64 protein-coding genes (2 of these 64 only partly in view) are annotated in these 54,898 nt (G+C 62.8%); 11 read left to right on the forward strand and 53 right to left on the reverse strand.

Features of this window, described 5'->3' with window-relative positions:
* From SHEL_RS07685 to SHEL_RS07780, 22 genes are all read right to left on the reverse strand, one after another.
* On the reverse strand, positions 1–232 hold the 5' portion of the coding sequence (locus SHEL_RS07685) for a hypothetical protein (RefSeq protein WP_012798691.1). Its footprint begins 41 nt before the window's first position; only the first 232 of its 273 coding nucleotides appear in the window; it begins with the start codon at positions 230–232; the stop codon falls past the left edge of the window.
* The gene (locus SHEL_RS07690) at positions 229–612 is read right to left on the reverse strand and encodes a hypothetical protein (RefSeq protein WP_012798692.1); all 384 of its coding nucleotides are present in this window, start codon (positions 610–612) and stop codon (positions 229–231) included. Before SHEL_RS07690 ends, SHEL_RS07685 begins: the two co-directional genes overlap by 4 nt.
* Positions 609–968 carry a hypothetical protein gene (locus tag SHEL_RS07695; RefSeq protein ID WP_012798693.1) on the reverse strand — a complete coding sequence of 120 codons (360 nt, stop codon included), beginning with the start codon at positions 966–968 and terminating at the stop codon, positions 609–611. The genes SHEL_RS07690 and SHEL_RS07695 overlap by 4 nt, the downstream gene beginning before the upstream one ends.
* A complete protein-coding gene (locus SHEL_RS07700) occupies positions 968–1,570 on the reverse strand; it encodes a Lar family restriction alleviation protein (RefSeq protein ID WP_012798694.1) in 603 nt (200 codons plus the stop codon). The genes SHEL_RS07695 and SHEL_RS07700 overlap by 1 nt, the downstream gene beginning before the upstream one ends.
* Complete coding sequence (locus SHEL_RS15280) at positions 1,567–1,767, reverse strand: Lar family restriction alleviation protein (protein ID WP_041422520.1); 201 nt, start codon at positions 1,765–1,767, stop codon at positions 1,567–1,569. The genes SHEL_RS07700 and SHEL_RS15280 overlap by 4 nt, the downstream gene beginning before the upstream one ends.
* Positions 1,767–2,018, reverse strand: a complete 252-nt coding sequence (locus SHEL_RS15285) for a hypothetical protein (protein ID WP_012798696.1) — start codon at positions 2,016–2,018, stop codon at positions 1,767–1,769. Before SHEL_RS15285 ends, SHEL_RS15280 begins: the two co-directional genes overlap by 1 nt.
* Positions 2,015–2,230: a hypothetical protein gene (locus SHEL_RS07715; RefSeq protein ID WP_126513778.1), complete on the reverse strand. Its 216-nt coding sequence runs from the start codon at positions 2,228–2,230 to the stop codon at positions 2,015–2,017. Before SHEL_RS07715 ends, SHEL_RS15285 begins: the two co-directional genes overlap by 4 nt.
* Positions 2,227–2,439: a hypothetical protein gene (locus tag SHEL_RS07720; protein ID WP_012798698.1), complete on the reverse strand. Its 213-nt coding sequence runs from the start codon at positions 2,437–2,439 to the stop codon at positions 2,227–2,229. The genes SHEL_RS07715 and SHEL_RS07720 overlap by 4 nt, the downstream gene beginning before the upstream one ends.
* Positions 2,436–2,786, reverse strand: coding sequence for a Lar family restriction alleviation protein (locus SHEL_RS07725; protein WP_012798699.1), 351 nt, complete (start codon positions 2,784–2,786; stop codon positions 2,436–2,438). Before SHEL_RS07725 ends, SHEL_RS07720 begins: the two co-directional genes overlap by 4 nt.
* Positions 2,786–3,172, reverse strand: a complete 387-nt coding sequence (locus tag SHEL_RS14405; protein ID WP_012798700.1) for a hypothetical protein — start codon at positions 3,170–3,172, stop codon at positions 2,786–2,788. Before SHEL_RS14405 ends, SHEL_RS07725 begins: the two co-directional genes overlap by 1 nt.
* Positions 3,173–3,276: 104 nt before the next feature.
* Positions 3,277–3,627 carry a hypothetical protein gene (locus tag SHEL_RS07735; RefSeq protein ID WP_012798702.1) on the reverse strand — a complete coding sequence of 117 codons (351 nt, stop codon included), beginning with the start codon at positions 3,625–3,627 and terminating at the stop codon, positions 3,277–3,279.
* Positions 3,624–4,619: an HNH endonuclease signature motif containing protein gene (locus tag SHEL_RS14410; RefSeq protein ID WP_012798703.1), complete on the reverse strand. Its 996-nt coding sequence runs from the start codon at positions 4,617–4,619 to the stop codon at positions 3,624–3,626. The genes SHEL_RS07735 and SHEL_RS14410 overlap by 4 nt, the downstream gene beginning before the upstream one ends.
* 1 nt (position 4,620) lies before the next feature.
* Positions 4,621–4,854 carry a hypothetical protein gene (locus tag SHEL_RS07745; protein WP_012798704.1) on the reverse strand — a complete coding sequence of 78 codons (234 nt, stop codon included), beginning with the start codon at positions 4,852–4,854 and terminating at the stop codon, positions 4,621–4,623.
* Positions 4,851–5,090: a hypothetical protein gene (locus tag SHEL_RS07750; protein WP_012798705.1), complete on the reverse strand. Its 240-nt coding sequence runs from the start codon at positions 5,088–5,090 to the stop codon at positions 4,851–4,853. Before SHEL_RS07750 ends, SHEL_RS07745 begins: the two co-directional genes overlap by 4 nt.
* Position 5,091: 1 nt before the next feature.
* Positions 5,092–5,844, reverse strand: a complete 753-nt coding sequence (locus SHEL_RS07755) for a MarR family transcriptional regulator (protein WP_012798706.1) — start codon at positions 5,842–5,844, stop codon at positions 5,092–5,094.
* Between the two features lie 9 nt (positions 5,845–5,853).
* Positions 5,854–7,050 (reverse strand): tyrosine-type recombinase/integrase, encoded by a 1,197-nt coding sequence (locus tag SHEL_RS07760; RefSeq protein WP_012798707.1) that lies wholly within the window; start codon positions 7,048–7,050, stop codon positions 5,854–5,856.
* The gene (locus SHEL_RS07765) at positions 7,047–7,391 is read right to left on the reverse strand and encodes a hypothetical protein (protein WP_012798708.1); all 345 of its coding nucleotides are present in this window, start codon (positions 7,389–7,391) and stop codon (positions 7,047–7,049) included. Before SHEL_RS07765 ends, SHEL_RS07760 begins: the two co-directional genes overlap by 4 nt.
* Positions 7,388–7,549 carry a hypothetical protein gene (locus SHEL_RS15290; protein WP_012798709.1) on the reverse strand — a complete coding sequence of 54 codons (162 nt, stop codon included), beginning with the start codon at positions 7,547–7,549 and terminating at the stop codon, positions 7,388–7,390. The genes SHEL_RS07765 and SHEL_RS15290 overlap by 4 nt, the downstream gene beginning before the upstream one ends.
* Positions 7,550–7,931: 382 nt before the next feature.
* Entirely contained in the window at positions 7,932–8,339 is a 408-nt protein-coding gene (locus tag SHEL_RS07770; RefSeq protein ID WP_012798711.1) for a hypothetical protein, read from the reverse strand.
* 11 nt (positions 8,340–8,350) lie between these two features.
* Entirely contained in the window at positions 8,351–8,512 is a 162-nt protein-coding gene (locus tag SHEL_RS15295; RefSeq protein WP_012798712.1) for a hypothetical protein, read from the reverse strand.
* Positions 8,509–8,715: a MerR family transcriptional regulator gene (locus SHEL_RS07775; RefSeq protein WP_126513779.1), complete on the reverse strand. Its 207-nt coding sequence runs from the start codon at positions 8,713–8,715 to the stop codon at positions 8,509–8,511. Before SHEL_RS07775 ends, SHEL_RS15295 begins: the two co-directional genes overlap by 4 nt.
* Before the next feature lie 38 nt (positions 8,716–8,753).
* Positions 8,754–8,972 carry a helix-turn-helix transcriptional regulator gene (locus SHEL_RS07780; RefSeq protein ID WP_012798714.1) on the reverse strand — a complete coding sequence of 73 codons (219 nt, stop codon included), beginning with the start codon at positions 8,970–8,972 and terminating at the stop codon, positions 8,754–8,756.
* A gap of 155 nt (positions 8,973–9,127) precedes the next feature.
* On the opposite strand from SHEL_RS07780, the gene SHEL_RS14415 reads away from it, so the two are divergent.
* The gene (locus SHEL_RS14415; protein WP_012798715.1) at positions 9,128–9,487 is read left to right on the forward strand and encodes a helix-turn-helix transcriptional regulator; all 360 of its coding nucleotides are present in this window, start codon (positions 9,128–9,130) and stop codon (positions 9,485–9,487) included.
* 104 nt (positions 9,488–9,591) lie between these two features.
* Positions 9,592–10,713, forward strand: a complete 1,122-nt coding sequence (locus tag SHEL_RS07790) for a tyrosine-type recombinase/integrase (RefSeq protein WP_012798716.1) — start codon at positions 9,592–9,594, stop codon at positions 10,711–10,713.
* Between the two features lie 402 nt (positions 10,714–11,115).
* On the opposite strand, the gene SHEL_RS07795 is transcribed toward SHEL_RS07790, so the two are convergent.
* The 3 genes from SHEL_RS07795 to SHEL_RS07805 all read right to left on the reverse strand — a co-directional run bounded on the left by SHEL_RS07795 (position 11,116) and on the right by SHEL_RS07805 (position 14,299).
* On the reverse strand, positions 11,116–11,925 hold the full coding sequence (locus SHEL_RS07795) for an MBL fold metallo-hydrolase (RefSeq protein WP_012798717.1): 810 nt from the start codon (positions 11,923–11,925) through the stop codon (positions 11,116–11,118).
* Between the two features lie 96 nt (positions 11,926–12,021).
* Positions 12,022–12,771: a helix-turn-helix domain-containing protein gene (locus SHEL_RS07800; RefSeq protein WP_012798718.1), complete on the reverse strand. Its 750-nt coding sequence runs from the start codon at positions 12,769–12,771 to the stop codon at positions 12,022–12,024.
* 319 nt (positions 12,772–13,090) lie between these two features.
* On the reverse strand, positions 13,091–14,299 hold the full coding sequence (locus SHEL_RS07805; protein WP_012798719.1) for an MFS transporter: 1,209 nt from the start codon (positions 14,297–14,299) through the stop codon (positions 13,091–13,093).
* A gap of 323 nt (positions 14,300–14,622) precedes the next feature.
* Between SHEL_RS07805 and SHEL_RS07810 the strand changes: the two genes are divergently transcribed.
* Positions 14,623–15,213: a helix-turn-helix transcriptional regulator gene (locus SHEL_RS07810; RefSeq protein ID WP_012798720.1), complete on the forward strand. Its 591-nt coding sequence runs from the start codon at positions 14,623–14,625 to the stop codon at positions 15,211–15,213.
* Between the two features lie 62 nt (positions 15,214–15,275).
* Here SHEL_RS07810 and SHEL_RS07815 read toward each other — a convergent pair whose 3' ends face one another.
* Complete coding sequence (locus SHEL_RS07815; protein WP_012798721.1) at positions 15,276–16,226, reverse strand: N-acetylmuramoyl-L-alanine amidase family protein; 951 nt, start codon at positions 16,224–16,226, stop codon at positions 15,276–15,278.
* Between the two features lie 188 nt (positions 16,227–16,414).
* On the opposite strand from SHEL_RS07815, the gene SHEL_RS07820 reads away from it, so the two are divergent.
* The 4 genes from SHEL_RS07820 (at position 16,415) to SHEL_RS07835 (ending at position 20,301) form a co-directional block, all read left to right on the forward strand.
* Positions 16,415–17,422, forward strand: a complete 1,008-nt coding sequence (locus SHEL_RS07820; RefSeq protein WP_012798722.1) for a M28 family metallopeptidase — start codon at positions 16,415–16,417, stop codon at positions 17,420–17,422.
* Positions 17,423–17,428: 6 nt separating this feature from the next.
* Positions 17,429–18,328 (forward strand): ketopantoate reductase family protein, encoded by a 900-nt coding sequence (locus SHEL_RS07825; RefSeq protein WP_012798723.1) that lies wholly within the window; start codon positions 17,429–17,431, stop codon positions 18,326–18,328.
* A gap of 75 nt (positions 18,329–18,403) precedes the next feature.
* Positions 18,404–19,426 carry an acyltransferase family protein gene (locus SHEL_RS07830; RefSeq protein WP_012798724.1) on the forward strand — a complete coding sequence of 341 codons (1,023 nt, stop codon included), beginning with the start codon at positions 18,404–18,406 and terminating at the stop codon, positions 19,424–19,426.
* Between the two features lie 80 nt (positions 19,427–19,506).
* A complete protein-coding gene (locus SHEL_RS07835) occupies positions 19,507–20,301 on the forward strand; it encodes an HAD hydrolase family protein (RefSeq protein ID WP_012798725.1) in 795 nt (264 codons plus the stop codon).
* A gap of 111 nt (positions 20,302–20,412) precedes the next feature.
* Here the strand turns inward: SHEL_RS07835 and SHEL_RS07840 are convergent, their stop codons facing one another.
* Both SHEL_RS07840 and SHEL_RS07845 read right to left on the reverse strand, forming a co-directional pair.
* Positions 20,413–21,426 carry an aspartate-semialdehyde dehydrogenase gene (locus tag SHEL_RS07840; RefSeq protein ID WP_012798726.1) on the reverse strand — a complete coding sequence of 338 codons (1,014 nt, stop codon included), beginning with the start codon at positions 21,424–21,426 and terminating at the stop codon, positions 20,413–20,415.
* Positions 21,419–22,795 carry an aspartate kinase gene (locus SHEL_RS07845; protein ID WP_012798727.1) on the reverse strand — a complete coding sequence of 459 codons (1,377 nt, stop codon included), beginning with the start codon at positions 22,793–22,795 and terminating at the stop codon, positions 21,419–21,421. Before SHEL_RS07845 ends, SHEL_RS07840 begins: the two co-directional genes overlap by 8 nt.
* Before the next feature lie 287 nt (positions 22,796–23,082).
* On the opposite strand from SHEL_RS07845, the gene thrC reads away from it, so the two are divergent.
* Together thrC and thrB are read left to right on the forward strand one after the other, a co-directional pair.
* Positions 23,083–24,555, forward strand: coding sequence for a threonine synthase (thrC, locus tag SHEL_RS07850; RefSeq protein ID WP_012798728.1), 1,473 nt, complete (start codon positions 23,083–23,085; stop codon positions 24,553–24,555).
* The gene (gene thrB / locus SHEL_RS07855; protein WP_012798729.1) at positions 24,552–25,433 is read left to right on the forward strand and encodes a homoserine kinase; all 882 of its coding nucleotides are present in this window, start codon (positions 24,552–24,554) and stop codon (positions 25,431–25,433) included. The genes thrC and thrB overlap by 4 nt, the downstream gene beginning before the upstream one ends.
* A 50-nt stretch (positions 25,434–25,483) precedes the next feature.
* Here thrB and SHEL_RS07860 read toward each other — a convergent pair whose 3' ends face one another.
* From SHEL_RS07860 to SHEL_RS07970, 23 genes are all read right to left on the reverse strand, one after another.
* Positions 25,484–26,950 (reverse strand): AAA family ATPase, encoded by a 1,467-nt coding sequence (locus SHEL_RS07860; RefSeq protein WP_050749555.1) that lies wholly within the window; start codon positions 26,948–26,950, stop codon positions 25,484–25,486.
* A gap of 2 nt (positions 26,951–26,952) precedes the next feature.
* Positions 26,953–28,638: a vWA domain-containing protein gene (locus tag SHEL_RS14420; RefSeq protein WP_126513781.1), complete on the reverse strand. Its 1,686-nt coding sequence runs from the start codon at positions 28,636–28,638 to the stop codon at positions 26,953–26,955.
* A gap of 34 nt (positions 28,639–28,672) precedes the next feature.
* On the reverse strand, positions 28,673–29,815 hold the full coding sequence (locus SHEL_RS07870; protein WP_012798732.1) for a leucine-rich repeat domain-containing protein: 1,143 nt from the start codon (positions 29,813–29,815) through the stop codon (positions 28,673–28,675).
* Between the two features lie 210 nt (positions 29,816–30,025).
* Entirely contained in the window at positions 30,026–32,416 is a 2,391-nt protein-coding gene (gene feoB, locus SHEL_RS07875; protein ID WP_254303242.1) for a ferrous iron transport protein B, read from the reverse strand.
* Between the two features lie 193 nt (positions 32,417–32,609).
* Positions 32,610–33,437, reverse strand: a complete 828-nt coding sequence (locus SHEL_RS07880) for a radical SAM protein (protein WP_232001582.1) — start codon at positions 33,435–33,437, stop codon at positions 32,610–32,612.
* A gap of 113 nt (positions 33,438–33,550) precedes the next feature.
* Complete coding sequence (locus SHEL_RS07885) at positions 33,551–34,477, reverse strand: DegV family protein (RefSeq protein WP_012798735.1); 927 nt, start codon at positions 34,475–34,477, stop codon at positions 33,551–33,553.
* An 88-nt stretch (positions 34,478–34,565) separates the two neighbouring features.
* Positions 34,566–35,465: a DegV family protein gene (locus SHEL_RS07890; protein WP_012798736.1), complete on the reverse strand. Its 900-nt coding sequence runs from the start codon at positions 35,463–35,465 to the stop codon at positions 34,566–34,568.
* Between the two features lie 73 nt (positions 35,466–35,538).
* On the reverse strand, positions 35,539–36,999 hold the full coding sequence (locus tag SHEL_RS07895; protein ID WP_012798737.1) for a nicotinate phosphoribosyltransferase: 1,461 nt from the start codon (positions 36,997–36,999) through the stop codon (positions 35,539–35,541).
* Between the two features lie 19 nt (positions 37,000–37,018).
* Entirely contained in the window at positions 37,019–38,521 is a 1,503-nt protein-coding gene (locus SHEL_RS07900; RefSeq protein WP_012798738.1) for a PSP1 domain-containing protein, read from the reverse strand.
* Positions 38,514–39,635, reverse strand: a complete 1,122-nt coding sequence (locus SHEL_RS07905; RefSeq protein WP_012798739.1) for a DNA polymerase III subunit — start codon at positions 39,633–39,635, stop codon at positions 38,514–38,516. Before SHEL_RS07905 ends, SHEL_RS07900 begins: the two co-directional genes overlap by 8 nt.
* Positions 39,635–40,339 carry a dTMP kinase gene (gene tmk, locus SHEL_RS07910; protein WP_012798740.1) on the reverse strand — a complete coding sequence of 235 codons (705 nt, stop codon included), beginning with the start codon at positions 40,337–40,339 and terminating at the stop codon, positions 39,635–39,637. Before tmk ends, SHEL_RS07905 begins: the two co-directional genes overlap by 1 nt.
* Complete coding sequence (locus SHEL_RS07915; RefSeq protein WP_012798741.1) at positions 40,332–40,862, reverse strand: fumarate hydratase C-terminal domain-containing protein; 531 nt, start codon at positions 40,860–40,862, stop codon at positions 40,332–40,334. The genes tmk and SHEL_RS07915 overlap by 8 nt, the downstream gene beginning before the upstream one ends.
* Entirely contained in the window at positions 40,859–41,737 is an 879-nt protein-coding gene (locus tag SHEL_RS07920) for a fumarate hydratase (RefSeq protein ID WP_012798742.1), read from the reverse strand. Before SHEL_RS07920 ends, SHEL_RS07915 begins: the two co-directional genes overlap by 4 nt.
* 209 nt (positions 41,738–41,946) lie before the next feature.
* A complete protein-coding gene (rplW, locus tag SHEL_RS07925) occupies positions 41,947–42,234 on the reverse strand; it encodes a 50S ribosomal protein L23 (protein ID WP_012798743.1) in 288 nt (95 codons plus the stop codon).
* The gene (gene rplD, locus SHEL_RS07930; protein WP_012798744.1) at positions 42,235–42,858 is read right to left on the reverse strand and encodes a 50S ribosomal protein L4; all 624 of its coding nucleotides are present in this window, start codon (positions 42,856–42,858) and stop codon (positions 42,235–42,237) included. It lies immediately after the preceding gene.
* 18 nt (positions 42,859–42,876) lie between these two features.
* A complete protein-coding gene (gene rplC, locus SHEL_RS07935; protein ID WP_012798745.1) occupies positions 42,877–43,497 on the reverse strand; it encodes a 50S ribosomal protein L3 in 621 nt (206 codons plus the stop codon).
* 14 nt (positions 43,498–43,511) lie between these two features.
* Positions 43,512–43,820, reverse strand: a complete 309-nt coding sequence (gene rpsJ / locus SHEL_RS07940) for a 30S ribosomal protein S10 (RefSeq protein WP_050749558.1) — start codon at positions 43,818–43,820, stop codon at positions 43,512–43,514.
* A gap of 33 nt (positions 43,821–43,853) precedes the next feature.
* Entirely contained in the window at positions 43,854–45,965 is a 2,112-nt protein-coding gene (gene fusA, locus SHEL_RS07945; protein WP_012798747.1) for an elongation factor G, read from the reverse strand.
* Positions 45,966–45,983: 18 nt separating this feature from the next.
* Entirely contained in the window at positions 45,984–46,454 is a 471-nt protein-coding gene (rpsG, locus tag SHEL_RS07950) for a 30S ribosomal protein S7 (RefSeq protein WP_012798748.1), read from the reverse strand.
* A 95-nt stretch (positions 46,455–46,549) separates the two neighbouring features.
* Entirely contained in the window at positions 46,550–46,921 is a 372-nt protein-coding gene (gene rpsL / locus SHEL_RS07955; protein WP_012798749.1) for a 30S ribosomal protein S12, read from the reverse strand.
* A 386-nt stretch (positions 46,922–47,307) separates the two neighbouring features.
* A complete protein-coding gene (locus SHEL_RS07960; RefSeq protein ID WP_012798750.1) occupies positions 47,308–47,754 on the reverse strand; it encodes a universal stress protein in 447 nt (148 codons plus the stop codon).
* 136 nt (positions 47,755–47,890) lie between these two features.
* Positions 47,891–48,682 carry a pyrroline-5-carboxylate reductase gene (gene proC / locus SHEL_RS07965; protein ID WP_012798751.1) on the reverse strand — a complete coding sequence of 264 codons (792 nt, stop codon included), beginning with the start codon at positions 48,680–48,682 and terminating at the stop codon, positions 47,891–47,893.
* Between the two features lie 108 nt (positions 48,683–48,790).
* Entirely contained in the window at positions 48,791–49,726 is a 936-nt protein-coding gene (locus SHEL_RS07970) for a manganese-dependent inorganic pyrophosphatase (RefSeq protein WP_012798752.1), read from the reverse strand.
* A 126-nt stretch (positions 49,727–49,852) separates the two neighbouring features.
* Here SHEL_RS07970 and sdaAA point away from each other — a divergent pair, with 126 nt between their 5' ends.
* A complete protein-coding gene (sdaAA, locus tag SHEL_RS07975) occupies positions 49,853–51,496 on the forward strand; it encodes an L-serine ammonia-lyase, iron-sulfur-dependent, subunit alpha (protein WP_050749559.1) in 1,644 nt (547 codons plus the stop codon).
* A 3-nt stretch (positions 51,497–51,499) separates the two neighbouring features.
* Positions 51,500–52,129 (forward strand): CPBP family intramembrane glutamic endopeptidase, encoded by a 630-nt coding sequence (locus SHEL_RS07980; RefSeq protein ID WP_012798754.1) that lies wholly within the window; start codon positions 51,500–51,502, stop codon positions 52,127–52,129.
* 25 nt (positions 52,130–52,154) lie between these two features.
* Here SHEL_RS07980 and SHEL_RS07985 read toward each other — a convergent pair whose 3' ends face one another.
* Both SHEL_RS07985 and SHEL_RS07990 read right to left on the reverse strand, forming a co-directional pair.
* Complete coding sequence (locus SHEL_RS07985; protein ID WP_012798755.1) at positions 52,155–54,473, reverse strand: ATP-dependent helicase; 2,319 nt, start codon at positions 54,471–54,473, stop codon at positions 52,155–52,157.
* A 117-nt stretch (positions 54,474–54,590) separates the two neighbouring features.
* Positions 54,591–54,898, reverse strand: partial view of an undecaprenyl-diphosphate phosphatase gene (locus SHEL_RS07990; RefSeq protein WP_012798756.1) — the 3' portion only. The gene runs 637 nt beyond the window's last position; only the last 308 of its 945 coding nucleotides appear in the window; its start codon lies beyond the right edge, outside the window — the gene reads right to left on this strand; it ends in the stop codon at positions 54,591–54,593.

The raw sequence follows: 54,898 nt of genomic DNA on the forward strand, positions 1-54,898 counted from the left end.
ACCCATGCTTTCCTAGCTCGATGCCGTAATTCACGACTTCGAGCCAACCGTATGCGCTCATGAGGTCTCGGGTGATTGTCGCATCTTCTGGGCATTCGCCAGCAAGGTCTTGCACCCAATAGACGTTCTTGCCGCTGTCTGCGTCGTACACGCCTTGCTCGTGGCGGTCACCGAAGTAACCTCCTTCCCAGTTCTCCTCAAGCCTGAACCGCTTGACTTTCGATTCGCTCATTCCGTCTCCTTCCTCAACCATTCGAGTAATGCGTTGTAATCGAGCAACGAGCATTCGCCGCCCTTCTTGTCGCATGTCTGGGTATCGCACCAGCCGCACAAAGGCGTACCGTTTTCCAGCGTCCGCGCCGCACGCTCGGGGGTGCCGAACAGCTCGAAATACCGCGACGTGTCGTAATCTGCTTTCAGTTCCGCGATTTGGCACTCCGCCACCTGCTTGCGCAATCTCTCGATGGTGTCGGCGGCATCGCGCATCTCGTCGGCGCTCTCGAACAATTCTTGCCGTGCGGGGAAGCCCTGGTTCACGGCCCCGTTCGCTAGCTGGCTCAGCTTCTCAGCCTTTTCGCGCAGCTCGTCCACTTGCGAACTCAACATGCTCATCGCTTCACCGCCTTCCCGCATTGCGGGCAGAACTTCGCGCTCCGACGGTCTCTGTCGCGTAGGCCGTGTCGCCTCGTGTAGTAGTTGAGCGGTTCGCCGCAGTTGCCGCACTCTGGCAACATGTCCTCGCCGAATGCCATCCTGCACTCGCCGCCGCCTAGCGTCGCGTTCAGCCTGTCCCCTGCGCCCTCGTAGCTTTCGAGCAGCCCAATCAGGCTATCCGCGTCGAATTCGTGCCGCTCGCCGTCCACAATGATTGCGAAACGTTCGAAACCGCCGAATTGCTCGCGCAGCTCGTCGGCGATTCGATGTTCGCCGCGCGTCATGTGGATTGTCAGCGTGTATGGCTTCAGCATCAGTCCACCTCCAATCCCAGCTCTGACATGCGCACCTTCGCGTAGTCCATCGCCGCTATGCGGGCGGCCATCTCGGCGGGCGTGTACGGCTCAGGGGCGGTGAGCAGGGCGTAGAGGTCGCGCGCCAGCCGTTCCAGGTCGCGCACGGTCTGCTCAGGACAGAACGTGAGCGCGTCGTGCTCGCCGCATCGCCATATGTCGTGGAAGCTGCCGTAATGCCCCACCGGCTCCATGCGGCACGTCCCGCGCAGCGCGGCATTCAGCTCGTCGGCGATTGCCCTGTAATTGATGCCCACCTTGCACACCCAGTCATCGCGCCATTCGACGGGGCCTCCGTCATCGAGCACGGCAACCTTCCCGAAGTTCCGCTCGATGGCTTCTTGCACCTGCTCGGCGGTCAGCTTGCCGCTCCCAAGCGTGGCGCGGGCGTTCCACGCTTTCGCCGCTTCGGCCTCGGTCGCACCGTAGGCATGGGCCTTATGGGTGAGTCCGTCAAGCACGCTCTGCTCCGAGCCGCACGCCGCAATCCACCCGTCCGTGGTTTCGTGCAGCTCCGCTTCGCAGCCGCACCACGGGCAGGGTTTGAGAGCCCGGTTCGTCATAGCGGCAGCACCGCCTGCGCCGGTTCCGTCCTCTTGTTCCAGGCGTCCTTCGCGGCCTGCGCCGTCGCGCGCCCGGGCCCGACCGCCGTGCACTGGCACGACACGAAGTAGCCCCAGTTGCGGCTGTGCTTCACGGTCGCCGTCTGCTTGCCGCAGAAGGGGCAAGCCTTGAGCTCCGTCATCGTTCCGCCTCCCATCAGCCAACCTCCGTGTTCACGATCCCGTCGGCGCCGGCTTCCGCGGCTTCGTCGGGGCCGGTCTTTCGCTCGTAGTTGACGCTCGGAATGGAGCCTGCGGAGTCCCGCAGCCTCTCGTTCTCGCGCCTCAGCATCTCGTTCGCGATGCGCAAATCGGCATTCTCGCAAGCAAGCTCCTTGCCGGCCGCCGTGGCGGCTTTGAGCTGCACGCGAAGCTCGTCCCATTTGAGCAGCTTGTCGACGACCGTCATTCCGTCTCTCCTTCCCCGCGTCCCAGCGTGGCCTCGACGGCCTGGGCGGGCGGCACAGCCAGGATCGCCACGTCCACGGTCAGCGGCTCGTGCCGCGTGTACGCGCGGCATATGCGCCCGCATCCGTTCGTCCACTCCGTCATGCCGCCGAGGTCTGTGTGCTCCGTGCCGAGCCGATCCAGCATCTGCCGCAGCTCTTCCATCGCGCTCATTCCTCACCTCCAAAAACGTCATCGACCGCTTCGGCCAGCTCCATCTCGTCGTGCTTCATGCCCAGCCACCTCCGCTGCGCCGCCACGTACTCCCTCGCATGCCGCCACCGGCGGGGCATCACGGCCTCGGCCACGAGCACGAGCAGCCCCAGGATGCGCAGGGAGCACTCGGCGCACAGGCCTACGGCCTCGCCTGCGTCCATCCTCATTCGCCGGCCTCCGGCTCCGCGGGCCCTGCCGCGGCGTTCAGCGCGTCGGCGATCGCTGCGTAGTCGATGACGACCTCGTACTCCGATCCCCCGCTCGGTTCGAGGGTGCAGCAGTGGGTCAGCTCGACAATCTCGCGCACCTGGTCGGCGGTCAGCCGCCCGCGCACCTGCGCGGTTTCCCCGGCCCTGGCGTTCCAGGCCGACGCGGCCCCGGCGTCGTTCTCGTGGTACTGCCGCGTCCTGGCCGCGCAGCCCTTGGCGGTGCAGCGCACGAAGTAGTCCCACGTCTTGTTGTGCGCCAGCTCTGCGGGCGCGCCGCAGAAGGGACAGCTCTTTAGCTCGGTCATTACTCCACCTCCGTCAGTCCCAGCTCGACCTCGCAGGCGAGCTTCCGCCCCTCGTAGGCGCCCTGCAGCTCACGCGAACGCTCCGCGTGCTCCTTCATGTACGCGAAGAAGTCGTCGCCGCGCAGCACCCCGGAGACGGCCTCCATGGCCCTGCCGCTCGCGCACAGCTCCAAGGCGTGCCTGGCCGCGGCGTCGAGCGCGAAGGCGGCCTCGCGGGCGCACTCCTCGCGCGTCGCGTCCTCCCAGCGTTCGACGTCGCCGTCCCCGGTCAGCCCTCCGACGCGCTGGCCGAAGGCCGCGCGCACCGCCACCTCGTAGCAGTCGCCGAGCATCCCGGCGAAGCTCGCGCGGTCGATCCAGGCCGCGCACCTTGCCTCGTAACCCATGCTTCTCTCCTCTCACATCGACACCGTGTTGATCGCCAGCACCGCGAGGGCGGCCGCGACGATGAGCGCGGAGACGACCGCGAGCCACGCGGCGTCCCAGGGCCTCATCGCGCGTCTCCCTGCTCGACGCTCGGCGTCCAGAACCTGCCGGGCCTGCCCGCCGCCTGCTGCGGCATGCCACGGACCGACCAGCCCTCCGTGGTGAACGCGACCTCGCGCACCACCCCCGTGAAGCCGGGCCCGAAGGTGGCCACCGAGCCCGGCACCACAGGCGCGCCGTCCTCCGAGGGCCACTCCATCCCGCCCGGCAGCCCCGTCCAGGACCCCGCGCGCCTGCGCCCCTCGTCCTCCACCGCGTCGGCCGCCCTTCTGAGCGCGCCCCGCCAGTCCTTCGGCGGCCCGGGCAGGGACGCCATGCTGCGCAGCTCCTCGGCCGCGCCCGAATACCCGATCATCTCCCGTCCTCCTTCTTCCTCTTCCTCCGTGCGGACGCCTCCCGCGCCGCCGCGATGCAGCCCGGGCAGCGCGTCTGCGTCCTGATGCTCTTCCTGTACGTCGCGCCGCACACCGAGCACGTCCCGTCCTCGCCGCCGTCGCGGACGCCCGGGGCGTGCCTGCCCGCGGCCAGGCACGCCGGGCACGTCTGCACGCCCCTGCGGTAGCCGCGCTGCTTCTCGGTCGGCGTGAACGTGGCGCCGCAGACGCCGCACCGCCTCGGCGAGCCCTTCTCGGCCGCGCCCACCGCGCTTCTGAGGTCCGCCAGCGCGACGCACGCCCGCAGGGTCTCGGCGTCCCCGTACCCCGGCAGGCGCGGGTTGTTCAGCTGCCCCGCGTACCTCTTCGGGACCGCCACGAGGTTGCCCGGGTCGCAGTTGCCGGGGTCGCCGTCGGCGAACACGATCGCGCATCCCTCCGGCACGGGCCTGCCGTTCGCCTCCTCCCAGGCAAGGTGGTGCTTGTAGCGCCAGTTGTCCTTGGAGCACGGCACGTCGGGGTGGGCCTTGACCTTGACCTTGACGAGCCCTCCGCGGCCCTTCCTCTCCGTGCCGACGGGCAGCCCTTCGGCGGGGCGGCGCGGCGACCTCTTCTGGGTGCCGTGCGAGGACCTGAACAGCGTGACCTGCGAGCGGCACAGCCTGATGCCGAAGCGCGCCTCGAAGGCGTCGATCGTGGCCTGCACGCCCTCGGTGGAGTCGTTCTCGAGCATCCACTCGCGCATCTCCGCGCACTCGGGCGACGACCATCGCATGCGGACCTGGGCTCTCGCCGCCCTGTCGGCCTCCCCGACGGCCTTCTCCAGCCTCATCTTGTGGGCCTTCTGATAGAGCGCGCCGCTGGAGGGCCTCCAGCCGAAGCGCGCCTCGAAGGCGTCCAGGGTGTCGCGGACGGTGCCGCGGCCGTAGTTGGCGCGCAGCCACCCCTCCTGCTCTTCCGTGTACCTGCGCATGTCATTCCCCCATCAGGAACCGGGGCACGGACACCGAAGCCGCGACGCCGTCCTCGGCCTCCCGCTGCAGCCTCACGGCCTGCAGCGACGTCCTGGCGTTGTCGATCACCTTGCCGGCGAGGTCGGCCACGGCCTTCGCGCGCTCGACCTCCCGCTGCAGCCCGTCGCCCTCCGCCGACTCGAGCCTCTCGAGCTCCCTGAAAAGCGCGTCGTTGAGCGTCCCCATGTTGTTCATCCCCGCATCGCCTCCTTCCGCGGCCCGGCCTCAGCGGCGCCGCCCTCGACCATCCCGGCGCACGATATCGCCCCGTTGCCCGGCAGCCGGAAGCCCGGGCAGCCGCAGACCCCCCGCGACGGGTCCCTGAGCGCGCACCAGCGGCAGCACTCGGCGAACACCTGGCATTCCGCCGCGCCCAGCAGGGCGAGCTCCCGCGCCCCGATGAACAGCGCGGCCATCGCGTCGCCGGCCATGTCACCACCGGTCCTTCCCCAGCGCCCGGTCCTGGCCGCCGAAGCTCACCCACCCGGTCATCGGGGAGGGGAAGGTCCTGCGGCACGCCTTGCACGCGAGCTTGGTGGGGTCCTTCGGGCTGTCGACGACCTTCGAGACGGGCAGCAGCGGCGCCCCGCAGCACGGGCACCTCGGCGCGTCGCCCCCGCCCTTCTGGACGTCCCCAACCAAGGGAGGGGTTGCTTGACGCACCCCTCCCTTGTTGGGAGTGGGTACATTGTCAACGCCCTGGGTGCTTACAGGTGCGCCCCCCGCTGTCAACGGTCCGGGGCCGTCCGCGCCCACGCCTGTCAGCGCCTGGGGGTTGACATCCCCGCCTCCTGTCAGCGCCTGGGGGTTGACATCCTCCCCCCGGCTGTCAGCGCCCTGGGCGTTTACAGCCTCCAGCTCGATGCTGACCGGGCTCGCGATCCTGTACTCGGCGCGGCGCCCGTGGCCGCCACCGTCGACGACCACCAGCGCGCCCTTCCTCACGAGGGCCTTGATGTTGTCGTGCACCTGCTGCCGGGTCATCCCGACCTCCTTCCCTACCGCCGCCAGGCTCGTCCTCACGTGGCCCTTGGGCGTCGCCTTGTCGATCCTGGCGAACATCATCATCGCCAGGAACACGTCCGCCTGCCTCTTCGAGAGGCTCTGCCAGACGGGCGACCTCAGCCAGGCGGCCTGCACGCGAATGTACCTCTCGACCGCAGCCGCCTCCTGCCTCGTCCCCATGTCGCGGCCTCACTTCCCTCGAACCCTTCTCGAAACCCTCTCGAACGCCTCCGCCGCGGCCCTGTCCTCCCCGGGCAGCACGTGCCCGTACCACTCCAGCGTCAGGGCCACCTTGGAGTGCCCCAGGCGCCGGCTCACCTCGTTCATCGGGACGCCCTCGCGCAGGAGGTGCGTCGCGTGGGTGTGCCTGAGTGTGTGGAAGTGCGTGTCCCGCGGCAGCCCGACCTCGTCGCGCAGGGCGGAGAACCCGCGCGAGACGGCGGACGGGCGCATCCACGACCCGTCGGGGGCGCACAGCAGCGGCGCGTCGCGGCGCGCCGCCGGCAGCCACGAGTCCTGCCAGGCGATATGCTCCGCGGCCGCCTGCGCGGCCGACGGGCCCATCAGCACGTGCCGCACGGAGCTCGCGGTCTTGGCGCGCGACCTCGCGGGCGGCCCTCCCGCGGGCTCGGTCATCGTGCAGTGCACGTACAGGTCGCCCAGGGGCAGGCTCACGTCGGATCGGGACAGCGCGCAGGCCTCGCCGCAGCGGACGCCCGTGTTGAGCGCCAGCCAGGCCGCGAACGCGACCGTCCTGCGCCGGATCCCGTCGGCGTCGCGCGAGCCGTCGGCCATCCTGGCCTCCAGCTCGGCGGCCAGGATGGATATCTCGCCCTCCGTGAGCGCCCTCGCCTCGGCCCTGGCGGGCCTCGGCTTCGACGCGCTGGCCGCCGGGTTCGACGCGCAGAAGCCCTGGGCGACCATCCAGTCGAAGGCCGCCGACAGGAACCAGTGGACGCCGAGCACCTTCGCGGGCGCGATCCCGCCGCCCCGTATGGCGCCGTCGTCCAGCAGCGTCCCGTACAGCTCCTCCAGGTGGTGCGGCCGCACCTCCGATGCGTCCATGTGCCCGATGTAGGGCTCCACGTACCTGCGGCAGATCGTCCTGTACGTCTTCGCGGTGCTAACGGCTATGTCGCCGGCGCCCTCGCGGCTCGCGACGTAGGCGCGCACGAGGTCCCGGACCAGCCCCGACGCGCTCGCGCCGCGGACGCGCAGCAGACCCGAGAGCCACTCCCGGGCCTGCTGCCTCGCCTCGTCCTCGCATCCGGCGCCGGGCAGGCTGCGGTAGGGGCGGCGGTTCCCGCCCTCGACCACGTCGGCCTTGGCGAGGTACGCCCTCGCCCTCCACATGCCGCCCTCGTACCAGACCCTCAGGCCCGTCATGACGGGTCCCACTCGTGCCGCGCGAGCACGTCGCTCACCTTGGGCTCGCGGCCGGCGATGTCCTCGTAGTCCGCTATCGCGTCGCCGATCGTGCGCCAGGGGTCGGAGAAGTCCACCGCCCCCGACGCGAGCGCGTCGAGCGCGGCGACGAACCCCATGGCGAAGTCCGCGTGCGACCTGCGCTCGGAGCAGCCGTCGCCGGGCATGTCCCAGGCGTCGGCCGCGGCGAGCTCTATCGCCTCGTGGCAGAACCCGTCGAGCCTTGCGGCGCCGACCGTCTGCCTCTTCCACGCGCCGCCGGCCCTGAAGTCGACGGCCACCTCGTGCTTCTCCCCCATCATCGGCGCCACCTCCCGGGCCCGAGCGCGCGCAGGCGCGCCGCCTCGGCGCGCAGCCTGGCGTTCTCGGCGCGCAGCCTGGCGTTGTCGCGCATGACCGCGGCGACCTCGGGCAGCACGCCCGGCACGGCGCGCCTGCGGCGCCTCGCTTCGTCTCCCATGATCGTTCCCCCGTTCGGATGCCTTGCGTCCGGTGTGCGCCGCGTGCGGGGCGGCGGGCGGCGGCGGAAACGCAGAACGCCGCCGCAATGTGCTTCGTGAAATGCCTGAAAGGGAGTTTTCGGCCCCGTGCGGGGGCCGCGCAGAGAACGGGTGTGGCATCCCGCCGCCGCGCACGCGTAGCACACCGGACTTGCGGATTTCGGGCGGGCTCAGAAGAGCCCTGTCATTACGGCGAGGAGCGCGAAGGCTCCCCACGCCGTAGCCGCCGAGCCGAGCAGCACGGCGGCCGAGCCGACGGCGAGGCACCGGAGATCGTCGCCCCGGGCGCCGCCGGCCCCTTCGCCCCTCGCGGGGCGGCGGTCGGCCTGGCAGTCCACGGCGCTACCCCGTCCCCGCCCCGGACGCCGGCGAGGCGCCCCTGGCGAGCTCCGCGGCCTCGCGCCAGTCCCTCCAGGGGGGCGGCCCTCCTGTCGCGCGCTCGTACGCGCGGGCCAGCACCTCCGCCCCCTCCGGGCCGTCCAGGTCGGCGACGGCGCGCGGGAATATGGTCCTCGCGAGCGCCGGGTCCGCCATGATCAGCATGCGGCTCAGAGCTGGCCACAGGTTATGGTTCACGCCCCCAGGCACGCTCACCTGGTCGCGCTTGACGAGCACGCGGCCGGGCATCCGCGCCTGGCTCCGCGTGCGCTGCACCAGCAGCTCCCACCGCGTCCGGCAGTCGCGGTCGCCCGGGCACGTCGCGCGGGCCCACTCGCCGGCCTCGTAGGCGTATTCGACGGTCCTCGCCATGTCTCGGCCTCCTAACCTGCCAGCAGCAGCGAAAGCGCCGCCGCGTACGCCAGCGCGGCCCCGGCCGCGCCCTTCGCCAGGAGCGCGGGGTCGCCCAGCGCCTCGGCCAGCCCCGGCAGCCCCAGGGCCTCGGCCGCGAACGCCAGGTCCTCCGCAAGCCCGCGCGCGGTCACCGCGCGACGTTCTTCCTCTCCGAGTACGGGACGGCGTTGTCCCGCCACCAGTCCGCCAGGTCCTCCGACAGGACCGCGCCGCCCCTGCTGTGTCCCGGCAGGTAGCGCAGCGGCAGGCCCTTGTCCCTCGCGAGCGCGTACACGGTGTGGATGTCGCACCCCCATTGCTCCGCCAGCTCCCTCACGGTCATGAACATGCCCACGGCCGCACCTCCGATTCCGTATCGTGGTCATTTTTCCGCTACCTCGCTTCGCGGCCCGCCAGCTCGTCGAGCGTGCAGCCGAACGCGTCGGCCAATCTGCATGCGGCGTCAAAGCCAGGCATGCTCATTTCGCTTTCGTAGCGAGCAATAGAGTTTTGGGATATACCCGATTCCTTTGCCAGTTCCCCCTGGCTCCAGCCCTTAATTGCTCGTTGAACCTTTAACGAGCGGGCCATCTTTCTGATATCCAACGGCATGGCTTCCTCCAATTTCCTATTAAGTTCAACTTTGCGTTGAACTCTGGGATTATTGAATCAGCTTTCCGTTTATCTGTCAAGACATAAGTTTAACTTTTTGTTGAACTTCTGTTAAAAGCAATGTATGATTTGCGTTAAAGTGAGGAGGTGAAGCGATGGAAATACAGCTGAACAGGCTTCGAAATCTTAGGGGGCTGTCGCAAGAGGACATGGCACAAAGATTAGGAATCAAGAAGAGCCGCTACGGAACTTGGGAGCGTGGCGAGCGAATGATGAACCTCGCTCAGGCGTGCCAATGCTGCGACGTGCTCGGATGCTCGCTTGACGAGCTCGCGGGCAGGGAGGCCCCTCACCTCTACACGGACAGGCGGCAGGAGACCCTCAACGAGGACTTCGCCAGGCTAGATAACGAGGGGAAGGACGCAGCAATGGCCGCAGTCCGCGGCATCGCCTCCATGCAGGCGGAAAAAAGCGTTTCTCGCCCGAGGTCTGACGGTGCTGAAGGCGCCGCATAGATTCGCATAACAAGTGAAAAGACGGAGATGCCCGGAGGGTGGCGGCCCCCCGGGCTCTGCAAAAGTGTCCACGATACGGAATACGAGGACGGAGGCATTATACCATGCCCAAATCCACTTTCGGGCATATTGAACGTCTTGGCAAGAACCTGTACAGATGCTATTGGCATGAGGACGGCAGGCGCCGCTCCCACCGCGTGCACGGGTCGCTGGACGACGCGAAGGACTTCCTCGCCTCCCGCAGGATCGGCCTCGCGGGGTGCTCGGACCGCACCACCTGGCGCGAGTTCTGGGCGGCGGTGGTGGAGCCCTCCTTCGACGGGCTGGCGGCCAAGACCGTCCACAACTACAGGCGGATATGGGAGCGCCACCTGGCGCCGACGCTCGGGCGGAGGACCGTCGCGTCGACAAACGCGCAGGCGGCCGACAGGGCCCTGGCGCGGATAGCGAGCCCCGCGTCCCAGAAGGCGGCGAAGGCCCTGGGGCGCAAGATCTGCAACATGGCCGTCCGCGAGGGCATACTGGAGCGCAACCCGTTCGTCGGCGCGAAGACGGCCCGCGCGGGCAGGCGCCGCAAGGAGCCCTACACCGCGAGGGAGGTCGAGGCCTGGCTGCGGGGCATGCGCGGCTCCAAATACGAGGCCGCGCTCATTTGCGAGCTCGGTGCGGGACTCCGGCACGAGGAGGCGTGCGCCCTCACTTGGGAGGACGTGGCCGAATGGAACGGCAAGGCCGTCCTGCGGGTGAACAAGGCGCTCACGACCGTCAACGGCCGCAGGGAGCTCAAGGGCACGAAGACGGCCGACAGCGAGCGCGTCTGCATCATGGGCGAGCCGTTCGCGTCCAGGGTCCTCGAGCTGAGGGGCAAGGGGCCGCTGGTCCCGTCCGCGCCCGGCACGGACGTGCGCAGCCCGTGCGACATATACGCGAACCCCGCGACGATCACCCACAACTACCGCGAATGGTGCAGGAAACACGGCATCAGGTACGTGTGCCCGAGGGACCTGCGCTCGACGTTCGCCACGCTGCACGGCGAGGCCGGCTCGCAGGACTCCATGGTGGCCCTCGCGATGGGCCACACGGACGGCACGACCAAGGGCCGGCACTACCAGCAGCGCACGATCGCCGGGCTCGCGATGATCGCCGACAACCTGGCGGAGTACCTCTGCACGCCCGACCCGGACCTTCCGGACATTCCTTCTCTGTTCCCGCTCGACACGGCGTAACGCCAGGTGGAGGGCGTGCGGGGACCGTTTTTGTAATCAGTGGGTTGCGGGTTCGATTCCTGTCGCTGGCTCCATAGCATAACACGAGGTCAGAGCCTGTTTCTGGCCTCTTTTTTTGCTCCTTTTCTCGCACCCCAAATCGGCCGGAAGTGTGTAATATCGTGCCTAAATGCGCCTAAGTTGTTCCCTACTTGTTCCCTACCTGTTCCCGCCCCGGACGCAGCAACCGTGTCGCCTGCCGAAGCAGGTTGATCGCCGAGAATCAACTACGCGCCGCGCCCTGCTTTCGAACGCGCATTGGAATGAGAACGGGGAGATCTTCCGATACGACACCTCTCGGAAGCCAGCTTTTCTCATCAATTCCTCGATTTTTGCTTCGCATCTGCGCACATGGCAGCCCCGCTATTCCGCAAAGCAATCGTAAGGGGCGGTCTCGTCGAATAAAAACCCCTTCGCGTTCAGGTCAGGCAGGACTTCTATGTGGGAAAACGCCTTCTTGGCGTCATCGGTGTACCCGTTGTGCGAAGTGAACACGTATTCGACCCCGTTCAAATCGATGCGACGCCTCAGAGCTTCCAGCGACCGCCGGTTCAGGTCGCTATCGTAATTGAACATGCCGAAAAAACACCATCCGCCATCTTTGTTAAGAGCGATCGCGTCGCCCGTGAAGAGCATGGTCCCGTCTACCAGGTAGCACAGATGCCCCAGCGTGTGCCCAGGGACAAGCAGTGCTTGGACCGTGAACTCCCCCACCTGGACCTCTTCCCCATCAGCCAGCAGACGGTACCCATCCGCAATCGTGACGGAGTTCTTCAACCCGAAAGGCCCTATCTGCTTGCGGTGGTAGGTGTTGGTCAGGTAGTTCTCTTCAATCTCGCCCAAGTACACCTGCGCATGAGAGAAGCGGTTCTCCTGACGGACGTCCAACCCTCCGGCGTGGTCGGGATCCGCATGGGTCAAAAACAGCGCCTCCACCGATTCGGGTTTGATGCCAACGGCTTCACACCCAGGAACAAGCCCGGGGTGCCCCTTGTACCCGGCGTCGATGGCGATAGTCGCCTTCCCTTTCCTGAGCAGGAAAATGTTAACGTCGTATTCACGCACGCAACTCACGACATCAGTTAGACGACCCGTTTCGCAGGGGTGCAGCGCGCCCTTGCCCCGATACATCCGAGGAACGATATGGGTGGCAAAATAGTCGATCAGGCTCATATGAGCTGCTCCTTTCAGGAATCTGATGCATGCTTTGCCTTAACCTACCGCTCCCCTCCGATTCGCGCTTTCAAAAAGTCGCTGTTTTCGCAGGCGCTACAGGCTGAGCAGCTTCCGGAGCTGCATGCCGGTCAGCTTCATGCTCGACGTCGCGATGTGGGACGACCCCGAAAAACCAGTGTCGTAGGCGGCCTGCGTGATGCTTTGGCCGCCGACCATCTTGCGGCATGCACGTTCAAGCCTCTTGTACTGGATGTATTCTTTCAGGGTGATACCGGTCTGCTCCGAAAACACGTGAGCCAGTCGGCTTTTCGAGAGGCACACCCGGTTCGCCAGGGCACCCATGGCGAATTCGGCATCGCTGCTGTCCAAAAGCGAGATGACCTCGCAGACCGCCTCGCCGAACGGGCGCCGCACCATAGGCGCCTGCACCGCATCGAGCACCGCTTCGCATATGCGTTTCACATCGGCCTCGGACGGGCTTTCCACAATCGCCCGCAAGCAAGGTCCGAGCCGCTCGGATTCGAACACGCGGATACCGTTGCCACGCAGAGCGTAGGCAGCCAGGGGATATCCGAACTCCGTCAACCCGTCAACGAATATGGCTATGCCAGGTGTGCCTGCATCGGCAATCGCATGCACGACATCTGGCCCTACAACGATGACCTGACCTTCCACACGTTCAGCATCCGTTGCGACATGGCCGACGCCCGCCGCCGACGCATACAGCTCGATAAGAGGATGCCTGTGCAGCTTGGCGCCGAACGTGTCGGACAGGCCGGCGATGTAATGTTCGTCAATGTAGATTCGGTTTTCCGCCATGGATGCTTCGGGGGTGCGCCCCATGACCTTTCAGTTCTCAAACGTTGTCAACACCGCAACTGTACACCAAAATCCGCCAATACGGAGGCGCAGATTCATCTCGTTGCGGTCCGTACGGGCGGGGCTACCAGACTCCAAAGGCCCTTGCGGTAGGAAACGTGCCTCTTTTGCATGACGACTGCCGTTTTTAAGGGTTAATAACGCCGATCGACCGTCTTTCGAGCCTGGATGACGATACTTTCGATCGAAAAACCGCCTTCGATTGGCTTGGCAATGCAAAAGAGGCGCATTTCCTACCTCATCCATGTCTCGAATGTGGTAGCAGGGGCATCGACGAAAGCAGCTACCTTTGGCGCTGCCCGCTACCCCTGCGGAGGTTCCATCGAAGGATAATGGCAAAAGCGCAGGCCAAAGGCACCAACATGACAAGCCACACAAGACTGTACGCCTCAAGGATGCTGCCTGTGGCCATGTCGAGCAGCTCGATCACGGCACCTGCGACAGCCGGGCCTACAAGAAAACCGAGATCCATCCCGGTGAAGCTGGTATTGCTGGCCGCACCCCGCCTCTCCGCATCCACGCTGGCCATGGCCAAGGTCTGCACCAAGGGCACGCATGAGCCGAAGCCCGCCGCCCCGATGACAGCCGCCACAAGAAAGCCTGGCAACGTCGCAGCCTGGGAAAGCACCACATAGGAGAGTGCAAAACACGCTACGCCCGCAAGCAAAACCCGCTCGGCTCCGAAGTTGTCCGCCAGGCGACCGAAAAGCGGCCGCGTGCCCAGAAGACAAATCGCATACACCACAAAATAGCTGCCGATGTCGGCAATGCCGAGCCTGTTTGCATACAGCACCAGATACGACCCCACGCATGCGAACGCCGCCGCGAACAGCGTCAGCACAATGGCCTTGCCCACCGCCTCGCGAGCGAACATGCGGTCCAGCCTTAACTGGTACGGTGGGCGTTCGCGCGGGGTCTCCCTCACTCGCGTGATGGCTAAAACCGAAAACAGCAGCATGCATGCGGCGATGCGGTATGTTACCTGGAACCCAAACGCATCTGCCATCCAAAGGCCTGCCGCAGGCCCTATGACCTGGGCGAAGGATTGCGACAGCATGTAGATGCTCACACCGCTGGCAAATTTGGACATGGGGAGGTACTCGCTGACCAGCGACATAGCCACGGGGCCTGCGCACCCTATGCCAAGCCCGTGAAGAAGACGCACCGCGAACAAGGCCCAAGAGGTACGTGCGAAGCTGTACAGCAAGAAGGCCAGGGCGATGATGCCTTGCGCCGCCAGAAGAATCCTCTTGCGCGAGAAGCTGTCGAATGCGGGACCCGCGAACGGCCTGATCAGCAGGGCCGTTATCGCGAAGGCGCCGATGATGACGCCCACCATGCCGGCGCTTGCGCCCATGCGGTCGATGTAGAGCGGCAACGTAGTGTTGGCCGTGAACGCCGCCAGACTCTGGAAGAAGTTCGACGCCATCAAGATGACAAACGGAGCGCTCCAGATGGTTTCCTCAGTATGTCTGCGATTCGTTGCGCCCACACCCAACTGCGATTCGTACCCTTGCTTCCCTAAGCGACAAGCCCAGCCGCCCACCCATCGGGCGGCCAAACCACAAGACATTGTAGCAGACACGCGCGGGTGTCTCCCTGCACGCAGCGGCGCATGCCACGGCCGAAGCGCAGCCGACACATCGGCGCGTATCCTTCACGACATACAAACGACCTGGTCATTGTCATGTCAAAACCTTTTTGCAAACGATTTGGGACCCGCAGGCATACCATGTCAAAACCATTTGGTGGTACAGTAGACGAAAACATGGCACGGTTGTCCCCGTAAGAAGGGGCACGACGAAAAGGAGCACCATGGAAGTAGGCAACCGCATTCGGGAGGAACGCGACCGGGCCAACCTGTCCCAGGAAGGCTTGGCCGAGAAGATCTTCGTTTCCCGCCAGACGGTCAGCAATTGGGAAACCGGCAAGACCTATCCCGATGTGCAGAGCCTGCTTCTGATGAGCAACCTTTTCGGAGTGTCCATAGACAGCCTTGTGAAAGGAGACATCGTGGCCATGAACGAAGAGCTCGACCGCAGCGCAAGCCGCATGAAAACCCTTGCAGGAAGCATGACGGGCCTGCTCGTCGTGTCCATTGCAGGCGCCGCATACTTCCTGGTTGCCGATTCGGTCGCCGCGGCCGTCGTATGGTTCGTCGTGTTCTGGGCGGCATCCATGATTTCGGCCTACGCCATCGAACGCATCAAGAAGGCCCACAACCTGCAGACCTATGCGCAGATCAAAGCTTTCATGGACGGCGAGCCCGTTCCCGACGACGCGGAATCGTCGATGCCGGCATGGACTTCATCGGCGCTCAAGGCGCTTGCGGGGGCCGCATTCGGACTCGTTCTCGCCGCAATCTGCGTTGCGGTCTGGACCTTCTTGGCAGGCGGACTCTCTTAAAGCGAAAGGGGTCGCAGCGGCATCGTGCCCTGCGGCCCTTTTCATTCGCGTCCGACCTGAAGCTACTTCATCCGTCCAGAGCCGTCGAACACGTATTTCTTCCCATCGATGGTTTTGGTTCCCGTCTGCATGGCACCGCCCGGGCTGAACCAATACCAATAGCCGCCGATCTTCTGCCAACCGCGCTTCATAACGCCGTCGCTACCGAACCAATACCAGCTCCCGTCGATATTCGCCCAGCCGGTCTGCATGGCTCCGCTGCTGGATAGCCAGTACCACTTGCCGCCGGAGTACACCCATTCGTTCGAGCGCATGTCAGCCGCGATGCAGTAGTACCACTTGCCGCCGGACTTCAACCAGCCCTCATGTCCCCTGCCGTCCGCGTCCATATAGCTCCAGATGGAAACGCCCGTTTCGTCTTGCCATTTGAACCACCCGGTCCGCATGACGCCGTTGCCGCCGAAATAATAATAGTAACCGTCGATTTCGCTCCAGCCCAGCACCATGCTCCCGCGGTCTATGTAATAGCGTTTGCCGCCCGAACTCAACCATCCGGTGCGGCCGCTTCCGTCGCTGTCGAAATAGTACCAGGAGCCTTCGAAACTCACCCATCCGGTTTTCATGACGCCGCCGGCATCGAAGTAATACCGGTTGTTGCCGAGCTTGTAGATTCGGTCGCATACCGTCCAGCCGTTCACGGCGTAGTACCACTTGCTTCCCGATTTGACCCAGCCTGTACGGCCCTTGCCGTTCTTCTCGAAATAGCACCACCGACCATCGGGTTTAAACCAGCCCGTCTGCATGACGCCGCCCTGGTCGAAGCCGTAATTCACGTCGTCAATCGTGTAGACGCCGCCTGAATAGAACTCCCCTTCCTCCGAATAGTAGCGCCACACGCCGGAATCCTTGACCCAGCCGGTTTGGGCATATGCAGCGGTGGCCATACCCAGCGTCAGGCAGCAGGCTGCAAGCACTATCGCGGCCCGAAACAGAAGGTTCGCTCGACACCTCATAGGAAACTCCTTGCCCCATATGCGGTTTCTTCCTGCACTGCGATTATACAGCCGCCAAGACGCCCGACCGGCGGCCGCGACTGTGTTGTTCGGGTAGCGTTTGACATACGGCACGTTCTCGGGTAGTACAGGATGAAGAACACGGCGGCGCACACAGCGTCCGCACCCCGCGCATTACGGAGAGAGCCATGCATCACGATTTCTCGGCAGAAGCCCAACGGTATTTCGAATACATCGGCACGCACCTGACCAACCGTTCCGGCGACTCACCCGACCACAAGGCCGCTCAGAACTGGATTGTCAAACACCTGGTAGGCGCCGGATATTCGCGCACCCAGATAACCTTGCAGGACATCGAAGAGCACCCGGGCACGAACATCGTCCTGAAGATAGACGGGCAGGACCCCAGCCGCTTGCTCATCGTGGGCGCCCATTATGACGGCGACGGCGTCGGCGACAACGGATCGGGCGTGGCCCTGCTGCTGTCCACGCTGTGCGGGCTTAAAGGCGAGCCGCTCCCCTTCACCACGTATGCGGTGTTTTTCGACGAGGAAGAAACCGGATGCAACGGATCGGCCGCCTTCGCCGCAAGCCTCACGCCCGAGCAGGCGGCATCTACGGTGTGTATGATCAACATCGACGCCATCGCGTTCGGCGATTACTGCAACGCCTACGGCGGCCACCAGGACCCGGACACGAAAAAGATCACGCTCCTGCAAGGCTACACGCAGGCATGTGCCAAGGCCCGTAAGCTCGGCTTCCACGTGTGGGGCCCCGATGAGCTGGACGGATACTTCGCAGCCCATGGCGAAGGCCCCGCGCTCGATCCGTTGGGCCTGTTCACAAGTCCGTGGACGCCGAACAACCCCGCACCTGAAGACACGGTTCGGGAAGAGTGGCGCGCCTACTCGCCCACAACCATCCCGATGAGCGATCACGCCGCCTTCGACGAGCTGGGCATTCCCTACCTGTACCTCGAGGCCACGAACTGGTTCTCGCCATCCGACAACCCCAAGCGCGCCTACATCGGCTACACCGACGTAGGCGACCCCTCTATCGGCGTGAGCGGCATGATCATGAACACCGAGTTCGACAATCTGGAAACCATGGCGAAGTATTTCCCAGGCCGCTCCCTCGAGCATTTCAAACTGTACTCGCCGCTTCTGGCAGCGCTGCTGCTGGACCCGGTCGGGTGATTCGGCATGAGGGTTCTTGTTTACGGCGCCGGCGTAATCGGGTGCCTCTACGCGGCCCTGCTTTCCGAAAGCGGCGTCGACGTGACCGTATACGCCCGCGGGGCGCGGCTTGAAAGCCTGCGGACCCAAGGCCTTCGCCACACGCAAGGCGAAAGCATACGGAAGGCACTCGTCAAGGCGATCGGCGCGCTTGACCCGGACGATTCCTATGACTACGTGTTCCTGACGGTCAAGGAGAACCAGGTCCGCACCGCGCTGGCCGAGCTGAGCCGAAACGTCAGCCCCACCATCGTCACCATGGTCAATTCCTTGGACCCTTACGAAACCTGGGAAGACATCTGCGGTGCAGGCCGCATCCTCCCCGCGTTTCCCGGTGCAGGCGGCGGATTCGAAAACGACGTCCTGCATGCGTCCCTTACGCCGCGCCTCGTGCAGCCCACCACGTTCGGCGAGATATCGGGGGCATCCACGGCGCGTCTGACGCAGCTCGCGCACATGTTCCGCAACGCGCGCATCCCCTACCAGATCGTACGCGACATGCGCGCATGGCAGATCTGCCACCTGGCCATGGTGGTGCCCATCGCCGACGCGTACTACGAAGCGGCCGACCCCGCGCATGCGGGACGCGACCGCAAACTCATGCGCACCTGCGCCTCACGCATCAAGACGAACTTCAAAGCCTTGCGATCTGTCGGCATCCGTCTGACTCCGGCGAAGATGAACCTGTTCGCCGTGTTACCCTCTGGCCTGGTCGCGCCCATCCTCGGGCGCGTGTTCGAAAGCCGCTTCGGTGACGTGTTCATGTACCGCCACTCCATGAAGGCGCCCGACGAGATGCGCGAGCTCCACGACGGGTTCTACGCCTATATTGAACAGGCGCGCACGACCGGCAAAACGGCGGAATAGACGCGGCTGCGTTCGGGTGAGCGCCACACCAGGGGTCGTGGTACAATGCGGCTTTCTGTATATAGGGAGGACATTGTGGCAGAGACCAGCATGCCGATACCGGCACCCAAGAAACGCATCGATTTTTTCGACAACCTGAAGGGCGTGCTCATCATCCTGGTGGTCATCGGGCATTTCCTGCTGCCGGTGCACAACGACAACGCCGTGATCACTCCGATCTACTACCTCATCTACGTGTTCCACATGCCGCTGTTCGTGTTCGTCTCGGGATTCTTCGCGGCAAGCATCTTCAAGAACGGGCGCCTGCGCTCCAACAAGATCTTCTCGATGCTGCTTATGGCCGCATTGTTCCAGCTCACCATCATGGCACTCAAATGGGACTGGTCCTTCGACTCGTTCCTCAACTTCAACTCTGCGCCATGGTACCTGGTGTCGTTGGCCTGCTGGAACCTTCTGGTACCGCTGTTCCTCACCCTCAAACCCAAGCCCGCCATCATCGGCGCCTTCGCGCTGGCTTTGCTAGCCGGCTGCTGCGACGGCCTTACCACCTATATGTCGCTGGTGCGCACCGTCGGTTTCCTGCCCTTCTTCCTCATGGGCATGTACTGTACGAAAGAGCAGCTCAGCGCAATAAAGGAATCCTCGTGGCTCAAATGGGTCGCCCTTGCCGCCGTGGCGTTCATGGTGTGGTATTGCATCTTCGGCACCTGCACGGCCGAACTCTGGCAGACCGGCTACTACAACTCGGGCTACACCGGCAGCAACCTGGTGGGCATGGCCGCCCGCACGGTGATGTTCGCCATCGCCGTCCTCATGTCGCTGGCCCTGCTCTTCGTCATGCCGTCGAAACATACATTCCTGTGCTACCTGGGCGAACGCACCTTGCAGATCTACATCCTGCACCGCATCATCCGCCAGGTGTTCAGCATCTTCGGCTTCTTCAAGCTGCCAGTCCTGCTTGACCCCGTGTGGGGGCCGGTCATCCTGATAGCGCTTTCGCTCGCCGTGGTTGCCGTGTGTTCCATCGACGTCATCCGCAAGCCCTTCGACGCCATCATGGGCATCAAGTGGAACGCGATCATAAAGCCTGCCGCATAAAAACCGTCTTGCATGCCTTCTGACAATTTGTGAATTCCTGCATGTGCGGCGCCGCGGTTCGTTGCTACAATGGAGTCCGTGTGTTGGCCCATCAGAACGAAACCATGACGAAGTATCTGTTTTTCGACATAGACGGCACCTTGGCTGCAGGACCCATCGGCAACCGCGTCGTTCCGGAAGGAACCCGCGACGCTTTGCTGCGCCTTCGCAAAAACGGCCACTTTACAGCCATCTGCACCGGCCGAAGCCATGCCATGGCCCGCAGCTATATGGAAGAGCAGGGGTTCACCAACATGGTCGCCGACGGAGGCAACAGCACCGTCATCGACGGAAATCTTCTGGGCATCGAGCCTCTGGACAGGAAGAGATGCATCCAGGTTCTGGAAGAATGCGACAGGCTGAAGATCCCCTGGGCCGTGTCGGCCGACGACAGCAATACGCGTCTTTCTATCGACGGACGCTTCGCCGACCTGGTTGAAAAGGGCTACATGGTCACGAAGACCGTCCCCAACCTCGACTACCACGCCATCCCCCGTTTCTACAAGCTCTACATCGCGGTCAACGCTGAAGACGAGAAACGCATCACCACGCTTGATCTGGTTCCCCACGTGCATTTCAGCGACACATGCCTGTTCGTGGAACCCATCGACAAAAGCCGGGGCATCATGCGCATCATGGAGCATCTGGGCGCGCCGATCGAAGACGTGGTGGTGTTCGGCGACGGCATGAACGACCTGAGCATGTTCGACCCGCGCTGGCTGTCCATCGCCATGGGCAACGCGGTGCAGCCCCTGAAGGACGCCGCCGACTACATCACGGCGAACGCCGACGACGACGGAATCCGCAAAGCCTGCGAGCATTTCGGTTGGATCTAGCCCATAAAACCGCCGGGGCATTCCCTCAATATAAAAAGGCCGAGGCGTTCATGCCTCGGCCTTCGATTATGGCTTGCAAGCGCGTTTACCCTGCAGACGCACGATGCGTAACTACACGGTGAGCAGCTTCGCAATCTGGACGGCGTTGGTCGCGGCGCCCTTGCGGATCTGGTCGCCTGCGCACCACAGCGTCAGTCCGTAGGTGCCATCGGCTGCGGAGATGTCCTCGCGGATGCGGCCGACGAAGATGAGGTCCTGGTCGGTGGTGTCCAGCGGCATGGGATACTGCTGGGCAGCCGGGTCGTCGACCAGCTTGACGCCAGGCGCGGTGGCCAGAATGGCGCGGGCCTCGTCGGGAGTCAGCTTATTCTCGAGCTCGATGGTGATGCTCTCGGAGTGGGAGCGCATGACCGGAACGCGAATGCAGGTGCAGTTCACGCGCAGCTCGGGGACGTGCATGATCTTGCGGCCCTCGTTCTGCATCTTCATCTCTTCGGAAGTGTAGCCATTCTCGTCGAAGCCGCCGATCTGCGGAATCAGGTTGAAGGCCAGCTGGTAGGCGAAGGCCTTGGGGTCGGACATCTCCTCGCCGCGGCCGAAGCGGCCTATCTGGTCCTCAAGCTCGCGCAGACCGTTGATGCCGGCGCCGGAGGCAGCCTGATAGGTGGAGGCGATGATGCGCTTGACGCCTGCGGCCTTATGCAGCGGGAACACCGGCACCAGGCCGATGATGGTCGCGCAGTTGGGGTTGGCGATGATGCCCTTGTGCTTGGCGATATCCTCGGGGTTGATCTCGGGAACCACCAGCGGCACATCGGGGTCCAGGCGGTAGGCGCTGGAATTGTCCACCGTCACGCAGCCCTTCTCGCGGGCCACGGGGATGAAACGCTGCGCGATGTCGTTCTCGGCGGCGCCCAGCACGATGTCCACGCCATCGAAGGCCTCGTCACGGGCCTCCTCGATGGCGATGTCCGTGTCCTGGAACTTAACGGTCTTGCCGGCGCTGCGGGCGCTGGCAAGAAGCTTGATGTTTCCTACCGGAAAATCCTGTTCGTCCAGGCACTTCAGCATCTGCTGGCCGACCACGCCGGTGGCGCCGAGGATTGCAACGTTGTACTTACGCATCGAAAGAACCTCCCCTTGCTTCAAGTTCGTCAATAGTGATGATGTTGTCTTCAGAATCGACGAACGCCTTGTAGATGACGTTGATGGCGCGTTCGAAGTCATCGTCGTTCACGCCGCAAATGATATCAAGTTCTTCGGAACCCTGGGCGATCATGCGGATATTGATGCCTGCGCGGCCGAGTTCGCCGAACAGACGGCCGGAGATGCCGGGCCTGTTGGACATGTTACGGCCTACGGTGGAGATCAGCGCGATGTGGTCCGCGATGGAGATGTCGGCGGTGGGCAGCTCCAGCTGGATGTCTGCCACCAGCTTGTACAGGCAGTCGCGCACGTCGCTGCCGTGCACCACCACGGCGAAGGTGTCGATGCCAGTGGGGATGTGCTCGACGGAAACGCCGTAGCGTTCGAAGATGGTCAGCGTACGGCGGACGATGCCGACCATGTTGGACATGTGGTTCATCTTGACATGGATGGCCTTGAAGCCCTTCTTGCCGGCCACACCCGTGATGATGGGCTCGACGGTGCCGGGCTCGGTCTCCTCGCTGATGATCGTGCCGGCGTCCTGCGGGCGGTTCGTGTTCAGGATGGCCAGCGGGATGCCTGCGTCCTTCACCGGGAAGATGGCCTCCTCATGCAGGACGCTTGCGCCCATGTAGGACAGCTCGCGCATCTCGGCGTAGGTGATGCGGGAAATGGACTTGGGGTTGTCCACGATGCGGGGGTCGGCGGTCAGGAAGCCGGACACGTCGGTCCAGTTCTCGTACAGGCCCGCACCCAGGCACTTGGCCACGATGGCGCCGGTGATGTCGCCGCCGCCGCGCTCCATCAGGCGAATTTCGCCGTCGGGGTCAGAACCGTAGAAGCCGGGAAGCACGAAGCAGGCGTGCTCGCGGGCGGCCGCCTGGATGAGTTCCGTGGTCGTATCCATGTCGAAGCTGCCGTCGTAGTTGAATCGTACGACGTCGGCCGCGTCCACGAAGGCGAAGCCCAGATACTCGGACATGAGCTTGGCCGTGAAGTACTCGCCGCGGCTGACAATGTATTCGGGCGTGAATTCGCCGCGTTTGGCACGCTCGTGGAAGGCACCGAACTCCTGAGCGATGGGATAGGCCAGCTCGAGGTCATGGGCGATCTCGATGAAACGGGACGCGATATTGCCCATCAGGTCGTCGCATGAGACGTGGTACTGCAGGTGAGCGTTGACCAGATACAGAAGGTCCGTGACCTTCGTGTCGGTCTTGTCGCGCTTGCCGGCTGCGGAAACCACGACGAACTTGCGCGCCTCGTCCGATTCGATGATCCCCTTGATCTTCTTGAATTGAACGGCGGAGCTCACCGAGGAGCCGCCGAATTTGGTTACTTTAATCATGTGTCCGCCTCGTCCTTTCTTACAATGCTGTGCAATAGTACCAAACACCCAAGGCGCGCAAGTAGCCAGGCGTGCCATCGCGGTATTTTTCCACGTGCGAGTGGGAAGCCGACGCGCACGGCCCCGCATCCGACGTCGCGCATCCGGGCTGGCCGACCGCAGCGGTGCATGCACGGCAAATACGAACGCCTGAGCCGTATATATAGTGCGGATTGGCGGCTGCACTCCACTCCGTTGGAGTTTCTCTGATACACTCTCGGAATTCCGAAATCTAACGAGGAGGATCCATGGCTTCGATTTACCACAGCACCCGCGGCACCGACCAGGTTTGCGGCGCCAAGGAAGCCGTCTTGAACGGCATCGCCCCCGACGGCGGCCTGTACGTCACCGACGCACTGGGCAGCGCAGCCCTCGATTTGAACAAGGTCGTCGGCCAGACGTTCCAGCAGATCGCCGCCGACGTGCTGGCCACCCTGCTTGACGATTACACCCGCGAAGAAATCGAGTCCTGCGTCGACGCCGCCTACGTCGGCACCTTCGACGCGCCCGAGGTCACGCCTCTGGTACCCGTGGAAGACCAGTACGTGCTGGAGCTCTTCCACGGTCCCACCAGCGCCTTCAAGGACGTTGCCTTGCAGATGCTGCCGCAGCTCATGAGCCGCGCCACCGGCGAGCAGCACATCATGATTCTGACCGCCACCAGCGGCGACACTGGCAAAGCGGCCCTGGCGGGCTTCGCGAACACGCCGGGCCTGGGCATCTCGGTCTTCTTCCCCCACGGCGGCACCAGCGCCATCCAGCGCCTGCAGATGGTCACCCAGCCGGGCGACAACGTGGCAGTGGCTGCCGTCCGCGGTAACTTCGACGACACTCAAAGCACCGTCAAAGCCATTTTCGCCGACAAGGAGCTGGCAGCGCGTCTGGCCGAAAAGAACATCGTCCTGTCCAGCGCCAACTCCATCAATGTGGGCCGTCTGGCACCTCAGGTCACCTATTACTTCGACGCCTATGCGCAGCTGGTCCGCGCCGGCAAGATCAACGTGGGTGACGAAGTCGAGTTCTGCGTGCCCACCGGCAACTTCGGCGACGTGCTGGCAGGCTACTTCGCCAAGAACATGGGCCTGCCCGTAGCCAAGCTCATCGTGGCCAGCAACGCCAACAACATCCTCACCGACTTTTTGACCACGGGCGTCTACGACCGCAACCGCCCGTTCCACAAGACCATCTCGCCTTCGATGGACATCCTCATCTCGTCCAACCTGGAGCGCCTGCTGTACTACGCGTCCAAGGGCGACACCGCATATGTGGCCCAGCTCATGGCCGACCTGAAGGAGACCGGCCGCTACGAGGTCCGCGAAGACATCCTGGCCGGCATCCGCGAGCTGTTCGACTGCGGCTGCGCCGACGACGACATGGCCCGCGAGTCCATGGCCGAATGCTACAAGCAGACCGGTTATGTGCTGGACCCGCACACCGCCGTGGGCTGGAACGTGTCCAAGCGCATCCCGTGTAAAGCCGCGGCGCGCGTGGTGCTGTCCACCGCAAGCCCCTTCAAGTTCTGCCGCGACGTATGCGACGCTCTTGGTTTCAACGCCGAAGGCTCCGACTTCGACTGCCTGCGTGAACTTGAAAAACAGACCGGACTTGCCGCCCCCGCCGCACTGGCCGCGCTCGAATCCGCCGACGTGCGCTTCGAAGACGTCATCGCCAAGGACGAGATGCCGGCGTTCGTCGAAGCCAAATGCGGTGAGCTGCTGTGAGCGTTACCATCACCGTACCGGCCACATCGGCCAACGTAGGCATCGGCTACGACTGCCTGGGCATGGCCGTATCGCTGTACGCCACGTTCACCTTCGACCACGCCGACGAGCTGACCATCACCGGCTGCCCTGAAGAGTTCGCCAACGAGCAGAACCTGGTGTACCGTTCCTTTGAGCTGGCGCTGGAGCATTGGGGTGAAAAACCGTTCCCCATCTCCATCGATATCGACTCGCCCATCCCGCTGGCCCGAGGCCTGGGTTCCTCGAGCGCCTGCACCGTGGCAGGCATCATGGGCGCGGCGTCGCTCACGGGACGCATCATCCGCCGCGAAGAGGCCGTGGCCATCGCCACCGAGATGGAAGGCCACCCCGACAATGTGGCGCCCGCCATCATGGGTTCGCTGGTCTGCTCGTTTTCACCCGAAGGCGGGCTTCCCCACTGCATCCGCTACGACGTGCACAAGAAGCTGCACTTCGTCACCATCGTGCCGCCTTACGAAGTGCACACCTCCGACGCACGCAAGGTGGTGCCTACGGAAGTGCCGCTGTCCACGGCCATCTGGCAGATGGGTCGCATCTCGGGCCTGACCCGCGGTTTGGAAACGGGCGACGCGAAGCTGATCTCCGCCGCCTGCGAAGACCGCCTGCAGGAGCCTTACCGCCGAAAGCTGATTCCCGATTACGACGACGTGTTCGAAACCTGCAAACGCGGCGGCGCCGTGGCCATGTGGATCTCAGGTTCAGGCTCCACACTTATGGCCTGCGTCGACGACGGGCTGGTGGCCGAAAGCCTGCGCGCACGCATCAAGCAGCTGCACCCCACGTTCGACGTGATGGTGCTCGACTGCGACACCCGAGGCGTGCGTATCGAAATGTAGCTTCCTTTTTGCACAAGCAAGGCCCTGGCAGCTTCCAGGGCCTTTTTCTTTTACGCCTCGGCGTTCAAAGCGTCTATCTCGTCGAAGATGGCATCCCTCTCGACGTCCGTCGCCAGCTTGGCGCTGTGCCTGAAATACCCGTCGCAGCCGAACAGCGCAACGAACTGGGCAAGGTCGCGCCGCGCCGCAAGCTCCGTGGTGAACACAAGCGCTTCGCTCCCCATGCCGAACACATTGTCGACGAAGTCGTAGGCGCAGTCCATTTTAGACCGCATGCCATCGGCGGACGATTCGAAACGGGCTACTGCCTCGCGGTACAGCTGCGCAGCTTCCTCATAATCGGCTGCAGGCTGAAGCTCCTTCAGCAGAACGGTCGTCTGCATGGCCCTGCGTTTCGACCGAGCGTCCGCATCGCCTGCCGCCGCTGTCTCTTCCCTATGAACGGCCGATTCCAACACGTCGGTCAAGGCCAGGCCTTCGCAGCCTTCCGCACGTTTCAGCACCTCCCGCACCGATGCCAGCGCATCGTGGCGCTCCATGACGTCGCGGGCCTCGCTTTCCAGCGCGTCAAGCATGAGCGCCATCAGAGCCAGCCGCTCGTCGAAGGCCGCATCGCGGGCACGTTGCGAGATATCCGCAGGCACATGGCCCGAAAGGACGTCCTCAATCCGATAGTCGCTTCGGTACTTGGAGAAGAGCCCGTAGTACGACGAGAACCGCGCCGCCACGTCTTCATGCTGCAGGTACTGTCCGATCACGGTGCGGTCCACGTTCAGCCCCAGGTCCTCATAGAGCACCAGCAGGTCGGAAAGCTCGCTCCAGCTGCGCGCCGTCACGAAGCTCTTGCCGCCGGGTGTGCTTTCCACCACGTAGAAGTCGTCGGGGCGCAGCTCCAGGTAGGTTGTGACCGATGGGTGCGACCGGATGGTTCGCATGTAGTCGCGCCAAGCGGCAAGGCCGGGCTCTATCTCCACCTTGCGCAGGCGGTCCAGCGTAACGATGTCAAACTCATGCACGCTTCGGTTGTATTCGGGTGGGTTGCCGGCGCACACCACCACCCACCCCTTCGGCACGCGGTGACGGCCGAAGGTCTTGAACTGCAGGAACTGCAGCATGCTGGGATAGAGCGTCTCCGACACGCAGTTGATCTCGTCCAGGAAGAGTATTCCCCGGTCAAGCCCGGTTTCCTCCATGTAGTCGTAGATGCTCGCGATGATTTCGCTCATGGTGTATTCGCTCACGTCGAATGCTTCGCCTGAGCCGTATTCCTTATGCACGATGAAAGGCAGGCCCAGCGCGCTTTGGCGGGTGTGATGCGTCATGGAGTAGCTCACCAGTCCGATGCCCAGCTCATGGGCGACCTGGGACATGATGGCGGTCTTGCCGATGCCTGGCGCCCCCAGCAGGAACAGCGGACGCTGTCCGGAGGCTGCCAGACGCGGCGCCCCCAACCCATCCAGAGCCAAGTAGGCGGTAACCGCATCTTTGACCTGTTGTTTCGCCTGTGCGATATCCATCATCAACTCCTGTTCCCCTCGAGGGCCTTGCCCTGCGCGTCTATCTGCAATATGTCATCCTCACCGATGACCGCTTTGCAGGCCCATGGCGGCACGCGCCACTGCCTGCCTTCCTCCTCTACGAACACGAAGGCTACGTCGTATCCTGGCGGATTCTTCGGGAACGCCCCGAACCCGTCAGTGAAATAGACAAGTCCGCGCAGGTCGGAGAATTCGCCACGCTGCACCAGTTCGTCAACATAGGCGAACACAGGGCGGAAATCGGTGCCGCCGAAGCCTCGGACCGTCAGATTGTCCACAAGGTCGCGAAGGTCGCTCTCCTGGGTGATGACGGTGTCGCTTTGTACCGCCGCGTCGCATTGCACCACATGGATGTTCACCCGCGTGCCCGACAGGTGCGCCTGGCCCAGGATGTCGCAGGTGCGCGTAAGGAACTGCCGCACCAGCTCGCCAGAACAGGACCCGCTGGTGTCGATGGCGATCACGAATTCGCGCAGGCCGAAGGACTCCTGGTACTCCAAAGGCTCGATGAGGGGCATGTTGCCGTAACGCTGCAGCCCGTAGGTGTAGAACACGTAGTCGAATTCCTCATCGTTGGTCTTGATCCGCTCGTTCAGGGCGCAGAACCTCCTAAGGAAGTCTTCGTAATCCACAGGTTTGCGGTTCGCCAACGTGAGGTTCTCGTCCATGCGGCCGGTTTGCGTGCCTTGGGCCTGCAAAAACGACTGCATCTCGGTTTGGACCTGTTGGGCAATGTCTTGCCAGGCCTGCTCGGCGCCGGTCTCCTCCCGGTCCTGCACCGATGCGTCCGGGACTGACGCCTCACGGGCCTGCCCGTCTTCGGAACCAGCCGTTTCCTCTCCCATCTCGAGCTGAGGGGAGCCGTCCGTGCCGCCCTGTCCGGCGCGTCCGTCGTCGGCGCCTTCGCCGGAAAGGTCGTCTTTCGCGTCGCCTTCGCCCCCGTCCTCAGAATCGCCGACGTCCGAATCCTCGCCGTCGGCGCTGTCGACGCCGGGCGCCTGGCTTTCGCCCTGACTGGCTCCTTGGTCGTGCGGGCCAGGCTGCGTCTGGATGTCCTCGTCGGAATCCTCTTGAACCTTTGGCGCAGCAATGTCCCACAGCTCGTGGCTGTCCCGCGCGAACGGCGCGCCGAAGGTCTCGGGGTCTTCGGCGTAGGGCTGAAGCCACCGATGCGCATCGGGATTCGTGCGCGCCATCAGCAGCCTGCGGTAAACCTGCGACGGCACCAGCGCGCAACCCTCGTCTTCCAACCGGTCGACGACCTTGCGGATTGCTTTGTCCTCGGGCGTTTCGAACCGTAGGCCGCACAGCTGCAGCGCTACCGCTTCGACGCATATGTCGCAGGCCAGGTTCCATACAGCCGGATCCTTGCGCACCGTGCGCAGCGGATGGCGGAAGATGCAGTGCAGCACGCTGTGGAGAAACGCCCTGACCACCGCATCGGGGTTCTTGCGATAGGCCTTCATGACGCCGTGCGCATCGAAACGCAGCTCCAAGCCGTCGGTCGCCAGCAGCCCTTCTACGTCGCCGGCCGCCAAAGGCATCTGCCACAGTGCCCGGTCTAAAAACCGAAATGCCATCATCAGGCGCACCCGGCTTCCTTCCAGACAACGCAGAGCCACGTCCCTCACCTGGGCATCCCGTTCGTTTCGGCTTTGCACTGCCATGATGCGAACCTGCTTTCCTTCCACGTTTTCCTGGTTATAGGTCCAAAGACAGTCGGCTGGCCATGTTGCGGCTGGCCTGTATCAGCCGACCGCACACCGCCACGCCGCCCACAGCGTTGGCCACGTCGATCGCGTGGGACATGTTGCTCCGGCAAATGACCCCCAAATCGCACAGGGCTCCCGCCGTTTGGACATCGTCGCTTCGGGCGCACCGCTCGACGATGCGGTCCAGGTCCCTGGCAAGCAGGTTCAGAAACGCCGATCGGTCCTTTCCGTCCAGAAGAACCCCGTTCTGCAGGCGGCGCACGATACGGCGGGTCCGCTCCTCCGTCGGCTTCATGGCACGCAGTCCGGCGTCATACTCCTTCGCCAGCTGGGCAGCGTCAATCACGCCGTCGGAGAACATGCGCACATATTGACGTGTCTTGAGCGATTCCTTCGACGGAAGAATCTCCAGCACCTCGCCCTGTCCGACGGCAAGACGGATCGCGTCGGGGTGGTTGTGCATGGACAGCCCGTTTGTGCCTACCTCGCGAAGCGAGGCGGGAATATTCAGCTCATCGACGGTGACAGAGCAGGTCAACGCATAAGCACCCGCACGCGACACGCCGTCGGGAATCGTCACGGCGCCGCCAGGGCCGAAGTAGTACACCGCCTGCAGCCGACCGTCGTCCATGCGTTCCAGAAGAAAGCCGTCGGAAGTGCTGTACCGCAGGTTGCCGGGCTCCACCTCGACCGCGCATTCAGGCGCAAGCATAGAGCCGCTGCGGCCGGCGGGCCGGGGCATGTACAGAAACGGAGCATCGCCCATGAATTCGAAACCGGCAGGAATGCGTATGCTCTTGAGCTTGGTTGCGAAAAAGGCGATGTCGCCGATATGTTTGAGCGTCGTGGGGAAATCGGCCTTGACCAGCGCGTTGCACGCCAAAAAGGCCGCTTCGCCGATGTCTTCCAACCCTTCCGGCAACTCGATTCGGGTCAGTCGCCTGCGATATTCGAAGGCGTGAGGCCCGATGGCGCGGGTTCCGGCGGGCACCCGGTAGGTCTCAACGTCCTTGTCGCAGCACAGCAATATCGAACCGTCGGCGGTAAACGTGCAGGTCCCGTCCGAGCGCGTGCGCCCTGCAGCGGCCAGTACCTTGTCCTTGTCCATCAGTTCGAACATGCTCAGGTCCACAGTGCCCCCTCTCCTCATCAGGCACCGCCATGGTAGCAAACCACCGCATCAATTGCGGTCATACAGTAATACCGTTATTGGCACGTTGCAAACCGTTTCCAATCCGTTGGCATTTCGCACCTTGGCAGACACCCGCCGACTTGCCCGCGAACGAAAGAAGCCGCCCTGTACGGACGGCTTCCCGAATCCAAACGAAATGCGAGATGCAGGCTATATCACCAGCGAAGCTATCAGGTACACCGCGAACGCAACCACCCAGGCAACCGCGCATTGCATGACCACGATGCCGACGGCCCATTTGCCGCCCAGGTCGCGCTTGATGGCGGCGACGGCCGCCACACACGGGGTGTAGAGCAGGCAGAACACCAAAAACGACAGCGCCGCAGCCGGCGACAGCGCCGAGACCAAAGCACCCGTTCCGTTGAACAGCACAGACAGCGTTGAAACGACCGTCTCTTTGGCCATGAAGCCCGCGATGAGGGCCGTGACGAAGCGCCAGTCGCCGAAACCCAGCGGTGCGAACAGGGGCGCCAGCCATCCCGCAAGCATGGCCAGGATACTGTCGTCCGCCGCCTCTACCAGCTCGAAGCGGATGGAGAAGGACTGGAGGAACCAGACGATGATGGTTGCCACGAAGATGACCGTGAAGGCCCTGGTGATGAAGTCCTTCGACTTGTCCCACACCAGGCGGCCGACGCTCTTCGCCGAAGGCATGCGGTAGTTCGGGAGCTCCATGACGAAGGGGATCGCTTCGCCTTTGAACACCGATTTGTGCGACACGACACCGATGACCACGGCAACGAGGATGCCGAGCAGGTAAAGCCCCACCATGACCCATCCGGCGTTGCGCGGGAAGAACGCCTCGGCCACGAATCCGTAGATGGTGAGCTTGGTTGCGCAGCTCATGAACGGCGTGAGCAGGATGGTCAGCTTACGGTCGCGCTCCGATGGCAGCGTTCGGGCAGCCATGACCGCCGGCACCGTGCAGCCGAACCCCATGACCATAGGGACGATGGATGAGCCCGACAAGCCGATGCGGCGCAGCGAGCGGTCCATGAAGAACGCCACGCGCGCCATGTAGCCCGTGTCTTGCAGCAACGAGAGGAAGAAGAACATCACGACGATGATCGGGAAGAACAGAAGCACCGTGCCCACACCGTTGAACACGCCGTCGAGAATGAACGACTCGATGACGGGACTGACGCCCCAAGCGTCGAGCGCTCCTGCCGTGGCGGAGGTGACCCCGTCGATTCCCAGCTGGATCAGGTCCTGGAAGAAGGGGCCGATGACGTTGAAGGTCAGAATGAAGATGGCCGCCATGATGGCGACGAAGACCGGGATGGCGGTCCAGCGGCCCGTAAGCAGCCGGTCGATGGCGGCGCTGCGGGCATGCTCCTTGTTCTCCTGGGGTTTCACAACAGTTCGCGAGACCACCTTGCCGATGAAGGAGAACCGCATGTCGGCGATGGCGGCCGCACGGTCAAGCCCGCACTCCTCCTCCATCTGCCCCACGATGTGCTCCACCATTTCCGTCTCGTTGCGGGACAAATCGAGCGCCTCGGCCACGCGGGAGTCGCCTTCGGCAAGCTTGGTCGCAGCGAAACGCACCGGAATGCCCGCACGCTCGGCATGGTCCTCGATCAAGTGCATGATGCCGTGCAGGCACCGGTGCACCGCACCTCCTCGGTCGTGCACGTCACAGAAGTCCTGGCGCCCGGGACGTTCCTGGTAATGGGCCACATGCAAGGCGTGGTCGACCAGTTCCTCAACACCTTCGTTATGGGCTGCCGAGATGGGCACAACAGGGATGCCCAGCATGGCCTCCATCTCGTTCACGCGGATGGATCCGCCGTTGCTCTGCACCTCGTCCATCATGTTGAGCGCGAGCACCATGGGCACGTTGAGCTCCATGAGCTGCATGGTCAGGTACAGATTGCGCTCGATGTTCGTGGCGTCGACGATGTTGATGATGCCCGTGGGCTTCTCATCCAGAATGTATGCGCGCGAAAGGACCTCTTCGCTGCTGTACGGCGACATCGAGTAGATGCCCGGCAGGTCCACTATGCTGGTGTTCGGATGCCCCTTGATGACGCCTTCTTTTCGGTCCACCGTCACGCCCGGGAAGTTGCCGACCCGCTGGTTGGCCCCGGTGAGCTGGTTGAACAGCGTCGTCTTGCCGCAGTTCTGGTTGCCGGCAAGCGCGAAGGTGAGCACGGTGTCGTCAGGCAACGGGTTCTCGTCGGCACGGGAATGGAACCGGCCGCCTTCGCCCAAACCGGGGTGCTCCGCCTCGTCGTCGGAAAGGTCCGATTCGAAATACGACGTATGCCCCGCCTGGTCGGATGCTATCGGTTCGACCTCGATTTGCGAAGCGTCCTCGCGGCGCAGCGTCAATTCGTAGCCGTGGATGCGGTATTCCAGCGGATCGCCCAAAGGCGCGCTTTTCACGAACTCCATCCGCGCGCCGGGGATCACGCCCATATCAAGAAGATGCTGCCGGAGCGCGCCTTGCCCGCCGACCGCCTTCACGATGGCGCACCGCCCCTTTTCAAGCGCATCAAGCGTCATCGGGCTTTCGCCCGCCATGTTCCCATTCGCCAATTGTTCCCCCTATCATGTGGTATATACCATTATTGCATTTCGGTATTCCACCGAAGGGCAGCTAGATTGCATTTTCCCGTTCGTCAATGAATCTCAACAGTTTCGCCCGTGCGAAACCGCATATGAAAGCAACGCACCTGAAATCGCAGATGCGCACGAAACTATTCTGAATGGATTTGCACAGGCGGCTCGCCTACACCCCTTCGCACGCCTCGAAATCGGGGATGAAGCTTTCCAGGGCTGCTTCGCCCTCCTGCCAGAAGTACTCCTCCACACCCAAGGAATCCACGAAGTCGAGCAACGCATCGAACTCGTCGGGATCGACCCTCTGCTCGAGTTCGGGATGCTGCGGGAACGCCCCCATGGGCGTGTACTGGCTCATCATGCTCAGCGTGACGCGTTCGCCGAACGTATTCACCAGCCAGGCCACGTTCTCGAAGGCTTCCTCGACGTGCCCGGGAAGCGCCAGGATCCGCACGATGACCTGAGCATCCGACTGCGCCATGGCGGCGATGGCCGACCGTGCCACCTCGGGGTAATCCGGCGCGGCGGAAAATGCCTTGGCGGTTTCGGGACGGGCGTAGCGAAGGTCCGTAAGCCACACGTCCACCGTGCCGTTCAGGGCGCGCACCAGTTCCGCCCGCTCGTAGCCCGACGTGTTCCAGACCACAGGAATGGAAAGGCCGCATGCTCGGGCCCGGTCAAGGGCGGCCACGGCCTGCACGGCGTAGTGCGTAGCTGTGACCAGATTGATGTTGAGCGCCCCCTGGGATTGCAGCTCAAGGTAGCATTCGGCAAGCCGTTCGACCGTAATATCGCGACCTACCTGGCCATTTGCAATTCCGGCATTCTGGCAATAGATGCAGTGCAACGGACAGTGGCTGAAAAACACCGTGCCGCTTCCCGCCTCCCCGGAAATAGGAGGCTCCTCCCAGAAATGCAGAGCCGAGCGGGCCACACGCAGCTCGTCGGCAGCGCCGCATACGCCGCGTTTTCCCGCTAGGCGGTCCGCCCCGCACATGCGCGGGCACAGCTCGCACGAAGCAAGGAGCCGCGTAGCTGCGGCTCCTCTCAAATCAAACGTAGGTTTTCCTGACGAGGCCACCATGGCGGTTCGAACGCCGGATGCGCCCGTTAGGCGCCGCGGACGCGGCGGGCGATGCGGTCAGCCACCGAAAGGTCCTCGCGGCGGTCGCCGCCCCAGAACACGATGGACACCATGTCGGGTCCCACGTGGCAGCCGATGACGGGGCCGATCGTGGAATCCAGGAACATGACGCCGTCGTTCTCCTTGGAGATAAGCTCCTGCAGACGCTGCGCGTCCTTCGGGCAGTCGGCGTTGCCGGTGGCGACGGTCTGCGACGGGTTGTTGCGGTCCACATGGCTGTTGTAGAACTCGGCCATCTGGCGAATGCCCTTCTTGCGGCCGCGGGCTACGCCGCGCATGGACAGCCTGCCGTCCAGACCGATGGTGAGCATGGGTTTCACATCAAGCTTGGCGCCGGCATAGGCGACGGCATCGGGAATGCGTCCGCCGCGACGCAGCGATTCCAAATCATCCACCATGAACATGCAGTTCACGAAATAGCGCGCCTCTTCGACCCACGCCACCATCTCCTTGGCGGTCAGACCCTTCTCGCGCTGGCGAAGGGCTTCATACACGATGAATGCCTCGGCCGTGGATGCCAGAAGCGTATCGACGACGTACAGTTCAGCCTCGGGGTATTCGGCAACCACCTGGTCGCGGATCATGCAAGCCAGGTCGAAGGAGCCGGACAGGCCGGCCGTGAAGCTGATGTACACCGTCGGCACGCCGCTTTGCGCGGCCTTGGTGAAGACGTCGGTCAGTTCAGAAATGGGAAGCTGCGCGGTGGAAGGCTGTTCGCCTTTGCGCATGCGACCGTAGAACTCGCTGACGGTCATCGATCGCCAGAGGTCGTCTTTATGCTCCTCTTCGCCGAAGAAGAACGGAAACTCGAGCAGCGTGATGCCCTCCCGGTCCACAACGGAAGCCGGCAGGTCGCTGCAGGAGTCGATGATCAAATTGCATTGTGCGGTCATATGAGCCTTTCGTAATTCCCGCTTTACGGGAGAGTGTATGCATCGGTTCATAGTATCCGCAGGAACCGACGTCAACAGCCACAATCTTCTATATGCGGTAAATCAACGAATTTGGATCGTCGATCTTGCCGGGAAGCTTCCTCTGCGCGATGTAAGCCACCGCGACCGTGGGTCCAACATGCAGACCCACGCAGGGGCTGACGGGTATGATGTCGACGGCATGGCCCAGCAGCGGCTCCACGTATTCCTTCGCGAAGTCCACCGCCGCAGACTTCGGGCCGATGTACTGCACCACGCATTCCTGCAGGCCGCACTCGTCCATATCCCGTTTGAGCTGGTCGACGATGGCCCGCTTGGCGCGCTTGTAGGTACGCACCTTCACCGGAGCCTCCACGATGCCGTTGACCACCGTCAGGATGGGTGTCAGCTGGATAAGGCTTCCCAAAAGCGCGGCCGCATGGCCGATGCGCCCGCCCGCCTTCAAAAACGCCAAGGTCTGCGGAGCGAACACGAAGCGCGAACGAGCCGCCGCATCCACGGTAATCTGGACGCACTCCTCGAAGGATTTGCCCTCCTTGATGGCTTTGGCGCATTCCAAAACGCAGAACCCCTCGTCAAGGCCGCAGGACCCGGAATCAATCACTACGATGTCGAACCCGGCGTGTCGGGCCTTGACCTTCTCGGCAACGCTAGCGGCGTTGGCCGCCGTGCCCGACAGGCCCATGGTGATGAAAACGGCTATGACGCTGTCCCCCGCCTGGGCGGCCTCTTCGAACATGTCCTCCAACTCACCCATCGGCGGCTGAGATGACGTGGGGATGTTGTCCACCATGTCCCCGATGCGGTCGTAGAACTCGTCGATATCCATGGTGGTTTCGACGTGCTCCTTGTCGCCCTCATGCAGAAACATGCTGATGACGCGGATGTTCTCACGTTCAGCCACATCTGCAGGAATCGAAGCCACGGAATCTGTTATCAGACGGATCATACGGCGCTCCTCGCAACGCACAAAAAACGGCCCGGCGTTGAGCGCCGGGCCGTCAGACATAACAACTGACTAACTACCGGCCGCGAAGCTCCGTTGCGAGCTTTGCTCGACGGTCCCAAAGGCCCTGCTCCAAGCCCACGGGATAGGAATGCGGATTCAACTGGCGCTTCTGGGATTCGTCCAGCTGCTCCAACCCTGCCTTCACGCGCTTCTGGGCCGCCATGGCGTTGCGGTCCTCGTCGCTGAGCACCGACTCGCCGTTGCGGGCCAGAGGGATGAGCAGCGTTTCGAATTCATGCTCGCCTAGGGTCTTGCGGCGCAGCACGTCGGCAGGGTCGACGATAACGCCGTGCTCATTGACCGCTTCGTTCACATCGAACACCATGTCGCCGGCCAGTTTGCCGTTCTCATCGATGTAACGTCGGATGTCCAGAACGCCCGGGATGGTAAGCTTGGCTGTGCTCTCGGACACCTTCATGCGGCCGGTCCAGCGCTCTTCGCCCGGCATGCGGGTTGCGCAGAGCTTGTACACGCCGCCCAGCGAAGGCTGGTCGTACGCGCAGGCGAGTTTCGTGCCCACGCCCCAGGAGTTGACCTTGGCACCGCTTGCCTTGATGGAGGCGATGCTGTATTCGTCCAGGTCGTTGGACAGCACGATGCCGCAATCCGTCAGCCCCGCCTCGTCCAAACGCTCGCGGGCGTATTTGGCAAGCCATTCAAGGTCGCCGGAGTCGATACGGATGCCGATGAGGCGCTCGCCGCGCTCGCGCATCTCGAGACCGACGGTGATGGCGTTCTCGATGCCGCGCTTCACGTCGTAGGTGTCCACCAGCAGCACGCAGTTGTTGGGGAAGATTTTCGCGTAGGCGCGGAACGCCTCCAGCTCGTCGTCGAAGGACATGACCCAGGAATGGGCGTGCGTTCCCGAAACCGGGATGTCGTACATCTTGCCGGCCATGACGTTGGAAGTCGAAGAGCAGCCTCCGACGACCGCGGCGCGGCTCGCCCAAAGCGACCCGCCCGCACCCTGGGCGCGGCGCAGGCCGAATTCGGCCACAGGGGTCTCGGCGGCAAGGCAGACGCGGGCGGCCTTGGTGGCGATCAGCGTCTGGAAGTTGATGCAGCACAGCAGCGCCGTCTCCAGAAGCTGGCACTGCATGATGGGGCCGCTCACACGCACCAGCGGTTCCATGGGAAACACGATGGTGCCTTCGCGGACGGCGTCGATGTCGACCGTAAGCCTCATGCCGCGCAGGTATTCGAGGAATTCCTTCTCGAACAGCGGACCGCCCAGAGGAGCGTTCAGCGAGGCCAGATACTCGATATCCGCGTCTTCGAAGCGGAAGCCGTCGATCATTTCGGCAAGCTGGGCCTGACCGCAGGATACGGCGAAGCCGCCGTTGAACGGGTTGTCGCGGAAGTACATGAAGAAGCAGGCCTCTTCGTCACCCTTGCCGGATTCCCAATAGCCCTGGGCCATGGTGAGCTGGTAGAGGTCCGTCAACAATGCGTATTTGAGTTCATTCCTGGTCATAGACAATCATCCCCTGGTGTTAGTTTTCCTGTTGTTGTTGTCCTTCGGAACCCTGTGCTTTATGGCTGCGCCTGCGGGTGCGACGGTGCTCACCGGCGGCGCCGTTGTTTGATTGATGGTTGGATGTCCCCTGCCCGGAACGTGTCTCCGCCAATCCAGAAGAACGCTGGCCCGGACGGGCGCCTGTGTTCTGCTTCTGCGGACGCGGCTTGCGGTTCGACTGCTGTTTCTGGGGCTTCTGCTGCTTCTGCTGTTGGGCCTGCTGCGGCTGCTTTTCCGCGGATGCGCCCGCACCTGCAGCGCCGCCCGTCGTCACATGCCTGCGGCGCGGCTTCTGGTTGGTGCGCTGGGACTTGGCCTGCTGCTGTTCCTTGGCAGTTTTCTGCTGGGCGTTCTTGTCCTGCTGGCCCTTGGCCTTCTTGGGCTGCTTCGCCTGCTGCTGCTTGGGCTGGCCCGCCTGGGCGTCCGATCCGTTCTTGGAGCGGCTCCGGCGCCTGCGCGAACGCTTCGATGCGCCCTCGCCTTCCTTGGCAGCACCGTCTGCGCGCCTGCGGGAAGGATTGTGCACCGCACGCGGATTCTCAGCCACCTTGTCGTTTCCGGTGAAGAGCTTGTCCACCAGAAGCGCCGTGGTCTTGGCCGCGTTGTTGGCGTCCTTGCACTCGAAGTAGACGTCCTCGGGAACCGTGTCCGGCTTGCCGTTGGGATTGTTCTCGCGTTCCACGGTCATGTCGGCGACAGGTACGCGGATGCGCTTGTTGTCCGAGGTCAAAATGGTCACCGTCTCACGCGGAACGTTCACTTCGACCACCTTGGCCTCGCCTTCCGGCGTATCGACCTTGGCATTCAGCTTGGGACACCCCGTCTTGAACTCCTTGTAGACATCCGACTCGTAGCGCAAACAGCACATGAGGCGACCGCAAACACCGGAGATCTTCTGCGGGTTCAGCGACAGGTCCTGATCCTTGGCCATGCGGATGGTGACGGGATTGAATTTACCGCCCATGCGCGCGCAGCACAGCTCCTGGCCGCAGTGGCCGTAGCCACCCACGATGCGAGCCTCGTCGCGGACGCCGATCTGGCGCATATCAACGCGGATGTGGAATTCGGACGCCAGCGAGCGGACCAGGTTGCGGAAGTCCACACGCTCTTCGGATTCGAAGTAGAAGATGCCCTTGTCGCCGTCGAACAAGTACTCGACCGTGACGGGGCGCATATCCAGACCCTGCTCCTCCACCATGCGCTTGAAAACGGGGACGGCGGCTTCAGCAAGACGCATCTGCTCTTCCCAGTGGGCTTCGTCTTCCTCGGTGGCGATGCGCAGCACGGGCTTCAGCGGACTGTCCAGCGCTTCGATGGCCTCCTCGGGGACCTCTTTCAGATCGCTGTCGGCAGTGCCGAATTCGGTGCCGCGCTCGGTGCTCACAATAAGCTTGTCGCCTGCGTGGATATCTATGTCAACCGGGTCGAACCACAGTATCTTCGGATTGTAGGTCAACCGGACCGGTGCGACCTTAGGCATATAAAACCTCTCTTATCTCAAAAAGCATCGCTTCGATGCTCACTTGTGGTGAAACATTATACGTAATGGCGACCTCCGCGGCATCAACGCATTTCTCGGCCTTACACGCGGCCTCCACGGTTGTATGTCGGGCCGCATCGCGAATGGCATCCGCGGCGTCGATGTTGAGGACCAAATCCGGTGTGCCGGCGCACACCACCGCCACATCCCGCAGCCACGAGCGCACCACCGATGTCATCTGGCGCAGCAGCTCGAAAGATGCCTGGGACAAAAGGCGTTTCTGACGGGCCTCAAGCGCCTTCAGGGCGCTGCGCTGCAGAAACTCCGAGCTTTCCTCAAGCGTCCGTTCCTGCTCGCGCCTGACCGCGTCCAACGGAGTCTTGGTGGCGGATACGATGTCCGATGCGTACGATAGCACGTCCAAATCGTCGGCACGGGCCAGCGACGCCAGCACCAGCAGCACCTTGTCGCGATAGGCCTGCCGCTCCGGGGATTTGAGGAACTCCAGGCCCTTGGTCACCGAGCCGTTGCAGGCCTGGATGGCTATCATGGCCTGCGGAGTGGACGCCTGGCTGTTCTGCACCAGGATGGCCGTGGCCTCCGACGCAGGGATGTTACGGAAAGGCACCACCTGGCAGCGCGACACGATGGTCGAAAGCACCGCCGAAGACGTGCGGCCTAGAAGCAGGAACACAACGTCCGACGGGGGCTCCTCCAAGGTCTTCAGGAAGGCGTTCGCCGGGGACGTGCCCATGAGGTCCACGCGGTCCAGAATATAGACCTTGCGTTTCGCCTGGACAGGTGCCATGGCGCAGTCGGAGACGATCTCGCGGATCTGCTCGACCAGGTACCCCTGGGCGCCTTCGGGCACGACGTAGCGCACGTCGGGATGCACCCGGCGGGTCACCTTCCGGCGGATTTCCATCTTCTCGTTCGCGTCGGCCGTGTCGCTCTTCAAGATCTCCTCGGCGAAGGCGTACGCGGCGGCGGTCTTGTTGGAGCCTGCCATGCCCGTGAACAGGTAAGCCTGGCTCACCTTGCCCGATGCGACACAGGTGCGCAGGTATTCGCGTACTTTCGGCTGTCCGTATATGGTGTCGAAGGCGTCCGACATCAGTCGACCTTCTTCACGTCTAAGGATGCGAAATGATCCTCGTTGCCGATGAACCGCTCCAGCTGGGGCAGGACATCTGCCAGGGCCTTGAAGACCGACTGGGACGTGAGGGATTTCGCACTGGCGGACTGAACCATGCGGATGCGCTTCTTGCTTTGGGCGGCAAGCTCGACGAACGCCTGGTTCACACGCACATGGAAATCATGTCCGGCGGACTCGAGGCGGTCGGCGCCGTCATCCTTGGTGGCGCGGTAGAGCCCCTCCAAGGCGTTCGGAGCCACCATGAGCACGGTGGCATCAGGGACTATGCCCTGGCAGGCAAGCTCATTCGCCCTTCGAACACGGTCCAGCTCCAATCCCCGACCATAGCCCTGGTAGGCCAGCGTCGAATCGGTGAACCGGTCGCAGAGCACGATGGCGCCCCGTTCAAGCGCAGGCTTGATGGCTTCGGCCACCAGCTGTGCGCGTGCCGCCTCGTAGATGAAAAGCTCGGTCCAATCGGCCATCTCGGCGTTCTCGGGATCCAGCACGACGCCGCGCAGTTGCTCGCCTATGCGAGTCGAGCCGGGTTCGCGAACGCGCACCACCTCGAAGCCGCAGGCCTCGAGAGTCTGCGCCAGGAAGTTGATATGGGTAGATTTTCCAGCGCCTTCCCCACCTTCGAAAGTGATGAAAACGCCCGTATGTGCAGCCGCGTCAGTCATAGATGCATGCTCCTGCAGTATCGATGCCGACAAACGCCGGGAAGTCGACGACCTCGATGCGTCGCAGCGCCTCGGTGCCCAGGTCGTCGTAGGCTACGACCTCGCCCGACGTCACGCACTTCGCCAACAGCGCGGCGGCGCCGCCCGTGGTGACGAAATACACCGACCCGGTGTCGATGCAGGCCTGGCGAACTTCATCGGAGCGCACGCCTTTGCCAAGCGTTGCAGCGATGCCGGCATGGTAGAGCTCCGGTGCCGCGAAATCCATGCGTGAGGCCGTGGTGGGACCAACAGCGCCGAAGGGACGTCCTGCGGAAGGAGGCGTGGGTCCTGCGTAGAAGATCGCCTGCCCGTCAAGGCCGTACGGAAGGCTTCCCTGTTCATGCAGTTCGGCCAGAAGGCGGATGTGGCCTGCGTCGCGCAGCATGTACATCGTGCCCGTGAGCAAGCAGGCATCGCCCATGGCCAGGGTTTTCAGCTCATCGCGGTTCAGAGGGAGGGAAAGCCGGCGCTGTTCTGTCATCGGACCCCTCCCACCGGCGTGGTTTCTAGCTCAATGGTCATGCGGCGCATGGCCGAGCATCCCATGTTGATGGCAAGCGGCAGGGCCGCGATGTGGCACGGTGCCGTGTTCACGTGGACGTCCAAGGCCAAAGTCTTTCCGCCCAAGGCGCCGGGACCCATGCCAGTGGCGTTGACCATGTCCAGAAGCTCCCGCTCGAATGCTGCCACCTCGGGGTTTTCGCTCGCACAACCCACAGGACGCAGAAGCGCCGTTTTCGCCAGGTGGGCCACCTTGTCGAAGGTGCCGCCCACGCCGATGCCGATGACCAGCGGCGGGCAAGCGTTTGCCGCCTTGTGGCGGACGCAGTCCATGACCTCGCGCACAATGCCTTCACGGCCGGCGCCAGGGGTGAGCATGACCACGCGGGATGCGTTGTCGGATCCGCCGCCCTTCAACAGCACGTGCACGCGGGCGCCGGGGGCGTCCACGAACTCCACGTCCACGAAGGCCGGCGTGTTGTCGCCGGTGTTGCTGCGGTCCACAAGGGCGTCCTTGACGACGCTCTTGCGCAGGTTGGCCTCCGTATAAGCCCGAGCCACAGCATCGTTCACCAGGGAGAACGCGTCTCCCGGCAGCAACACGTCCGGCCCGATCTCTAGACATACCCACGTAGTGCCCGTATCCTGACAGATGGGCACGCGGTCGGCTTCAGCGATATCGGCGTTTTCCAGCAGTTGGTCTAAAACGATGGCGCCGCGCGATGGGCCCTCAAGGCCGCGGGCGCGCACGAGAGCATCCCGCACATCGGCGGGCAGCACGCAGGCGGTCTGCGGTATCGCCTCGTAAACGGCCTGCGCAATCATCTCTTTGGTAAGCAAGTTAAACGTATTCATAACCCGCTATTATACCTGCAACTCAGGGGCGTTTCCCCCTGTTATGGCGTTGCCTCATAAAACGCACGGTGAGCGACCGCAGGCAACAAACACCCTAGACGTGGAGCATCCGCACGGAAGGTCCTGTTGCACTCCCCCCACCTACGCTGGTGTCGGAAATATAAAACGACCCCCGAGGGTTTCGGGGGTCGTTGGCAATCAACCATATGTTAGTTGACGGCGAACAGCTCGATAGAGTCGCCTTCGGCCAGGGTGACCATGGCCTTCTTCCAGGAACGGGTGTAACCGGCCTGGTAGCGAACACGCTTCGGCTTCGGCTTGACGTTGATGGTGTTGACCTTGACAACCTTAACCTTGAAGATCTCTTCGACAGCCTTGGCAATCTCAACCTTGTTGGAATCCTTGGCAACCTCGAAGGTGTAGGTGTTCTTCTCCATCATGTCATAGCTATGCTCGGTGATGACCGGGCGGATGATGACCTCGCGGGGATCCTTCATTTACTTCAGCACCTCCTCGAGACGCTTCAGGGTCGATGCGGTGAGCACCAGGACCTTGTTGTCGATCAGTTCCATGGTGTTGGCCTCTCCGACGGAGATGACGTTGACCTTGGGGATGTTGCGGAAGGACAGGTACGCGTTCACGTCGTCATTCGGAATGACGATGGTGGTGCGACGGTCAAGACCGTTGGCCTTCAGGAAAGCGACGGCTTCCTTGGTGCAAGGCTTCTCGAACTTGAAGTCCTCGACGACCATCAGCTGGCCATCGGCAAGCTTGGCAGACAGCGCAGAGCGCATGGCCAGCTTGACTTCCTTACGGTTCACGCGGAAGGCGTAGCTGCGGGGATGAGGACCGAAGACGGTGCCGCCGCCAGCCCACTGGGGTGCACGGATGGTACCCTGACGGGCACGGCCGGTGCCCTTCTGACGCCACGGCTTCTTGCCGCCGCCGCGAACTTCGCCGCGGGTCTTGGTGTCATGCGTGCCCTGACGCATGGCCGCCTGCTGGGAGCGGACGACCGTATGCATCACATGCACGTTCGGCTCGATGCCGAACACAGCGGACTCGAGCTCGACCTCGGAGGCCTTCTCGCCGCTGGCATTCTTGATTTCAATAGTAGCCATTGTGTTGAACTCCTCTTATTAAGCCATGCGGACGCGCACGATGCCGCCCTTGGCACCGGGCACAGCACCCTTCACCAGGATCAGGTTCTGCTCTGCGTCGATGCGGACAACTTCGAGATTCTTGGTGGTCACGGTGTTGCAGCCCATGTGGCCAGGCATACGAACGCCCTTCAGAACGCGAGAAGGCGTAGCGCACATGCCGACCGAACCGGGAGCGCGATGGAAGTGCGCACCATGTCCGCCGGGGCCGCCACGGAAGCCGTGACGCTTGATGACGCCCTGGAAGCCCTTGCCGATGGACGTGCCGGTCACATGGACCTTCTTGACGTCGGCGAAAGCCTCGACGGTCTGCAGGTCGCCGACCTTGTAGTCAGCGGCGTTCTCGACGCGAACCTCACGCAGGTAGCGGGTAGGTTCGGTGCCCAGCTTGGCGAAATGGCCAGCCATGGGCTTGTTGACCTTCTGGGGCTTGATGGCGCCGAAGCCGAGCTGAACAGCCTCGTAGCCGTCGGTATCAGTAGTCTTGATCTGGCAGACCTTGTTGGGCTCGGCCACGATGACGGTGCAAGGGACAACCTTCTCGTCCTCGTTGAAGAGCTGGGTCATGCCGATCTTCTTGCCGTAGATGGCATTGATCATAATTCGGTCACTCCTTACAGCTTGATCTCGATGTCGACACCAGCCGGGAGATCGAGACGCATGAGCGAGTCAACGGTGCTCTGGGTCGGCTCCAGGATGTCGATCAGGCGCTTGTGCGTACGCATCTCGAACTGTTCACGGGAGTCCTTGTCGACATGGGGACCGCGAACGACGCAGTACAGGTTGCGCTCGGTGGGCAGGGGAATAGGTCCGGAGACCTTTGCACCGGTCTTCTGGGCGGTGTCCACAATCAGCTTCGTGGACTGATCCACGATTTCATGATCGTAGCCCTTCAGGCGGATGCGGATCTTTTGATTAGCCACTTTAATTTCCTCCATAGAAGTTTGCGTCACGCATTAAGAAGCGCTTCCGCCAGCCTTGCTGATGATTTCTTCCTGAACGCTCTTCGGCACAGGCTCGTAAGAGTCGAACTGCATGGTGTACACAGCACGGCCCTGAGTGCCGGAACGCAGGTCGGTGGCGTAGCCGAACATGTTGCTCAGCGGAACCTTGGCGCTGATGCAGACGGCGTTGCCACGCTGCTCCTGGCCCTGGATCAGGCCACGGCGGCTCGGGATGTCGCCCATGACGAAGCCGATGTACTCTTCGGGGGTCTCGACCTCGACAGCCATGACCGGCTCGAGGATGACCGGCTGGCCCTTGCGCAGAGCGGCCTTGATGGCCATGGAGCCGGCAACCTTGAAGGCGGCTTCGGAGGAGTCGACGTCATGGTAAGAACCGTCGATGAGCTCGACGCGGACGTCCTCGACCGGGAAGCCGGCCAGAACGCCGGACTCCAGAGCCTCCTGGATGCCCTTATCGATGGACGGGATGTACTCCTTGGGCACAACGCCGCCGACGATCTTGTTCTCGAACTTGTAGCCCTCGCCAGGCTCGGCAGGGTACATGTTGATGACGCAGTCGCCGTACTGGCCGCGGCCGCCGGACTGGCGGACGAACTTGCCCTGAACGTTGAGAGCAGGCACGGTGGCCTTCTCGCGGTAGGCAACCTGCGGTTTGCCGACGTTAGCCTCGACCTTGAACTCGCGGAGCAGACGGTCGACGATGATCTCCAGGTGCAGCTCGCCCATGCCGGCGATGATGGTCTGGCCGGTCTCATGGTTGGTGGACACGCGGAACGTCGGGTCCTCTTCGGCGAGCTTCTGAAGGGCGATGCCCATCTTGTCCTGCTCAGCCTTGGTCTTGGGCTCGATGGCGATGTCGATAACCGGGTCGGCGAACTCCATGGACTCCAGGATGATGGGTGCGTTCTCGGCGCACAGCGTGTCACCCGTGGTGGTGTTCTTCAGACCGACGGCGGCGACGATGTCACCGGCGGCGCAGTAGTCGCGGTCGATACGCTCGTTGGCGTTCATCTCCAGGATGCGGCCGATGCGCTCCTTCTTGTCCTTCGTGGAGTTCAGGACGTAAGAGCCAGCTTCGACCTTGCCGGAGTACACGCGGAAGTAGGTCAGCTTGCCGACGTAGGGGTCGGTCATGATCTTGAATGCCAAGGCTGCGAAGGGAGCCTTCTCGTCGGAGGGGCGCTCGCCTTCCTCGTCCTTGCCGGGGATGGTGCCCTTGATGGCGGGCACGTCGACCGGGCTGGGCAGGTAGTCGCACACTGCGTCGAGCAGTTCCTGGACGCCCTTGTTCTTGTAGGAAGAACCGACGAAAACAGGGTTCAGCTCGCAGGCGATGGTGCCCTTGCGGATGGCGTTCTTGAGCTCCTCGACGGTGAACTCCTCGTCCATCAGGACCTTCTCCATGAGGTCGTCGTCGAAGTCGGCGGCGGCGTCAACGAGGATCTGGCGGTACTCCTGAGCCTGCTCGACGAACTCGGCAGGAATCTCAGGCAGCTGCTCGGGATAGGTCATGCCCTTATCGTCAGCCTTGAAGTCCCAGGCGGTCATGGTAACCAGGTCCACCAGGCCCCAGAAGTTGTCCTCTGCGCCCATGGGGATCTGGGCGGCGACTGCGGGGGCGTCCAGACGGGTCTTCATGGTGTCGATAGCATGGAAGAAGTCGGAACCGACGCGGTCGTACTTGTTGATGTAGGCGATGCGGGGAACGCCGTAACGATGAGCCTGGCGCCAAACGGTTTCGGACTGGGGCTGAACGCCGGCGACAGCGTCGAAGACGGCGACGGCGCCGTCAAGAACGCGCAGGGAGCGCTCGACCTCGGCCGTGAAGTCCACGTGGCCCGGGGTGTCGATGATCTGGATGCGGTGCTCGACGCCATCCTTCTCCCAGAAGGTGGTGGTAGCGGCGGACGTAATGGTTACGCCGCGCTCCTGCTCCTGGACCATCCAGTCCATGGTTGCAGCGCCCTCATGCACCTCACCGATCTTATGGGTCTTGCCGGTGTAATACAGAATACGCTCGGTGGTCGTCGTCTTGCCCGCGTCGATGTGGGCCATGATGCCGATGTTGCGCGTATTCTTGAGGGATGTTTTCTTATCTGCCATATTGATAGCCCTCTACTACTAGAAACGATAGTGCGAGAACGCACGGTTGGATTCGGCCATCTTGTAGAGATCCTCGCGACGCTTCACGGAAGCACCGGTGTTCTCAGAGGCGTCGATGATCTCCTGAGCAAGGCGCTGAGCCATGGTGTGCTCCTTGCGCTTGCGGGAGAAGTCGACGAGCCAGCGGATGGCCAGGGTGGTGGCACGACGGGGTGCGACCTCCATGGGGACCTGATAGGTAGCGCCACCGATACGCTTGGGCTTGACCTCCAGCGTGGGGCGAACGTTGTCCATGGCCTTCTTGAAGACGGTCAGCGGATCCTGGCCGGTCTTTTCGGCGACGATGTCAAACGCACCATAGACAATGCCTTCTGCGACGGACTTCTTGCCGTCCAGGAGGACCTTATTGATCAGCTGCGTGACCAAACGATTGTTGTACCTTGCATCCGGCTGCACTTCGCGGCGGGTTGCTGCTGCACGACGCGGCATATTATTGCTCCTTCATGTTCTGTGCGTGCTTCGGGACGTACATGTTTTCGTCCATTAGGCTTTCCTTTAAAGCCCGCACGGCTTAATCCTACTTACTACTTGGGGCGCTTCGCACCGTAACGGCTGCGGGCCTGCTTGCGACCATCAACGGGCGTGCAGTCGAGAGCTGCACGGATGATCTTGTAACGAACGCCGGGGAGGTCCTTAACACGACCGCCACGGATGAGCACCATGGAGTGCTCCTGAAGTTTGTGGCCTTCACCGGGGATGTACGCGGTGACTTCCATGCCGTTGACCAGACGGACACGTGCGACCTTGCGCAGTGCCGAGTTCGGCTTTTTAGGGGTGGTGGTGTACACACGAGTGCACACGCCACGCTTCTGGGGGTTACCCTTGAGCGCCGGGGTCTTCCTTTTGTCGACCTGCTTGGCGCGGCCCTTGCGGACCAGCTGGTTAATGGTAGGCAAAGTTCTTCTCCTTCTTTCGCCTATTTCCTACGTCGGCCTGCCCGGTTCGCCGTGACATCAAGGGCTCACCTGGCATGACCTTGTGTTTTCCACGCAGCTGAAGCGCACGAAAACAAGCGCCCCCTCGGGACGCGAAGTGGTACTTTACCAGCCCTGACGTGGGGTGTCAAACGCCACGCGTCCGGGTGTATCCATACTCTCCATATTTCGTTTTCCCAGTTCAGATGGGTATTCGTAAGAACCGTGCGCATGAATGCACACACTTTGCCGACATTTCAGGAAAAAAGTTTCGAGAAAGAGGGGGCATAATGCAGGCGCCTGGCCTGCAAGCCTGCTAAAACATGAAGGGCCCGCCCCTTTTGCGGGCAGGCCCTTCATGTATAAATCTACTTGATGATGAAGATGGGGCAATTTGCACCACGCAGCACAGCAGTGCTGACGGAGCCGAACGCAGCGCGGACGGCGCCCAAGCCGCGGCAGCCCATAATGATGAGGTCAACATTGTGGCTGTCAACGTATTCGCAGATCACCTGATCGGGTTTGCCGGTCATCTGGACCACGTTGAAGCGACCGTCGATGGGGCCGAACGTCTGCTCGATGTCCTTGATGAGCTCTTCGGAGACCTCGCCCTCTTCAAAGGTGCGCATGGGATCCTGGCCGAAGCCCGAGGCCTGCGCAGCCTGCAGGAACATGTATTTGGACGTATCGGATTCCTCGACGTTGAGCACCGTGATCTTCGGATCGTACATGTTGATATAATCCAGCGCCGTAAACAGCGCCTTCTGGGAAAGATCCGAACCGTCGTAAGGCACCAGGATATGGTTGTAAATCATTGGTCTTCTTCTCCTCCCTGTTGCTTGTCTCATTGACTTCACCACGTATTCCGGCTTCGACCGTCTGAATCGAAAGCCCCAAGCGTGGCTGCACCTACATTATACAGGATGAATATCCCGCATGATACAGAACAGCTTACAGGTTGCGGGCCTTTTCGCAGGTCGCCTCAAGCCCTTCGATGACTGCCGAGCGGAACCCGGCCTTCTCCAACGCACGCAGGCCGGCTATGGTGGTGCCGCCAGGCGAGCAGACCGCATCCTTCAGCTCGGCAGGGTGCTTGCCAGACTCGATGACCATCTTGGCAGAGCCCAGCACCGCCTGCGCGGCGTATTGGTAGGCCTGCGCGCGGGGCATGCCCTCGATAACCGCGGCGTCGGCCATAGCCTCGATGAACATATATACATAGGCAGGAGAGCAGCCTGCGATGGCGGTTGCCGCGTCGATCAGATGCTCGGGGATGACCTGTGCGCGTCCGAACGATGTGACGAAATCCATGACCGCCTGCTTGTCCGCTTCGGTGCAGGCGTCGTTGTAGACGACGGAGGTCATGCCCTCTCCCACCGCCGCTGGCGTGTTCGGCATGAGCCGCGTGATGCGGGTGCACTTGGTTGCTTCAGCAAGATAGGCAAGGGTTTTGCCGGGGGCAAGCGACAGAAGAAGCGTATCGGGTCCCAGGGCTTCGGAAAGCCCTTCGAGCACCACGGCATACACCTGAGGCTTGATAGCCAGGACCAGCAGCTCGGACTGCGCGGCAACCGTGTTGTCGGTGGTCACGTTCACGCCGAACTCGGCCGCCACAGCATCGGCCTTCTCCTGAAGGGGTTCGGCCACGATGATGTCGGACGGGGCCACGTCGCCCTTGGACACGACGCCGCGCAGCATGGCGGAACCCATGTTGCCGCAGCCGATGAAACCGATTTTATACATATGCATGCCTTTCACCTGTTCGAGCAGAACGATTGGGGCCGCCCTGCATCTTGAATGAAGACAGCCACGGCCAAGCCGTGGCTGTTCGATTGTCTGTTCGGGAAGTGCTTAGGCGCCAAGGACCGCTGCCGCGATCTGCTTCTTGCGGGAGAGCACGCCGGGCATCCACACGCCGCCGGGCTGGCAGGTGATGTCGAAGATAGCGTCAACTGCGGCGGTGTTGCCTTCCACCAGCAGCTGCGTGCCTTCGGCCAGGATGTCGGTGGCCATGAGGATTGCGAACTCATAGCCCTTGGACTCGCACAGGCCCTTCATGTATTCGCGGATTTCGTCCTCGCGGTCGAGCACGGCCTTCAGGTCGACGGTCTCTCGCTGTGCGATGTAGACGACCTTGTCGCGGTACGCGAATTCCTTGGAGTCGGCGCCGACCAGCTTGTCGATGTCCATTTCGGACTCGCCGCCGCGCTTACGGAAGAGCTCCATGCCGAATTCGACAGGATCGACGCTCAGCAGCGTGGACAGGTAGGCCACCTGGTTGTGGTCGAAGGGCGTGGTGGTGGGCGACTTCAGGATGACCGTGTCGGTCAGGCAGGCGGACAGCAGGCACGCGGCGATGGGCTGCGGGATGGGCAGGTCCTCGGCGCGGAACAGACTGGTCACAATGCCTGCGGTGGAGCCGGTGGGACGGTTGGTGAACGGAATGGGAGCCGCGGTCACCATGCCGCCGATGCGATGGTGGTCGACGATTTCGACGATCTCGGCGTCCTCGATGCCGTCCACGGACTGGCGGACCTCGTTATGGTCGACCAGGGCCACCTTGTCGCCTTCGCCAACACGCTCGATGAGCTCGGGCTCCTCCACGCCGTAGCGTTCGAGGTTGAAGGCCGTTTCAACGGGCAGCGGGCCCAGGCGGACGGGCTTATAGACAGCATCGATGCCGTCGCGGGCGCAGATGGCGTTCTTGAAAGCAGCAAAGCCGATGGCGGCGGAAATAGCATCGTTGTCAGGGTTCTTGTGACCGACGACGTAAATGGTTTCAGTCATTGTGTTCCTTTCGTAATTGCCGTGAAATTACAATTGGCTAGTGTACCATAGCCCTACTTGGAGACAGAACAACCTGGGCTCTTTTGCCCGTGAAACGCACACGTTGGATGTTTGGAGGCGAGCGTTTTGAAGGCACTGGGAATCCGCGACATCATCGGGCCCATTATGATCGGCCCCTCGAGCTCCCACACGGCAGGCGCGCTGCGCATCGCGTCGATGTGCCGGCGGCTCCTTTCTGCCGAACCCGCTCAGGTCACGTTCACCCTGTACGGAAGCTTCGCCCATACCAGCTTCGGCCACGGAACCGACCGCGCCTTGCTGGCGGGCCTTCTTGGCATGGCGGCCGACGACATCCGCATCCGCAACTCGTTTCAGATCGCCGAACAGGCGGGGCTGGCATTCGAATTCATTCCGAATGCCACCGAACGTGTAAGCCACCCGAACACCGTCGACATCCATGTGGTGGACGTAGACGGCACCGTCATGGACGTCCGCGGCGAAAGCATCGGCGGCGGAGCTGCGGTCATCACCCGCATCAACGGCGTGGACGTCAGGCTGGACGGCGAATACCACAGCCTGGTCATCAGCCAGAAAGACGCCAAGGGCGTGCTGGCCTACATCGCCAACTGCCTGAACGTCTTCGGCATCAACATCGCCACCACCCGCATGTACCGCAAACGCAAGGGCGACGTGGCGTTCACCATCATGCAGACCGACGACGAGATTCCCGAGGCGGCCCGCGAAGCAATCTGCTGCAACCCGCTGATCTTCGACGCGCGCATCATCAAGAGCGACCTGATGTCCGACACCCGTGCACCCGTGCGCGCCGACGAGGCCGATACCATGCAGGGGTTCGGCGTCGGCATGGACCCGCATGACGCCGAGGTGCTTTTCGAACAGATCGACTTCGCATCGGCGGCCGACCTGCTGGCGTACTGCAACGCCGAGAACCTTGCGTTGAGCGAAGCCATCTGCCGCCGCGAACGCTGCATCCTGGCATCCAACGGCATCGCCGTGGACGACACGAAACATTACTTGCAGCACGCGCTTGCCGTCATGCGGGAATCCGTGACGACGGCCTTGGACGACCCCTCCCCCTCCATGGGCGGGCTTCTGGGCGGCGAGGCCCGCAAGCTGGCCGATTTCGACGGAGGAATCGGCGACTCGCTGCTGTCGACGGCCACCCGCTACGCCATGGCGGTGCTGGAGACCAACGCTTCCATGGGACGCATCGTCGCCGCACCTACCGCAGGGTCTTCCGGCGTCGTGCCTGCCGTGCTCTTCTCATGCCAGGACCGATACGGATTCGACGACGAACAGGTCCGCGAGGCGTTGGCCTGCGCGGCTGCCGTCGGTTACATCATCACCCGAAACGCCACCGTGTCCGGAGCCGAAGGCGGCTGCCAGGCCGAGGTGGGAGCCGCATCCGCCATGGCCGCAGCCGCCGCCGTCCAGCTGTTCGGCGGCACGCCCGAGCAATGTCTGAACGCCGCAGGCAACGCGATCGTCGGCCTGATGGGTTTGGTATGCGACCCCGTAGCGGGCCTGGTGGAGGTCCCTTGTCAGAAACGCAACGCCACAGGCGCTGCAAACGCCCTGGTGAGCGCTCAAATCGCACTGGCAGGAATCGGCAACATGGTGGACTTCGACCAAACGGTCGAGGCCATGCACCGCGTAGGCAAGTCCCTTCCCTTCGAACTGCGGGAAAGCGCATTGGGTGGCCTTGCGAACACGCCCGCGGCCTGCGCGTACTGCGAGAGCAGACGGTAGCCTTTGGACCCCGAGCGCAGACAGACCGACCCGACGCTCTTCTTCCAGGTCGCAGCTCTCATCACGGAGCTTCTGGCGATCGCGGCGGTTGCCGCCTTCGACAAGCTGGCCTTGGGCGGCGAAGGCGGCATCCCCTTCGCATCAGGATACCAGGCGAACACCGTCGCCATTGTGAACTGCGTGCTCATCGCCGTCGGCGTGGGACCTGTCGCAACCGCAGCGTTCGACTTTCTGGACTCCCCCGACGATAAGGACGCATCCGTCAGTCGGGGTCGAGGCGGCAGACCGTTCGGAACCGGGGCCCTTCAAGCCTACGGCCTGCCCGCATTGGCGGCGCTTATCGAGGAGCTTCTGTACCGCGGCGCCGTCATGGGCCTGGTCGTCGACGTCATGAATCGGTTCGACCCGGGCATTTCTGCCACCTGCGCACTGGGCGTGAGCATGGCGGTGTTTTTGGCTGCCCACCCGCAGTACCGCACAGGATTATCTGTCGCCCAAGTCACCTTCTCGGGCATGGCGTTGGGCGTGCTGGCTCTGACCACGAACTCCGTGATCGCACCTTTCCTTCTACACCTGGCCATGAACCTGTTCGCCGTGTTCTACGAACGCTGGCTGGCACCTTTGCACCGCTAGGCGGGTCGGGCGCGCCGGCTTCACGCTACAGGTTGATTTTCACGATGGGCGCGTAGTCCTTCAGGAGCTTCTTGGTGACGTTGCCCTTGCTGAATTTGATGTGCAGCGTATCGCCGTCCACCTTCGTCACGCGACCGCGGCCGAAGGTTTTGTGGTCCACGATGTCCCCCACGGCGAACGTGACCCGCGCGGCGGATTTCTTCTCAGCGTTGGGGCTGGTCCGTCCCGTGTAGCTGCGGGGCCGCGTTCCGCCGGCGCTCGACTGTCCGAAGACGCGCCCGCCGCCGGCCTCCTTGCCGCTGCCCGAGATGCCGCGACGGCTGCCGCGCTTCTCCCAGCCGGTTCCCGCGAAGCCGGAACTTCCCAGACCCGCGCTCTTGCGCAGCTCGGAGGGAATTTCGCCCACGAACCGCGAAACGGGGTTGGCATGGGTCTCGCCGAAAATCTGACGCGCGTAAGCGCAGGTCAGATACAAGCGCTTGCGGGCGCGGGTGATGGCGACATAGGCCAATCGGCGCTCCTCCTCCAACCCTTGCGGGTCGCGGCTGGAATTGGAGTGCGGGAACAGGGTCTCTTCCATGCCGGCCACGAAGACGCAATCGAACTCCAAACCCTTCGACGAGTGCACGGTCATAAGCGTGACGAACTGGTCGTCGTCGGTAGCGGCGTCCAGATCGGTGCGCAGACGCACCCACTCCAGGAAGTCCTCCAAGCTATCCGGCGAAAGCTGGCGCGTGTCCGCCAGCAGGTTGATCCCTTCGGGAGGAAGGGCGCTCTCGTCAATCTCGTGGCTTTCCACATATTCGTCGACTACGGAGAGGAACTCCTTGATGTTCTCGATGCGGCTTTCGGCCTCGTCGGTTCGCTCCTGCTCCAGGGCCTGGATGAGCTGGCTTCGGTCGATAACCGCCTCGATCACCTTGCGCAGCTCGCCGCCGTAGCTCTGCGCGTCGTTGATCAGCCCCACGAAACCGCCGATGGCGTTACGGGTGCGCATCTGCAGCGTCTCGTCGGCAAGGCACCACTCGGCCGCCTGCATGAACGTGAGGTTGGAATTGCGGGCCACGTTCTCGATGTGCTCGATGGTGGTTTTGCCGATGCCGCGGCGCGGCTGGTTGATGACGCGCTTGGCCGCCATGTCGTCGGCAGGGTTGATGCACAGGGTGAGGTACGCTATGACGTCGCGGATCTCGGCGCGGTCGAAGAACTTCGTTCCGCCCACGATGCGGTACGGCACGCCGGCACGCAACAGCATGTCTTCCAAGGATCGTGACTGCGCGTTCGTGCGATAGAACACGGCCATCTCCTCGTATGAGACGCCTTCGTTATGCAGCTTGTCGATTTCGCCGGCGATCCAGCGCCCCTCGTCGCGTTCGTCGGACGCCATGTACACGAGGATCTTCTCGCCGTCGCCCGACTCGGTGAACAGGCGCTTCTGCTTGCGCTTGGTGTTATGCGCGACCACGGCGTTGGCAGCGTTCAGGATGTTGCCCGAGCTGCGGTAGTTCTGCTCGAGTTTGATGGACCTGGCCTGAGGGTAGTCCTGCTCGAACTCGAGGATGTTGCGGATGTCGGCGCCGCGCCATGAGTAAATGGACTGGTCGTCGTCGCCTACCACCATGATGTTCTGATGCTTGGCAGCCAACAGCTTGGTAATGGCGTACTGGGCGTGGTTCGTGTCCTGATACTCGTCCACCAGCAGGTAGCGGAACCGGTCCTGATAGGCCTCCAGCACATCGGGATGGTTCTTGAACAGCAGATACGTGTACATGAGCAGGTCGTCGAAGTCGAAGGCGTTAGCCATCTTCAGGCGTTCCTGATACACCGCGTACACGCGCGCCGTGACTTTGGAGACGGGGTCGCGGGCCTCGTCGGCATACACGCCGGGCGCCTTGAGCTCGTTTTTCGCCTGGGAGATCTTGCCGCGGATAGAATTGACCGGCCAGCGCTTGGGATCCAGGTCAAGCCCTGCCATAACATCTTTCAACAGGCGTTTCGTATCGTCGTCATCGTAAATGGTGAAGCTTTTGGAGAAGCCGAGCAGCTCGCAATCGACCCTGAGGATGCGCACGCACATGCTGTGGAACGTGGACACCCACATGCCGCGGGCCGAAGGGCCCACCAGGCGCCCGAGACGTTCGCGCATCTCGTTGGCGGCCTTGTTGGTGAAGGTGATGGCCATAATCTGCCAAGGCGGCACATTCAGATCCTGAACCATATGGGCGATGCGGTACGTGAGCACACGGGTTTTGCCGCTGCCTGCGCCCGCAAGCACCAGGAGCGGACCCTCGGTGCACAGCACGGCCTCGCGCTGCGGCTCGTTCAGCGAATCGATATCCAGCATGTTCTCTCCGTTCCACCCGTCTGTTCGCCGCAACCGGCTATGTTAAGCAAAAGGCCGGGCATCTTCTCACAACCTGCAGACACCACGTGTCCACGGAACGACCCAGCAAGAAAAAATCTAGAAAAGCAGCGCCTTCACGCCGAAGTAGGCCAACACCAAAATGCCGACGACGATGCGGTACACGCCGAAGAGAGCAAAGTCGTTCTTCTTGATGTAGCCCATAAGGAACTTGATCGAGATGACCGACACGACGAAGGCCGTCACGATGCCCACCAGCAGGACAACCGCTTCCACCGAGGTCATGATGGGGCCGGTGGCAGACGCCATAGCCGCCATGTACTTGACGATTTTGACCAAGCCCCAGCCGAACATGATGGGGATGGCCAAAAAGAACGTGAACTCGGCCGCCGCGGTGCGCGAGCATC

The organism is Slackia heliotrinireducens DSM 20476 (genome assembly GCF_000023885.1).
Lineage (GTDB): Bacteria > Actinomycetota > Coriobacteriia > Coriobacteriales > Eggerthellaceae > Slackia > Slackia heliotrinireducens.

What these genes read in the sequence shown, in the direction of transcription:
- thrC (WP_012798728.1), top strand. Translation starts at nt 23,083, where the DNA reads ATGGCTTCGATTTACCACAGCACCCGCGGCACCGACCAGGTTTGCGGC.
- SHEL_RS07920 (WP_012798742.1), bottom strand. Translation starts at nt 41,737, where the DNA reads ATGAATACGTTTAACTTGCTTACCAAAGAGATGATTGCGCAGGCCGTT.
- SHEL_RS07760 (WP_012798707.1), bottom strand. Translation starts at nt 7,050, where the DNA reads ATGACGGGCCTGAGGGTCTGGTACGAGGGCGGCATGTGGAGGGCGAGG.
- SHEL_RS07960 (WP_012798750.1), bottom strand. Translation starts at nt 47,754, where the DNA reads ATGATTTACAACCATATCCTGGTGCCTTACGACGGTTCGGATCTTTCC.
- tmk (WP_012798740.1), bottom strand. Translation starts at nt 40,339, where the DNA reads ATGACTGACGCGGCTGCACATACGGGCGTTTTCATCACTTTCGAAGGT.
- rplD (WP_012798744.1), bottom strand. Translation starts at nt 42,858, where the DNA reads ATGGCTACTATTGAAATCAAGAATGCCAGCGGCGAGAAGGCCTCCGAG.
- SHEL_RS07825 (WP_012798723.1), top strand. Translation starts at nt 17,429, where the DNA reads ATGAGGGTTCTTGTTTACGGCGCCGGCGTAATCGGGTGCCTCTACGCG.
- SHEL_RS07840 (WP_012798726.1), bottom strand. Translation starts at nt 21,426, where the DNA reads ATGCGTAAGTACAACGTTGCAATCCTCGGCGCCACCGGCGTGGTCGGC.
- SHEL_RS15290 (WP_012798709.1), bottom strand. Translation starts at nt 7,549, where the DNA reads ATGGGAGACGAAGCGAGGCGCCGCAGGCGCGCCGTGCCGGGCGTGCTG.
- SHEL_RS14410 (WP_012798703.1), bottom strand. Translation starts at nt 4,619, where the DNA reads ATGCGCAGGTACACGGAAGAGCAGGAGGGGTGGCTGCGCGCCAACTAC.
- SHEL_RS14415 (WP_012798715.1), top strand. Translation starts at nt 9,128, where the DNA reads ATGGAAATACAGCTGAACAGGCTTCGAAATCTTAGGGGGCTGTCGCAA.
- SHEL_RS07915 (WP_012798741.1), bottom strand. Translation starts at nt 40,862, where the DNA reads ATGACAGAACAGCGCCGGCTTTCCCTCCCTCTGAACCGCGATGAGCTG.
- SHEL_RS07885 (WP_012798735.1), bottom strand. Translation starts at nt 34,477, where the DNA reads ATGACCGCACAATGCAATTTGATCATCGACTCCTGCAGCGACCTGCCG.
- SHEL_RS07725 (WP_012798699.1), bottom strand. Translation starts at nt 2,786, where the DNA reads ATGACCGAGCTAAAGAGCTGTCCCTTCTGCGGCGCGCCCGCAGAGCTG.
- SHEL_RS07795 (WP_012798717.1), bottom strand. Translation starts at nt 11,925, where the DNA reads ATGAGCCTGATCGACTATTTTGCCACCCATATCGTTCCTCGGATGTAT.
- SHEL_RS07745 (WP_012798704.1), bottom strand. Translation starts at nt 4,854, where the DNA reads ATGAACAACATGGGGACGCTCAACGACGCGCTTTTCAGGGAGCTCGAG.
- SHEL_RS07700 (WP_012798694.1), bottom strand. Translation starts at nt 1,570, where the DNA reads ATGACGAACCGGGCTCTCAAACCCTGCCCGTGGTGCGGCTGCGAAGCG.
- rplC (WP_012798745.1), bottom strand. Translation starts at nt 43,497, where the DNA reads ATGATCAATGCCATCTACGGCAAGAAGATCGGCATGACCCAGCTCTTC.
- SHEL_RS07810 (WP_012798720.1), top strand. Translation starts at nt 14,623, where the DNA reads ATGGAAGTAGGCAACCGCATTCGGGAGGAACGCGACCGGGCCAACCTG.
- SHEL_RS07905 (WP_012798739.1), bottom strand. Translation starts at nt 39,635, where the DNA reads ATGTCGGACGCCTTCGACACCATATACGGACAGCCGAAAGTACGCGAA.
- SHEL_RS07690 (WP_012798692.1), bottom strand. Translation starts at nt 612, where the DNA reads ATGAGCATGTTGAGTTCGCAAGTGGACGAGCTGCGCGAAAAGGCTGAG.
- SHEL_RS07820 (WP_012798722.1), top strand. Translation starts at nt 16,415, where the DNA reads ATGCATCACGATTTCTCGGCAGAAGCCCAACGGTATTTCGAATACATC.
- SHEL_RS07755 (WP_012798706.1), bottom strand. Translation starts at nt 5,844, where the DNA reads ATGGGGACGAGGCAGGAGGCGGCTGCGGTCGAGAGGTACATTCGCGTG.
- SHEL_RS07720 (WP_012798698.1), bottom strand. Translation starts at nt 2,439, where the DNA reads ATGAGGATGGACGCAGGCGAGGCCGTAGGCCTGTGCGCCGAGTGCTCC.
- rplW (WP_012798743.1), bottom strand. Translation starts at nt 42,234, where the DNA reads ATGAAGGATCCCCGCGAGGTCATCATCCGCCCGGTCATCACCGAGCAT.
- SHEL_RS07970 (WP_012798752.1), bottom strand. Translation starts at nt 49,726, where the DNA reads ATGACTGAAACCATTTACGTCGTCGGTCACAAGAACCCTGACAACGAT.
- rpsG (WP_012798748.1), bottom strand. Translation starts at nt 46,454, where the DNA reads ATGCCGCGTCGTGCAGCAGCAACCCGCCGCGAAGTGCAGCCGGATGCA.
- proC (WP_012798751.1), bottom strand. Translation starts at nt 48,682, where the DNA reads ATGTATAAAATCGGTTTCATCGGCTGCGGCAACATGGGTTCCGCCATG.
- SHEL_RS15285 (WP_012798696.1), bottom strand. Translation starts at nt 2,018, where the DNA reads ATGACGGTCGTCGACAAGCTGCTCAAATGGGACGAGCTTCGCGTGCAG.
- SHEL_RS07765 (WP_012798708.1), bottom strand. Translation starts at nt 7,391, where the DNA reads ATGATGGGGGAGAAGCACGAGGTGGCCGTCGACTTCAGGGCCGGCGGC.
- SHEL_RS07880 (WP_232001582.1), bottom strand. Translation starts at nt 33,437, where the DNA reads ATGTGCGGGGCGGACCGCCTAGCGGGAAAACGCGGCGTATGCGGCGCT.
- fusA (WP_012798747.1), bottom strand. Translation starts at nt 45,965, where the DNA reads ATGGCAGATAAGAAAACATCCCTCAAGAATACGCGCAACATCGGCATC.
- SHEL_RS07815 (WP_012798721.1), bottom strand. Translation starts at nt 16,226, where the DNA reads ATGAGGTGTCGAGCGAACCTTCTGTTTCGGGCCGCGATAGTGCTTGCA.
- SHEL_RS14405 (WP_012798700.1), bottom strand. Translation starts at nt 3,172, where the DNA reads ATGGGTTACGAGGCAAGGTGCGCGGCCTGGATCGACCGCGCGAGCTTC.
- SHEL_RS07890 (WP_012798736.1), bottom strand. Translation starts at nt 35,465, where the DNA reads ATGATCCGTCTGATAACAGATTCCGTGGCTTCGATTCCTGCAGATGTG.
- SHEL_RS07900 (WP_012798738.1), bottom strand. Translation starts at nt 38,521, where the DNA reads ATGCCTAAGGTCGCACCGGTCCGGTTGACCTACAATCCGAAGATACTG.
- SHEL_RS07895 (WP_012798737.1), bottom strand. Translation starts at nt 36,999, where the DNA reads ATGACCAGGAATGAACTCAAATACGCATTGTTGACGGACCTCTACCAG.
- SHEL_RS07695 (WP_012798693.1), bottom strand. Translation starts at nt 968, where the DNA reads ATGCTGAAGCCATACACGCTGACAATCCACATGACGCGCGGCGAACAT.
- SHEL_RS07780 (WP_012798714.1), bottom strand. Translation starts at nt 8,972, where the DNA reads ATGCCGTTGGATATCAGAAAGATGGCCCGCTCGTTAAAGGTTCAACGA.
- SHEL_RS07770 (WP_012798711.1), bottom strand. Translation starts at nt 8,339, where the DNA reads ATGGCGAGGACCGTCGAATACGCCTACGAGGCCGGCGAGTGGGCCCGC.
- SHEL_RS14420 (WP_126513781.1), bottom strand. Translation starts at nt 28,638, where the DNA reads ATGGCAGTGCAAAGCCGAAACGAACGGGATGCCCAGGTGAGGGACGTG.
- SHEL_RS07800 (WP_012798718.1), bottom strand. Translation starts at nt 12,771, where the DNA reads ATGGGGCGCACCCCCGAAGCATCCATGGCGGAAAACCGAATCTACATT.
- SHEL_RS07845 (WP_012798727.1), bottom strand. Translation starts at nt 22,795, where the DNA reads ATGATTAAAGTAACCAAATTCGGCGGCTCCTCGGTGAGCTCCGCCGTT.
- SHEL_RS07715 (WP_126513778.1), bottom strand. Translation starts at nt 2,230, where the DNA reads ATGAGCGCGATGGAAGAGCTGCGGCAGATGCTGGATCGGCTCGGCACG.
- SHEL_RS07735 (WP_012798702.1), bottom strand. Translation starts at nt 3,627, where the DNA reads ATGATCGGGTATTCGGGCGCGGCCGAGGAGCTGCGCAGCATGGCGTCC.
- SHEL_RS07750 (WP_012798705.1), bottom strand. Translation starts at nt 5,090, where the DNA reads ATGGCCGGCGACGCGATGGCCGCGCTGTTCATCGGGGCGCGGGAGCTC.
- SHEL_RS07985 (WP_012798755.1), bottom strand. Translation starts at nt 54,473, where the DNA reads ATGCTGGATATCGATTCGCTGAACGAGCCGCAGCGCGAGGCCGTGCTG.
- SHEL_RS15280 (WP_041422520.1), bottom strand. Translation starts at nt 1,767, where the DNA reads ATGGGAGGCGGAACGATGACGGAGCTCAAGGCTTGCCCCTTCTGCGGC.
- SHEL_RS07790 (WP_012798716.1), top strand. Translation starts at nt 9,592, where the DNA reads ATGCCCAAATCCACTTTCGGGCATATTGAACGTCTTGGCAAGAACCTG.
- SHEL_RS07860 (WP_050749555.1), bottom strand. Translation starts at nt 26,950, where the DNA reads ATGGATATCGCACAGGCGAAACAACAGGTCAAAGATGCGGTTACCGCC.